Below are 55,547 nucleotides of genomic sequence, written 5' to 3'. Positions count from 1 at the left end.
CTCGTCGCGCCCGCACGCACACACCATCGCCAGCCTTTCCGCAGAGGCGCACGAGCGGCCCGAAGGCGTGCTGCCGTGGTCCGCCGTGGCGCAGGGCGACCTGCCCGACCTCGCGGACCGCGTGGCGGCCGTGACGCGCGACCACATCGCGTGCCTGATGTACACGTCCGGCACCGGCGGCAAGCCGCGCGGCGTGCAGACCACGCACCGCAACATCATGGCGGCCGCCGAAGGTGCGATTGCCAACCTGTCGGACTATGGCCTGGACGAACAGCGCTTCCTGTCGTTCCTGCCGTTCTCGCACACCTACGCGCACACCGGTGACCTGTGGACACCGATTGCCATCGGCGCGCAGGTGTTCGTCTCGCGCGGCACGGACCATCTGCCGGGTGAGTTGCAGTCCGCGCGGCCGACGATGATGAACACCGTGCCCCGTTTCTGGGAAGTCATGTACAAGCGCATCTGCGGCGCGCTGGAACGTGAGCCCAAACTCAAGCGCGCGCTGTTCACCGCTGCCGTGGACTACGGCAGCCGCCGCATCTCGGGCCAGCGCATGAGCCTGCGCGAGCAACTGGTGGACCGCATCACCGACGCCACGGTGCGCGCGAAGATCCGCGCACGCTTCGGTGGCCAGCTGCGTTGCTGCCTGTGCGCGGGTGCGCCGCTCAACCCCGCCGTGTCGCGCTTCTTCAATGCCCTCGGCGTGCGGTTGCATGAAGCCTACGGGCAGACGGAATGTTCGCCCGGCATCACCATGCACAAGGCGGGGCAGATCTTCCCCGGCACCACGGGCGTGCCCATGCTCGGCGTGGAAGTGAAGCTGGCGGACGACGGCGAGATCCTCGTGCGCGGCGACAACGTCTCGCCCGGCTACTGGAACGACCCGGCCGCCACCGCCGCCGTCATGCAGGACGGCTGGCTGCACACCGGCGACATCGGCAAGTTCGACGCGCGTGGGCAACTGATGATCACCGACCGCAAGCGCGATTTCGTCAAGACCGCCGGCGGCGAGATGATCGCGCCGCAGCCGGTGGAGCAATCGCTGTTGCTCGAAGCCGCCATCGGCCAGACCGTGGTGTGCGGCGACGCCAAGCCCTACCTCACCGCGCTCGTCGTACCCTCGGACGAACTGCGCGCCGAGCAGGCTGCCGGACGCATCGATCGCGACGCGGTGGAGAAACTCATCAGCCGCGCCGTGTCCGCCGCCAACAAGCGGCTGCCCGCATCGCACCGCGTGCGCCGCCACATGGTGGTCGACCAGCCGTTCGAGATCGACGCCGGCCTGCTCACGCCCACGCTGAAGGTACGTCGCCGCGCGGTGCACGCTGCTTACGCGGAAGAGATCGAGACCCTGTACGAACTCGTCGATTGATCCGGCAGTGGAGGATGTCACCCGTTATGCCCTGTTCCGCGGCGTGGACGCCGACGAGGCACGCGCCTTCATCGACACGCACGCGGCCATCGCCCACCCGGAAGGCGCGTGGATCGTGCGCGAAGGTGATGCCAACGACGCGATCCACCTGATCGAGGAAGGCCGCATCGGCATCTGGCGCAACGCAGACAACGAGCAACAGCGCGTGAAGCTCGCCACGCTGGAAGCGGGCGATTCGTTCGGCGAGATGTCCGCGCTGGAGAACGAAACCACCACCGCCACGCTGATCGCCGAGACGCCGGTGCGCCTGCGGCGCTTCACGCTGGCGGATCTGCCGAAACATGGCGCGCTGCGCGAACAGGTGCCGCTGAACATCGCACGCAGCGTGGTCGGCCGTCTGGCCCGCACCAACGACACGGTGCTCAGGGGCCATCTGGCGCAACTGCATTCGGTGCAGGTGCAGCTGTCGATCTCGATCTTCCTCACCAAGACACTGGTGGCGCTGGCGCTCTACATCTTCCTGATGCCGGTGACGCAGCTGGTCAAGCCCTACCTGCCGAGCGACAGCATCATCTCGATCTTCTTCATCGTCACCTACCTCGTCGTCTCGATGCTCATCGTGCGGCAGAGCGCGCTCGCGCCGCACGAGTACGGCGTCACCTTCAAGAACTGGCCGCGCGCCGTGCTGCGCGGCGTCATGCTCACCCTGCCGGTATTGGCACTGCTGCTCTCGGCCAAATATGCGCTCGCGCTGATGCACCCGGACGAATACACGTTGTTCGAGCCCTGGCGTGCCACGGGCACCGCCACAACCGCGCAGGGTTTCGACCTGGCGCTGTGGCTCGGCTTCACCATCGCCTACATCGTGCTGTCGTTCGCGCAGGAGTTCATCCGCTGCGCGATCCAGGGGTCACTGGGCATCTTCTACCGCCTGACCGGCGCGCAGGACCGGTGGAAATCCGTGCTCGTCGCCAACGTCGTCTTCGCCGCGCTGCACACGCACCTCTCGCCCATCTTCGCGCTCATCGTCTTCGTGCCCGGCCTCTTCTGGGGCTGGATGTACCACCGCGAGCGTTCGTTCATCGGCGTGGCCGTGTCGCACGCGGTGCTGGGCACGTGGGCGGTGTTCGTGCTGGGCGTGCCGTATTGACGTGGCTTTCGGGTGCGGGGCGGGCGCGGGTCAGAAGTCCGAGATCACGAACTTCGTGTGCTTCGCCAGATAGCGAGCCATCTCGTCGAGCGAACGGAATTCGGTGGAAGTCACGGTCTCCCACCCTTCGCCGGTCGTCTGCTCAATCACCAAGGCGTACCAATCGTCTTGCAGACCCAGCCATGCTTCCTGCCTGCAGGTCTTGTCGCCGGCTTCGAAGTCGAGGGAAGACGTGATCGGACCCGACCTCAGCCGGCGGTCGAGATCAGACAACGACCTCTGGCGAAACCAGTCGATGATCTGCGCAAAGAATTTCAAGACTGCCCGATCCCTTGATTGAAAGGATGGGCAGGATGCTGCGGCTACGCCTCCGGCTCAAGCGACTTGAAGATTTTTTGCAATCAGCGCAGCGCCGGCAGCCGCCAGCTCACGACGAACCACAGCAGGCACAGCACCGCGCTCACGCCGAACACCGCCGGCGCGCCGCCCCACTGCGCGAGCGCGCCGCCGAGTGCGCCGCCCGCGAACAGGCCCACGGACTGCAGCGTGTTGTAGAGCCCCAGCGCAGCGCCGCGCAGCTCGACGGGTGCGAGGCGCGACACCAGGCTCGGCTGGCTGGCTTCGAGCACGTTGAAGCCGCAGAAAAAGATGAACAGCACCGCGCCGATCGCGGTCACGCCGGCATGTGCCCCTGCAGCGAACAGCAGGCCGAGCTGTGCAACGGCCACGGCCACGATGCCTGCGAGCAACACGCCGCGCAGGTAACCCTTGCGCTCCAGCGGGAACAGCGTGGAGCCCATCACACCGAACGACGCAAGCACCGCCGGCAGGTACACCCACCAGTGGTGGCCTTTTTCCAGCCCCGCGTCCACCAGCAGCGCGGGCACTGCCACCCACATGGCCATCTGCACGGTGTGCAGCACGAACACACCGAAGTTCAGGCGCAGCAGCAGGCTGTGGTGCAGCACGTCACGCAGGGCACCGCGCTGGACACACTGCCTCGAAGCCTCGGCGGGCACCACCCACGCCGTGACAGCCATGCCTGCCAGTGCCAGCGTGCCCGTCAGCGCAAACAAACCCTGCAGCCCGGCCCATGCCGACAACACCGGCGCGGCCACCAGCGACAGCGCGAACATCAACCCGATGCTCGCACCCACCAGTGCCATGGCCTTGGTGCGCACGGCGTCGCGCGTCTGGTCGGCCAGCAGCGCCGTCACGGCGGCGGACACCGCACCCGCACCTTGCAACGCGCGCCCCAGCAACAGGCCGGTGAGGCTGTCCGCGAACGCGGCGACGAAGCTGCCCACCGCGAACACCGCAAGCCCGGCCAGGATGACGCGCTTGCGGCCGAAGCGGTCCGACGCGATGCCCAGCGGCATCTGCAGGCAGGCCTGCGTGAGGCCGTAGATGCCCATGGCCAGGCCCACCAGCGCCGGATCGTCGCCGCCGGGGTAGCGACGCGCCTCGAGCGCGAACACCGGCAGCACGAGGAACAGCCCCAGCATGCGCAGGGCGAATATCGACGCCAGCGCGCCGCTGGCGCGCCGTTCCTGCGGCGTCATGGATGCGCCGGGGGCAAGTTCCAGTGTGGCTCCAACTTCGGATGGAGAGGACAACAGACGGCTCATGGGGTGCGCGAGGGCACGTATTCAGGTGGGGTAACGATTGTCTCGCATTCCAGATACCAGGCTTTTGAGTTAGCGCTCAAAACACGGGCAGAATTCGAGCGATATCTTTTCATTACACAAACAACCCATGTCGGTCCTGCGTAATACCCTAGACGAGACGAAATTCAGCCGTACGGCTGCGTTGCCCTATGAGCTTCGGATCGAAGATTTCAAGCTCGCCATGCAAGATGTTTACGATTTTTTCCACGACGTGAATGTCGGTCTCGTTTCAAAGGGTCTAGACCGTCTGGATGACACTTTGCGACCCGCGATCATGTCAGGGGTGCTGTCCGACATGCTGACGGCGAGCTTGGCCAAGCACTCCCGGACACTGATCGTGAATGCATATTTCAATGGTCATCCTGATCTGGTAGTCAGAGGGCGCTACCCAGACAATGCGGTGAAGGCTGGGGAGCACGGTGTTGAGATCAAAACCACGCGAAAGGCCGGAGGAGCCGTCGACACGCATGGCGCGCGGAATCAATGGATGTGCGTTTTTGTTTATACGGTAGACAACGAATCCGAACCTGCCAATTCACGCAGGCCCTTGACATTCAGTGAGGTGTACTTGGGCGAGGTCCGGGTCGAGGACTTTCGCAAAAATGCCAGAGGAGAACTCGGCACACGAACAGCAACCTTGCATGCAGAAGGAATTGCCAAGCTTCGGAAAAACTGGATCTACAAGTCACAGTGAGCTGAACTAGTCGACTTTCAGTTTCGCAAGCTTGGGCATTGCCTCTTTTGCCAGCTCAAAATAGCCGGCATCGCGCTCGACGCCCGCACTGCGATATCCAACAGCTTCTGCAGCAGCCAATGTGGACCCAGAGCCCGCAAAACAGTCGAGGACCACTCCTTCTCCCAGGGGCAGTACGCCTCTGACCAGTTTCCTCATGAACGCCTGGGGCTTCAAGCTGGGATGAGGAGCGACTTTTCGCTCAGTGCTGCGCGTCGGCGCAGACTCGATGACATCGCCAAACGGCTTGTCCTCTGATATTCGTCTGAATCCGCCGGTCCCCCATTTGCGCAGGTTGTCCTGTACGCGCCCGACAATCGGCTTTCGGAACATTAGCCACGGCTCCCACATGGATCGCGGCATGACGCTGACGCCCGAAAACTCGATATGTGCTGCTTTCGGGCGATCCCCTCCACGCATCGTCATGACCAGCCGGGCGATCTCGCCTCGCCGCTCAAGCCCCCCCCGGGTCAATGCACCCGACACCAGGTATGAAAGAAGCGGGTTGCTGGCAACCACAACATTTGCTCCAGGGACCAGCACGCGCACCAGACTGCGAGCCCACGCGGCGAAGAATCTTTCAAGTTCCGCGAGATCCGCGGGCGTGAGTACTGTGAATCTCGGTAGCGGCGACCTTTTCGAACCGTCAAAGGCAGGGGGAACGCGCCAGACGCCCCCTTTTCCGGCACGCAATTTATCCTGCTCGGACTCGGAATATTCAAGCAGTCCGTAGGGCGGGTCCGTGACAACGGCATGGAGTGAGTTGGCTGCCTGCCGGTCGAGCCATGCGATGCAGTCCTCCTGGTAAAGACGCGCTTTGCCGTACTGGAAAACCTTTTCTGTATCAACGGTTTGCGTTGGCGACGCGATTGCCGAGACATCGAAACCGTTAAGCGAATACTGCGCCCTGTCCATGCGCACAAACATGGCAGGCGTGTTCAGCCTCAAGTACGAGCGAACGGATGAGGAAGGAACATCCCCGATCAGCTCCAGCACTCCATTGGATATTTCTTGAACCGAAGCACTGCCCCTCTCCTCCAAAACTCGGACAATTGCATCTCGCACTTCGCCAGGGCGTCTACGCACAATGATTCTCTCTCAATAAAGCCAACATGATAGACGTCCAGACGTCTTTTGGCTAGGATTTTCTCCATGCTGACAAGCGCATGTCACGAACAACGGCGAAATACGCGGGAGTCCCTATCATGGTGGGTTTTCCCGGACCCGCCCATCTTGAACACCCCGACCGACGGAACCTACCTCGCCGCAGCGCTGCAGCAGCAGCGCATCAGCATCCGCGGGGCGCGCACGCACAACCTCAAGAATGTCGATCTGGACATCCCGCGCAACCAGCTGGTGGTGATCACCGGGCTGTCGGGCTCGGGCAAGTCGAGCCTGGCGTTCGACACGCTGTATGCCGAAGGCCAGCGCCGTTACGTGGAAAGCCTGTCGGCCTATGCGCGGCAGTTCCTGCAACTGATGGACAAGCCCGATGTGGACGTGATCGAAGGCCTGTCGCCCGCGATCAGCATCGAACAGAAGGCCACCAGCCACAACCCGCGCTCCACCGTGGGCACGGTGACCGAGATCCACGACTACCTGCGCCTGCTGTTCGCGCGCGCCGGCACGCCCTATTGCCCGGACCATGGCCTGGCGCTGCAATCGCAGACGGTGAGCCAGATGGTGGACGCCGTGCTCGCGCTGCCCGAAGACACGAAGCTGATGATCCTCGCGCCCGTGGCGCGCGACCGCAAGGGCGAGTTCACCGAGGTCTTCGCCGACATGCAGTCACAAGGCTACGTGCGCTTCCGCGTGGACGGCGCAGCCTACGAGTTCGACGACCTGCCCAGGCTCAAGAAGACGGAGAAGCACAACATCGACGTCGTCATCGACCGCCTGAAGGTGCGCGGCGATGCCAAGCAACGCCTGGCCGAAAGCTTCGAAGCCGCGCTGCGCCTGGCCGACGGCCGCGCCATCGCGCTGGAGATGGACACGGCGCAGGAGCACCTGTTCAACGCGAAGTTCGCCTGCCCGGTCTGCAGCTATTCCATCGCCGAACTGGAGCCGCGCCTCTTCTCGTTCAACTCGCCGGTGGGCGCGTGCCCTGCCTGCGACGGCATCGGCTCGCAGGAATTCTTCGACCCGACGCGCGTCGTCGCCTTCCCGTCGCTCAGCCTGGGCAGCGGTGCCATCAAGGGCTGGGACCGCCGCAACGGCTACTACTTCGCGCTGCTCGAAAGCCTGTCGAAACACTACAAGTTCAGCCTGGACGAACCCTTCGAAGACCTGCCCCTGCCGGTGCAGAACGCCGTGCTCTATGGCACCGGCGAGGAAGAGATCAAGTTCACGTACGTCATGGACTCGGGCAACTTCGCGGGCAAGAAGCTCACGAAGAAGCATCCGTTCGAAGGCATCGTGCCCAACATGGAGCGACGCTACCGCGAGACCGATTCCGTGATGGTGCGCGAAGACCTCGCGCGCTACCGCAGCATGCAGCCCTGCCGCGAATGCAACGGCACGCGCCTGCGCCGCGAAGCGCGCTTCGTGAAGGTGGGCGAGGGCGATCAGGCCCGCGCGATTTACGAGATCAGCCACGCCACGCTGCGCGAGGCGCACGACTATTTCGTCGCGCTGAAGATGCACGGCGCCAAGGCCGAGATCGCCGACAAGGTGGTGCGCGAGATCGGCTCACGCCTGAAATTCCTCAACGACGTCGGCCTCAACTACCTGAGCCTGGACCGCAGCGCCGAAACGCTGTCGGGCGGCGAAGCACAGCGCATCCGCCTGGCCAGCCAGATCGGCAGCGGCCTGACGGGCGTGATGTACGTGCTCGACGAGCCCAGCATCGGCCTGCACCAGCGTGACAACGACCGGCTGATCGGCACGCTGAAACACCTGCGCGACATCGGCAACAGCGTGCTCGTCGTCGAGCACGACGAGGACATGATCCGCGCAGCCGATCACGTGATCGACATGGGCCCGGGCGCGGGTGTGCACGGCGGCCGTGTCATCGCGCAGGGCACCTGCGACGAAGTGATGCACTCGCCCGATTCGCTGACGGGCCAGTACATGATCGGCACGAAGAAGATCGAGGTGCCGAAGAAGCGCCATTCGCTTGCCGACATGGAAGAACCGCAGGTGCTTCGCATCGCCGGCGCGAGCGGCAACAACCTGAAGAACGTGAGCGTGGACATTCCCGTCGGCCTGCTGACGTGCGTGACCGGTGTCTCCGGCTCGGGCAAGAGCACGCTGGTCAACGACACGCTGTACGCTGCCGTGGCGCGCCACATCTACCGCGCGCACGAAGAACCCGCGCAGCACGAAGCCATCGAAGGCATCGAGCATTTCGACAAGGTCATCAACGTCGACCAGTCGCCCATCGGCCGCACGCCGCGCAGCAACCCCGCCACCTACACCGGCCTGTTCACGCCCATCCGCGAACTCATGGCCGAAGTGCCCATGGCCAAGGAGCGCGGCTACGGCCCCGGTCGCTTCAGCTTCAACGTGGCCGGTGGCCGCTGCGAAGCCTGCCAGGGCGACGGCGTGGTCAAGGTCGAGATGCACTTCCTGCCCGACGTGTATGTGCCCTGCGACGTGTGCCACGGCCAGCGCTACAACCGCGAGACGCTCGAGGTGCAGTGGAAAGGCAAGAACATCGCGCAGATCCTCGACATGACCGTCGAGGCCGCGCATGAATTCCTGAAACCCGTGCCCACCATCGCGCGCAAGCTGCAGACGCTGCTGGACGTGGGCCTGAGCTACATCAAGCTCGGCCAGTCCGCCACCACCCTCTCGGGCGGCGAGGCGCAGCGCGTGAAGCTCGCGCTCGAACTCTCCAAGCGCGACACCGGCCGAACGCTCTACATCCTGGACGAACCGACCACCGGCCTGCACTTCGCCGACATCGAACTGCTGCTCAAGGTGCTTCACCAGCTGCGCGACGCAGGCAACACCATCGTCGTGATCGAACACAACCTCGACGTCATCAAGACGGCCGACTGGCTGATCGACATGGGGCCGGAGGGCGGCGCAGGGGGTGGCACGGTGGTGGGCGAAGGAACGCCCGAGGACATCGCGGCGAATGCGGCGAGCCACACCGGGCGGTATCTCAAGCCGCTGCTGGCGCGCTGAGGTCTGAAGCGGCGATCTCCAGGCGGCGCGGGGCGTCAGCCGAACGCGATGCGCGGCGCTCCGTCGCGCAATTCGCCGATGGCTGCTGCCGCCTCGAAACCCGCAGCATGAAACGCTTCAAGCACCCGGTCTTCTGATCCGGGCGCGCAGCTCACCAGCAGGCCGCCACTGGTCTGCGGGTCGGTCATCAGGGCACGCTGCCAGTCGGGTGCGCCGGCCGGCAGGTCCACATCCTGCCCGTAGCCATTCCAGTTGCGCGCCGACGCGCCGGTGACGATGCCCTGCTGCGCAAAGTGCCTGGCACTGTCGATCAGTGGCACGTCGGTCAAACGCACACTCGCGGCGAGCTTCGACCCCCGGCAGATTTCGAGCAGGTGCCCCGCCAGGCCGAAGCCCGTGACGTCGGTGATCGCGTGCACGCCGTCGATGCCCGCGAGGTCCGCGCCCACGCGGTTGAGCTTCGTCGTGTGGCGCAACATGTCGGCGTATCCGGCCTCGCCGAGTGCGCCCTTCTTCAGCGCGGCAGAGAGGATTCCCACGCCCAGCGGCTTGCCGAGGATGAGCACGTCGCCCGCCTTCGCATCCGAATTGCGCCTGACCTTGTCGGGGTGGACGAGGCCGAGGGCGACGAGACCGTAGATCGGCTCCAGCACATCGATGCTGTGGCCACCCGCGATGGGAATGCCCGCGTCGCGGCAGACACTCGCGCCGCCTTCGAGCACGCGACCGATGACTTCAGGCGGCAGCTTGGCGATCGGCATCCCGACGATGGCCAGCGCCATGATCGGCGTGCCGCCCATGGCATAGATGTCGGACAGCGCGTTGGTTGCAGCAATGCGGCCGAAATCGAACGCATCGTCGACGATGGGCGTGAAGAAATCGGTGGTGGCCACCAGCGCCTGTGTGTCGTTGAGGCGATAGACCGCCGCGTCGTCGCTGGTCTCGATGCCCACCATCAGCTCGGGCGGAATGATGCCCTGCGGCGCGCGTGCCAGAATGTCCGTGAGCAGGCCGGGTGCGATCTTGCAACCGCAGCCGCCACCGTGCGAGAACTGTGTAAGGGCTATCGGAGTCATGTCGGATCATTGTGCCAGCCGCCTTCTGCGCGCGCAGCGGGGGACCCCTGCGTGAACCATCGTGGTCCCGTGCGCGTGGCAGACCGCCACGCCTTCGACACCCTCATCGACACGCGCTCACCCGCCGAGTTCGCGCTCGACCACATACCCGGCGCCATCAACCTGCCCGTCCTGAGCAACGAGGAGCGCGTCATCGTCGGCACCCTCTACAAACAGCAGGGTGCGTTCGAGGCGCGGCGTGTCGGCGGCGGCATGGTGGCCGCCAACCTCGCGCGTCATCTGGCCGGGCCGCTCGCCGACAGGCCGGCCGGCTGGAAGCCGATGGTCTATTGCTGGCGCGGCGGCCTGCGCAGCGGATCGATGGTGCAGTGGCTCCGACTCGTCGGCTGGGACGCGCAGCAGCTCGCGGGTGGCTACAAGAGCTTCCGGCATCACGTCATCGAACAGATCGAGTCCATCGTGCCGAAGCTCGACCTGCGCATCCTCTGCGGCGCCACCGGCAGCGCCAAGACCCGCGTGCTGCAGGCGCTCGGCGAGCGCGGCGCGCAGACCATCGACCTCGAAAGCCTCGCCTGCCACAAGGGCTCGATGCTCGGCGCGTTGCCCGGCGTTCCGCAGCCGTCGCAGAAAGGCTTCGAGACACAGCTCGCCACACGGCTTGAAGCACTCGACCTCACGCGCCCCGTGTTCGTGGAAGGCGAGAGCCCGAAGATCGGCCGCCTGTCGCTGCCGCAGGTGCTCGTCAACCAGATGCGCAACGCGCCTTGCATCGAAATCGTGGCGCCGGTCGAGGCGCGTTTGCGCTACCTGCTGACCGACTACGCGTATCTGGGCGACGACCCTGAAGCACTCGCAAAGAAAATGGCCACGCTCAAGGAAGCGCACGGCAAGGAGACCGCCGGGCGCTGGCAGGCCTGGGCCATGACAGGGGACCTCGCGCCACTGTTCGAGGAATTGATGACGGTGCACTACGACCCGCACTACCAGCGGTCGCAGGGTCGGCACTTCCTGCAGTGGGGCAGGCGACTGGCGGTTGCCGCCCCCACGCTCGTCGATGAAGACATCCGGCAGGCTGCCGCAGATACGCATCAATTGACACAGAATCGGTAGACGGAGACCACCATGAAATTCCACCGCCCCATCCCCGTCCTCCGCTCCTTCGACGAAGCCAAGGAATAACCCGCACTTCGCATGCATCCGTCGGTCATCTGCGGAACTTCCCGCGCCGGATCGGAACAACCGGGTTGTCTTCAACCCTCCATCCCCGAAAGGATTTTCCAGATGACCCGTGTTTTCCCGCGTCTCTTTCGCCTGATTCCCGCCTTGTTGCTGGCCGCCGCGTTCGGCGCCCATGCGCAGCAGATGGTGAGCGTGAGCCGCGACACGGTGAACATGCGGTCTGGCGCGGGCACGCAGCACGATGTGCTCTACGAACTGTCCAAAGGCTATCCGCTTCAGGTGACGAGCCGGCAGGGCAACTGGCTCAAGGTGCGCGACTTCGAAGGTGACGTGGGCTGGGTCTACAGGCCGATGACGGACCGCACACCGCACCATATCGTCAAGGCCAGCGTCGTCAACATCCGCAGCGCGCCGAGCACGCGCGCCGCCATTGTCGGCAAGGCCGAACGCGGCGAGGTGCTGCGCACCGTCGAGAAGCGCAGCGACTGGGTGAAGGTGAAGGATGAAGACGGCGCGCAGGGCTGGGTGGCCAAGCGGTTGCTTTGGGGCTGGTGAGCGGCAACTGGTATGGTCGGAGGGTGACCTCCACTGCCGCCTTCGCTTCTTTCTCCACCGGCTTCACCCTCAGCCTTTCCCTCATCCTCGCCATCGGCGCGCAGAACGCGTTCGTGCTGCGCCAGGGCTTGCGGCGCGAACACGTGGCAGCTGTCGTGGCGGTATGTGCCGTGCTCGACGTGTCGCTCATGGCGATCGGTGTTGCAGGATTGGGCGCCGCCATCGGCAGCCGGCCGGCGCTGCTGGAAGTCATCCGCCACGTCGGTGCGGCCGTGCTCATCTTCTATGCGGTGCAGGCGTTGCGCCGCGCGATGTCATCGCAGGCCTTGCAGACCAGTGCGGGCGGGGAGCGCATGCCGCTCAGGCAGGTGGTGGCGCAGATCGCGGCCATCAGCCTTCTGAACCCGCACGTCTACCTGGACACGGTGGTGCTGGTCGGCGCGGTGGGCGCGCAGCAGCCGGACGACTTGCGCTGGGTCTTCCTCTGCGGCGCGGGCCTGGCGAGCACGGTGTGGTTCGTGGCGCTGGGATTCGGCGCCCGGCTGCTCACGCCGCTGTTCGCAAAGCCGGTGGCGTGGCGCGCGCTCGACCTGCTGGTGGCTGCGCTCATGGCGTGGATTGCGTGGGGCCTGCTCGTGCCGGCCACCGCCTGACCTAGCCGCCAATTGCGTCGAACGCAATACCGCCCTTGCGGCGGCGGGACATTGGCGGATCGTCCTGTCCGCATGTTAGAAACTTTGCTTTCTCAGCTGTGCGGAAGGAGAGAGGGAATGGCAGGGCTTGCAGTCATGGGCTGGCGCGCGTTTGTCGCGTCGCTCGTCATCGCGCTTGGCGCCTCTGGCGCACACGCGCAAAACCGCCAGCAGGAGGCGAAGCTCGCCTACCTGCGCGACATGCCGACACCCGAGCAAGTGGTGGCTGCGTTCAGCGGCGGGCCGACGCCCGCGCAGACAATGGGCCGGCAGTGTGCCGCGCTCTCGATGCTCTTGCGGGGTCGCATCTTCCCCGACATGTCGTTCACCGGGCCTGGCGTCGAACTGGCTGAACGCTACCGTGCAGCGGCGGCGGCCATCGAGCGGCAGTACAGCGCCACCATCAAGCCACTCGACGATGTGGAGAACCGCCGCGAGTGGACGCGCATGTGCGAGAACCGGCGTTCCGGCCGTAACCCGCTCAGCGGGCAGGAAGAAAGCGGCTGGCCCGCGCTCGAGACACCCGTGACGATGGAAGAGCTCATGCCGCTCTTCAAACCCTCGGTGCGTGAAGCACTGGACCGCGTGGCCGTTGAGAACAGACAGCTCGCCGCCGCGCAGAAGACGCGCAACGAGAACATGGTGAAGCAGGCCGAGGCCGCGCGCGCGCAAGGCCTGCGCGACCAGATGTTCGGCGTGATCATGATGGTGGGCTCGCTCGTCGCCGTCGCGGTGATCGTGCTGATGCTCGTCTGGATCGCCCGCGCCACGGCGCGCATCGGCGCCAAGCCCGGCAAGCAGACGGGCGAGGTGCTCATCAACGGCAAGCCGTACCAGATCCGGCATTTCGGCGGCCGACTGCTGGAAGGCCGCAAGGAGCGCGAAACCATCTGGCACGAAGAACGCAGCAACGACCCGGGGCAGCCGGCCCGGCGCTGGTCCACCACCGTCATCCACGACCGCCTGCGCGTCGAGGACACGCAGGGCAAGACGCACACCCTGCACCTCAAGGACTGGGACCTGGGCTACAAGGACGGCGACACGCTGCAGTTCTACCGACTCGTGAAGGACGGCAAGACCGACGAGGAATTCGCGGTCATCGCCAACCGTTCGAGCGGCGGAACCTGGTCGGACCACAACGTGCTCGCCCGCAAGGCCGCGCCGATCAACGGCTTGCTGGCCATCGTGCTGGTGGTCTTCGCGGGCTTGTGCACACTGGGCATCGGCTGGCTCGTCGGCGGCCTCTGGATCTGGTACAGCTCGCGCCGCATGGCAAAGGTGGAGGGCGAGGTCGAGAAATGGGTCGCGGCCTGCGAACCCCTGCCTGCCGTGCCGCAGTTCGTCAGCCCCGCAGCCTGAGGCGCGATGGCGAAGGCTTCAATCCAGCCCACGCACCGCGCGCGACAGCGCCTCGATGCCCGGCCCGATCTGGTCCAGCGTGATCGATGACAGCCGAAGGCGGAAATAAGGGCAGGGTGACGGCGGCTCGTTGAAGAACACGTCGCCCGGCTCGATGAGCACGCCATGCCCGCGCGCAGCGACGGCCAATGCCGCTCCATCCATGCCGGCCGGCATCTGCACCCACACCGAAGCGCCGCCTTGCGGCAGCGTGAATCGCATTTGCGGCAGATAGGTGTGCAGCGCTGCGGCCACGGCCGAGAGGCGCTGCTGCATTTCCTGGTTCACACGTCGCGCGTGCGAGTCGTGATGCCCGAGCGAGATGAACAGTGCATAGGCGTGCTGCAGGAACGCGCTGGGGTGCCGCACCATGGCGTGGCGCAGAAGACGAAGCTCGGCTATGAGTTCCTTCGGCGCAACGATGTATCCCAGGCGCAGTGCGGGCGAAAGGCTCTTGGACAATGAACCGATATAGATCACACGCCCGAGCCGGTCCATGCTTTTGAGTGCTGGCATCGGAGCGCCCTCGTACAGATTCTCCGCCTCGTAGTCATCTTCGATGAGAACAAAATCTTTCTGCTTCGCCTGCAATAGCAGCTCTTCCCGACGGTCGAGGCTCAGTGTGCCGGTGGTTGGGCTCTGGTGTGACGGCGTGACGAACAAATAGTCCAGGTCAGGAAGCCCATCTACAACCACACCTTCATCATCCACGGGAATTGAATGAACTTGTCGCGTTCGCATGAGGAATGCGTTGCGTGCATGGGGATGACCGGGCTCTTCCATGCCAAGGCGCGACGAGCCGTCCAGTAAAGCGTCTGCGAGCAGGTAGTAGGCGTGTTGCGCGCCGACAGTGACCAGGATTTCTTCGGGGGATGCAAAAACACCCCGCTTTGGAAGCAGCCGCTGGCGTATCTGCTCCAGAAGTTCCGTCACGTCCGCCGTTTCGAGATCAGGCGTCCACTGCGAAAGCTGGACGCGTGCCAGGCTGCGCGTGCAACATTCCCTGAAATCTGCCGTCGGAAACAATTGCGCGTCGTGCGTGCCATAGACGAACGGATACTCGAATTCGCGCCAGCGATCGGGTTTGGAGAGCGTTGGCTTGCCCTTGAGCGAGCGGTGCACGCGTTGGGCCCAGTCGAGCGTCCTCGTCCCACCGCCGTGTGTTTTCAGCCCTTCAGCATTGTTGTTGAAACCGGATACCGCTTTTGATTGCACCTGTGCGGGCTTGGCTCCGCTGGTCACGAAGACACCCATCCGCGGACGGGTTTCGAGGTAAGCCTCTTCAATGAGTTGGTCGTAGGCAGCGCTGACCGTATTGCGTGAAATTTCCAGCGCGCGCGCGAGCTCGCGCGATGACGGCAAGGCCGAACCGGGAGCGAGATGGCCTTCGAGGATCGCATGCACAACCGCTTGCCGGAGCCTCGCCTGCAGGGACAGGCCGGTCTGCTCCGACAACGCAAAGAGTGGCGCCCATTGCGGAGAGAGCGGAGACTGCGGCAGGAAGGCCTTTTTCATGCTCGCAGTGTTTGGGCCGCCAGACCCGGCAGCTGCCGCATGAAAACGCATGGATCGCCGTCAGCAACGCACCCACCGGCCACCATCCTGTATCGCGGTGCAGCCGACCGCTTGGGCGTCCGTGGCCGTGCCGGTGGATCGCGCCGTGCATCGGAAAGCGTGACGCTGGATGCGGGCGTTGCGAGCAAGTGGACCTCTCCTTCAAACACCGTCCCGGCAACGCGCACCTCGCGTAGCCGTTCGCCACCGAGATCGTACGGATCGTCCTCAAGTACGGTGAAATCCGCCTTCTTGCCGCAAGAAATCGACCCGATCTCATGATCGAGCCCCAACCCGAAGGCTGCATCGATCGTGATGCCGGCGAGGGCCTCGTCCAGCGACACCCGCTCTTCCGGCGCGATCCGGGCGCCACTTCGTGTCGTTCGCGTCGCAGCGCACCATGCAAGCGTCAACGGTTCCAGGGGCGCCATCATGAAATCCGAGTGGAACGACACTTTGAGCCCCGCCCGCTTCATGGACCCGGCCCGGACGATCTGCGATGCACGCTCAGGCCCCAGGCCCAGGCGTGCGTAGCCGTCGGCAAGCGCATGGATGTAGTAACTATTGACGGAGGCGTGGGCGCCGAGTGCAGCCATGCGGGTGGATTGGGCGTTCGTATGAAAGCCTACATGATGCATCATGAAGCGATGGTCAAAACGAGGCCTGCGAGATTGGGCCCCGGCCAGCGCATTCAGCACTGCATCCATGCCACCGTCACCGTTGACGTGGACATGAATCTGATAGTCCGCGTTCCAGAAGGCTTCGACGCCGCTTGCAAGAACCTCGGGACTCATGAGCCATTCGCCCTGATGACCATCGATGTATCCCGGCGGGTTCATCTGCATCAGCTGCGAGAACATGGCGCCATCGGCAAACAGTTTCACCGCACGCAGGAATTTCACCCTCGGGCTGGCTTTGGCCTGCAGAGCCTCGATGACCGGCAACGCACCGGAGAAGTCGATGGGTTGATCCGGCCCGCCCATGACTGCGCGGCCAGCGGCGCGATTCGCGAAGCTCCGTGCGTCAGCGACATTCACCACGCGCAGGGGGCGCCCCGGCTCTTCGATGCACGCTCTGAGTGCAGCGATCTCATAGTCAGGATCAAGCGCCCCGAACAGCATATCGGCAGCGGTCGTAATCCCTCCGCGCTGCATGAGGTCCGCGGTGATGTTCAACCCGCGGTAGTACCAGTCCGGCCGCAGGAACCGTGGCATGAGCTTCGCGACAACGACCTTGTTCCCCGTCTCGTAGAAGTGGCCCCGCGCAAGGTCGATCTGTGGGTGCCTGGCAAGTTCCAGCTCGTCCAGTTCCAGTTTCGCGATTGCCGAACTGTTCATGTAGGTTTCATGGAACGAGCGTTGCCAGAGAATCACCGGCCGATCAGGGCAGAGCGCATCCAGTTCGGCCCGGCCCCAAACCCCGTGCTCCGAAGGCTGGTATCCGAAGCTGATGAACCAGTCGGAATGATCGGTCCTTGCGGCCAAACGCGCTTCGAGCAGCGCGCGATACTGCTCCGGGGTCGTCGCGGCGGGCGCAACACGACCACCTTCCAGCCGCCAGGCCTCTGGGGCGATGACCTCCATGGGCGTGAGCAGTGCGCCCAGGAACGGATGCAGATGGTTGTCGATGAAGCCCGGCATCAGCACCTTGTCCGCAAGACGCTCGTCCACGATCACTCGCCGACCCTCGCGCCATGGCGCCATCGACGCCATGTCGCCGACGGCGACGATCCGTCCATCGATCACGCCTGCGGCAGTCGCCTCGGGCAAGGACGGGTCCATGGTGATGATGCGGCGCGCTTTGAATATGGTCAGGGGTGCCGCGTGATGGGTGGATTGCTCATTCATGATGTGCTTTCTGTGCGGAGATGATTCAGGTACGGATGCGTTCGTTCTTCGGGTCGTACCACGGCCCGAGCTGCGCCTGGGCCGGCACGCGACGGTCACCGATGCCGATTTCAAAGCGCAGCGAAGCCAGCCGGTCCGCCGTTACCGGCTCGTCCAGTCGCACATACCCCATCCCGAGCGACGCGCCGATGCGATGACCATACATGCCGGATGTGATGACGCCCACTGGACGATCATCGGCAAATATGGGCTCCTCGTGATAGAGCAGTTCCGCGTCGTCGGCTAGCCGGAACTGCACAAGGCGCCGATGGGGGACGCCCGCTGCCTTCTGCGCCTTCAATGCCTCCAGTCCGATGAATCCACCGGGCTTGTCCCAGGCGCAGGTGAAGCCGAGGCCCGCATGCAAAGGTGAATCCTCGATGCCGATGTCATCGCCCCAATGGCGATAGCCTTTTTCCATTCGACAGGCGTTCAAGGCATGGAAGCCAGCCAGCTTCAACCCATGCCTGACACCAATCTCCATCAAGCGGTCAAAAACATGCAACGCGAACTCCGCGGGGATGTAAATCTCCCAACCCAGTTCTCCGACATACGTGATGCGATTGGCCCGCACGATGGCATAGCCGATTTCGATTTCCTGCGAGGTTCCGAACGGAAATGCGTCGTTGGAGAAATCCGCATTGCTGGCTTCCGCGAGCAATGCGCGTGCATTCGGCCCCATAAGACCCAGCATCGGCATGCCAGAGGTCACATCCGTCACCGTGCAGAACGCGCCTTCGGGGATGTGCTCACGTAGCCAGGCGAGGTCACGTATCTGCGTTGACACCGAACTCACGACCATGAAGCTGTCGATTGTGAGACGGGTGATCGTGAGGTCGGCTTCGATCCCGCCTCTTTCGTTGAGCCATTGCGTATACACAATGCGTCCCGGCGGGACGTCGATGCGATTGGTGGAAAGTCGCTCGAGCACCGCACAGGCGTCACGCCCCTGAACGATGAATTTGGGCATCGACGATTGATCGAACAGTGCCACGGAATCGCGTGCCGCGCGGCACTCTGCGCCAGCGGCGTCAAACCAGTTCTGCCGACCGTAGCTGTACTCGTACGATGGCCTGCTGCCCGGAGCGCCGAACCAGTTCGAGCGCTCCCAGCCCGCAAGCTCGCCCATGCATGCGCCTTGCGCGATCAGGCGATCGTGAAACGCCGTACGGCGTGCGCCTCTCGCTGTTTCGACCTGGCGAAACGGCCAGTGCATGGCGAACAGAAGCCCGAGGGTCTCTTTGGTTCTATCCTTGAGATATGCGCGAGTGCCTTGGCTCGGGTGCATGCGGCGAACGTCCATGCCCGGCAGGTCCACGGGCGAGCGCCTGTCCCGGATCCATTCGGCCAGAACTTTGCCCGCCCCTCCTGAGCTCTGGATTCCGATCGAGTTGAATCCACAGGCGACAAACAGGTCCCGAACCTCGGCCGTTTCACCAAGGAGGTAACGGTCGTCCGGTGTAAAGCTTTCGGGACCGTTGAACCAGGTGGCAATGCCCGTGCGCTGGAGCACGGGAACGCGGTCCATCGCGCGCGTCAGCACCGGCTCGAAGTGATCGAAGTCGTCCGGCAGTTCGTCGAAGAAGAAATCCTTGGGGATTCCATCGAGGGCCCATGGCTTCGCCACGGGTTCGAAGGCCCCCAGCAGCAACTTGCCCGCATCTTCCTTGTAGTAAGCCCACTCGTCCGGCACCCGCAGCACAGGCAAGTTGGAAGGCAGATCGGCAATGGGCTCAGTCACGATGTAGAAATGCTCTGCAGCCTGCAGTGGCAACCGCAGGCCCACCTGTCTGCCCACCCAGTGACTCCACATGCCGGCGGCCAGTACCACCGTGCCCGCACGGACCTCGCCTTCGGCACCATCATGACGGACCTTCACACCGACAGCACGTCCGTTTTCGATGACGATGTCCATCACCTCCGCGTTCTCCACGATGCGCGCGCCCCCCATACGGGCACCCTTCGCAAACGCTTGCGTGGTATCGACAGGATTGGTCTGCCCGTCGTTGGGCGTCCAGATACCGCCAACAACGTCCTTGTCCGCGAGAAGCGGATACCTTGACTGGATGTCGGAAGGCGTGAGGAACTCGACCTCAACCCCGAACGCCCGGCCCATGGCTCCGGTTCTTTTGAATTCTTCGAACCGCGCTTCGGTCAGCGCAACCCCGATCGAGCCGTTCTGCTTGAAGCCGGTCGCCTGGCCGGTCTCCGCCTCGAGCGTGACAAGCAGTTCGGATGTGTATTTGGCCAGTTCGGTGAGCGTCCTCGTCGCACGCAGCTGGGGCACCAGTCCTGCAGCGTGCCACGTTGTTCCACAGGTGAGCTGACGCCTCTCGAGCAGCAACACATCGCGGATTCCAAGCTTCGTCAAATGGTAGGCAATGGAGCAACCGACGATGCCCCCGCCAATGATGATCACGTCGCAGCGCGCCGGTAGATCCTGCATATCCAGACTCCTGATAGACAACACAAGCAATCCATTCAAGACATCCCGAATCAGCGCAAGGAGAATTGCTTGTCAATTTATGAAACCGGTTTCATAATATATACAAACAGCCTTCGCAACAAGGCTTTTCAACATTTATCCATGTCTTCATCCCGATCCAATCTGCGTGAAGTCGCGCACAAGGCAGGCGTGTCCCCCGCCACCGTTTCACGCGTGCTGAATCGACCAGATCTCGTCGCAGAATCCACCCGTGCACGCGTACTGGCAGCGGCCGCCGAGCTCGACTTCGAGCCGAGCCCATCCGCACGGGCGCTGTCGCGCGGCCGCTCGTATGTGATGGGTGCGCTGATCCCGCACATCGGGTACTCGGTGTTTGCGGACTACATCGACGCCGTGCAAATTGCTTGCCACGCGGCTGGCTACAGCCTTGTCATGGGCGCCTATCACTTCGACATGGACGAAGAGCTCAGGCAGGCCCGGCGGCTTGTGCATTCAGGTGTGGACGCGTTGATCCTCGTCGGCTTCAAGCATCGGCCGGAGTTGTTCGAATTGCTCGACGCGAACGACGTGAAATACGTTTGCACCGACGTGTTCGATCCGAAATCGCCGCACCCCTGTATCGGTTACGACAACCGCGGAGCAGGTCGGCGCATCGCTGCGCACTTCATCGCCGCAGGCCACAAGCGCTTCGCCATGGTCACGGGCGACACGCGCCGCAATGATCGGATGGCGTTGCGGCTCGAGGGCTTCCGTGCCGAGTTGAGAAAGCACGGCTTCCCTCTGCCTGCCGATGCGGTTTTCCAGGGCGACTACACCATCGCCGAGGGAAGTCGAGGCTTTTCTGCCGTCTACGCAGCCTCACAGCCCACAGCCGTGATGTGCGGCAACGATGTGCTCGCTGTTGGCGCGCTGCTGGAGGCGCGCAAACATGGACTCTCGATTCCGGACGATGTCGAAATCACCGGCTTCGACAACCTCGAATGGGCCGCCGCCTTCACACCGCCGCTGACCACCATGCACGTCCCATGCACGGAAATGGGCCGTGGTGCTGCGGAGTTGCTTCTCGCCCGGATGGAAGGCCGGGACGCTCCGCACGCTGTCGCGCTCCCGCTCGCACTGGTCGAGAGGGAAACCACTCGTCCCGCAGTCACATGAAGCCATCGCTTCTTTCACCTACCTTGACATGACGCACACCTACGTTCTCACTCTCTCATGCAACGACCGGGTCGGCATCGTTGCCGCAGTATCGGGATTCCTCGCCAGCCGCGGGGCCAACATCTCGGAAGCGGCCCAGTACAACGATGCCAGCACCGGTCTTTTTTTCATGCGTGTCCAGTTCTCCACCAAGGGCGAGGACAGTCTGGACGCGCTGCGGGCCAGCTTCAACGCAGTAGCCGAGCCCATGGAGATGGAGTGGGAACTGAGCGAACATGGGCGGCGCATGCCGACCGTACTGATGGTTTCCAGGCTTGGGCACTGCCTCAACGACCTGTTGTTCCGTCATCGCACAGGGCAGTTGCCACTGGAAATTCGAGCCATTGTTTCCAACCATCGGGATTTCTACCAGCTCGCAGCGGCCCACGACATTCCCTTTCACCACGTACCCGTGACTGCTGCGACACGGTCAGCTGCAGAGGGGCGACTGCTGGAGATTGTGGAGTCGACGCAAGCCGAGCTGGTCGTGCTTGCGCGCTACATGCAGATCCTTTCAGACGATCTTTGCCGCTCTCTCGCGGGGCGCGCGATCAACATCCACCATTCCTTCTTGCCGAGCTTCAAGGGCGCGCGCCCCTATCAACAGGCTTTTGACAGAGGCGTCAAGTTGATTGGCGCGACGGCCCACTACGTCACCGCAGAACTGGATGAAGGACCCATCATCGAGCAGGACGTCGCTCGTGCAGACCACTCGATGCAGCCAGAGGCGCTCACGGCGATGGGACGTGACATCGAGAGCGCCGTCCTGGCAAGGGCCGTCACCTGGCATGCGCAAAGACGTGTATTGCCGAACGGACACAAGACAGTCGTGTTCCGTTGAGGGCCACGACCCATTCATGGTCAATAAGGAAACCGAAATGAAAGTGCTGGTACCCGTGAAACGCGTGGTGGACTACAACGTCAAAGTCCGAGTGAAGTCCGATGGCAGCGGGGTGGACATTGCCAATGTGAAGATGAGCATGAACCCCTTTGACGAGATTGCGGTCGAAGAGGCGGTGCGCCTGAAAGAGAAGGGTGTTGTGACGGAAGTCATTGCTGTCTCCTGCGGCGTGACGCAATGCCAGGAGACGCTGCGCACGGCGATGGCCATCGGCGCTGACCGCGCGATCCTGGTGGAGACGGCCGAAGAGCTGCAGCCGCTGGCCGTGGCCAAGCTGCTCAAGGCCCTTGTGGACAAGGAGCAGCCCTCGCTCGTGATCCTGGGCAAGCAGGCGATCGACGACGACGCCAACCAGACGGGCCAGATGCTCGCTGCCCTGGCCGACCTGCCGCAAGCGACGTTTGCCAGCAAGGTCGAAGTCGACGGCGACAAGGTCAAGGTCACCCGTGAAGTGGACGGCGGTCTGGAGACGCTGGCGCTCACGCTGCCGGCGGTCATTACCACCGACCTGCGTTTGAACGAGCCGCGCTACGTCACGCTGCCCAACATCATGAAGGCCAAGAAGAAGCAGCTGGATACCGTCAAGCCCGAAGACCTGGGCGTGGACGTGAAGCCGCGCCTGAAGACGCTGAAGGTGACGGAGCCTGCGGGCCGCAAGGCCGGCATCAAGGTGCCGGACGTGGCCACGCTGGTGGACAAGCTCAAGAACGAAGCCAAGGTTATCTGAGGAAGCAGGAGAAATACATGTCCACTCTCGCAAATGCTCTCGTTGTGGCAGAACACGACAACGCTTCCATCAAGCCCGCCACGCTCAACACCGTGACGGCCGCCGCCGCTTGCGGTGGTGATGTCCATGTGCTGGTCGCTGGTCACAACGCGGCAGAAGCCGCGAAGGCCGCCAGCCAGATCGCCGGTGTCGCCAAGGTCATCCACGCCGACGGCGAAGGCTTCGCCCACGGCCTGGCCGAGAACGTCGCGGCGCAAGTCCTCGCGATTGCCGGCAACTACAGCCACATCCTGTTCCCGGCCACGGCCAGCGGCAAGAACGTGGCACCTCGCGTCGCCGCCCGGCTGGACGTCGCGCAGATCAGCGACATCACCAAGGTCGATGCTGCCGATACTTTCGAGCGCCCGATCTACGCCGGTAACGCCATCGCCACGGTGCAAAGCGCTGATGCCACCAAGGTGATCACGGTGCGCACCACGGCCTTCGACCCGGCAGCAGCCACGGGTGGCAGCGCGGCCATTGAAACCCCGGCAGCAGCATCGGGCAACGGCAAGAGCAGCTTCGTGGGCTCGGAGATCGCCAAGAGCGAACGCCCCGAACTCACCGCCGCCAAGATCATCGTCTCCGGTGGCCGGGCGCTGGGCAGCTCGGAGAAGTTCAATGAAGTGATGACGCCGCTGGCCGACAAGCTGGGCGCTGCCATCGGCGCCAGCCGCGCTGCGGTGGACGCGGGCTACGCGCCCAACGACCTGCAGGTAGGCCAGACGGGCAAGATCGTGGCGCCGCAGTTGTACATCGCAGCGGGCATCTCGGGGGCCATCCAGCATCTGGCCGGCATGAAGGACTCCAAGGTGATCGTGGCGATCAACAAGGACCCCGAAGCCCCGATCTTCAGCGTGGCCGACTACGGGCTGGAGGCCGACCTGTTCACTGCAGTGCCTGAACTGGCGCGATTGGCATAGGTCCTCCATGGCAAAGATCATCGATGGCCGAGCGTTGGCCCGGCGACTCAGGGAAGACTATCGCGTTCGCGTCGCCCAACTGGTGGATTCAGGAACGAAGCCTGGTCTGGCCGTTGTTCTCGTCGGCGAGAGTGCCGCGTCAATCGTGTACGTCAACAACAAGATCAAGGCGTGCCGGGAAGTCGGCATCGAGTCCCATCTCGTCCGGCTGCCGTCCTCGGTTTCGCAGAAAGAATTGATCGAACAGATCGATGCACTCAACAACGACGATGCCGTCCATGGAATCCTGGTGCAGTTGCCACTGCCACCGCACATCGATATCGGCCCGGTCCTGCAGAAGATCTCGCGTGACAAGGACGTCGATGGCTTTCATCTGTACAACGTTGGCGCACTGGCTGCGGGGCATCCCGCGTTCGCACCATGCACGCCCCAGGCAGTCATGGCCATGCTCGAGTCGGAGGGCATACCCATCGCAGGGCAGAACGTTGTCATCGTGGGCGCCAGCAACATTGTCGGCAAGCCGATGGCATTGATGATGCTCCAGGCTGGGGCCACCATCTCTGTTTGCCACGCATTGACGAAGGACCTCGGACAGTACACGCTGCTGGCAGACATCCTGGTCGTCGCAGCAGGTCACCCGAATCTCATCGTTCCGCAAATGGTCAAGCGCGGTGCTGTGGTCATCGACGTAGGCATCAATCGACTCGCCGACGGCTCCATCACTGGAGACGTGGATTTTGCCGGCGTACGGGAGAAGGCGAGCCACATCTCGCCTGTTCCCGGAGGCGTAGGCCCAATGACCGTAACGATGTTGATTTCCAACACGCTCATGTCCGCCACGAACGCAGCGTCGCTCGTCGTTTCCTGATCGGCCAGCCCGAAGCCTGAACGGCTGGCCCATTCGATCGGTCCAAGCTGGCCCTATGCCGGGGGAATCAGCCTCGATAGTCTTGAACATCCGAAATACCGTTGTTGTCCGTCGTCAGGAGTTCCCTTGAGCCAATCTTCTTTCACCCCAGTTACCGAGGCCACGCTTGCAGCGTTCAGCGACGCCTGGAATCGCCACGACGTGGACGCGCTGATGTCGTTCATGAGTGACGACTGCGTCTTCGAAACCGCAGCGGGCCCGGATGCTTGCGGCACCCGGCATGTCGGGCCTGAAGCAGTGCGCCAGGCATTTGCCGGTGCCTGGTCTCAATTGCCGGATGCGCACTGGGCCAATGGCCGGCACTTTGTCCAGGGAGACTTCGGGGTATCGCAGTGGCTGTTCAGCGGCACTGCGGCCGACGGAAGTCGCGTCGAGGTGGAGGGCGTGGATCTTTTCCGCTTCAGGAATGGCAAGATCGCACTCAAGAACGCCTACCGGAAGGTGCGGCCCAACGTCCCTGCGGTGACCGCACGGAGCCCGGCATGACTGCAGCCGCCTTTGCCGGGTTGACAGGAGACACAGGCTACGACCCGAAACATGACCCACTGGTCACGTCCGTACCCGGCACCGGGCGTGACTATGCCCCGACCTACTGGGTTGCAACGGCCGGAACACCGCCAGAGGACGATGGCGCCGTCACCTCCGATTTCGACGCCGATGTCGTCATCATCGGTTCAGGGGCAACAGGTATTGCCACCGCACTCTTCCTGGCGCGTGAGCAGGGCGTGCAAGCCGTGGTCCTGGAGGCCAACAAGGCCTCATGGGGCTGCTCGAGCCGAAGCGGCGGTCAAGGCCAGAACGCCAGCGGCCGCATGAAGCGGTCTGGCTGGATCAAGCGCTGGGGGTTGGAAACCGCAAAGAAACTCGACGCTGAAGTACGCGATGGCTTCGAAACCTTTCGGATGTTGACGAAGGAGTTCGACTGCGATGCACATGACGGCGGACATCTGTATGTAGCCCATCGCAAATCCATGCTTGCATATCTCTCGAACGAGACGCAAGTCATGCGCGAGCATTTCGGCTACGACGCACGCATGCTCACGCCAGAGGAAATCCGGGAAAACTACTGCGATGAGCGCGAGGCGGCGGGCGCATTGCTCGAGCCGGACGGTATCGGCATCCATCCACTCAAGTACACATTTGGTGCAATCAGGGCAGCGCGCGCCTTGGGCGTGAAGCTCCATACAGCAAGCCCCGTCCAGGGATGGGAAACCATTGGCGGCGTGCACCATCTGCGTACGCCCGGGGGCACGGTCCGTGCCAGGCGCGTGGTGGTATGCACGGGCGGCTACACCGGACAAGAGCTGCATCCGTCGCTGAAGAACAAGGTCATGCCGATCCTGTCGAATTCGATCGTCACGCGCCCGTTGACAGCGGCCGAACTCGAGGCCACGAAGTTCAAGTCACTGACATTCCTGACGGACACCCGAACGCTCCGCTTCTACTACCGTCTCCTGAAAGGGAACCGGCTGCAGATCGGTAGCCGCAGCTCCGTCTCGGGAGCAGATGCCGAGCACCCCGAGCACCTGAAACTCCTCACGGACGCGATCGCACGCAAATTCCCTCCCCTTACCGGAATTGATATCGATTACTCGTGGTGGGGATGGGTCGACGTGAGTCACGACGCGATGCCGCGATTCGTCCAGCCAGACCCCTCCCAGACGATCTGGTACGGCGTTGGCTACGGTGGCAATGGCGTCTCGTATTCGGCACATGCAGGCAAGCGGCTCGCTGAGCGCGTCGTCGGCAAGGATCGTGGCCGTGAAGTTTTCGAGCTGCCGATCTACAAGGGCGAGTTGCCCGGTCACTGGGCCGCGCCTTTCAGGCGACTTGGACAAGCCATGGCGTACAAGTGGTACTGGCTGCGCGATGAGCTCTGACTGCGCCATCGGGCACCTGCGCTGGCCCCATCATCAAGTACGGCCTGGCCCCATCGAGAGGCATGGAATTTGCACCCCGGAAAGCAGCCATCCACCGCCTCGAGCGTTCACCCTTCTCACAGGAGATCTCTGATGAACTTGTTCAGTTCGCTATCGCTGCGCCGCCGTGCGCTGGTGTCACTTGCATCCCTTGCAGTCGTTGCTGCCGCGCCCATGACGGCCCTGGCCCAGAAGGCTGGTGGAACACTCGTGATCGGATCTACTCAAGTGCCTCGCCATCTGAACGGCGCTGTGCAATCGGGTGCAGCCACGGCCATGCCATCGGCGCAGTTGTTTGCCAGCCCGCTGCGATACAACGACAAGTGGGAGCCCCAGCCGTACCTTGCCGAGAAATGGTCGCTGTCGCCTGACGGCATGACGCTCACCCTCAACCTGAGAAAGAATGCCGTCTTCCATGACGGCAAGCCTGTCACCTCGGAAGATGTGGCGTTTTCGATCATGGCAATCAAGGCCAACCACCCGTTCACGACCATGCTCGGACCGGTGTCCAGGGTCGACACGCCCGATCCGCATACCGCCATCGTGCGCATGAGCGTGCCCCATCCCGCCATCCTGCTTGCGATGTCGCCTGGCCTCTGCCCGATCATGCCCAAGCACATCTATGGCGACGGCACTGACCTGAAGTCGCACCCGCGCAATTCCGCAGATGTCGTCGGCTCCGGGCCGTTCCGCCTCACCGAGTTCAAGGCAGGTCAACGCATTGTCATGGAGAAGTTCGACAAGTTCTTCCTGCCCGGCAAGCCCTATCTGGACAGAATCATCACGGACATCAACCCCGACATGTCCAGTCTGCTGCTGGGTCTGGAGCGCGGCACGATTCACATGCTGCCTTTCGTGACCAACCCCCCGGATCTCCAGAGACTGGGCAAGGACGCCAACGTCACACTCACTGCGCAGGGCTACGAAGGCATCGGCCCGATCAACTGGCTTGCTTTCAATCTCGAACGCAAACCGATGTCGGATGTCAAGGTGCGAAAGGCGATTGCCACCGCCATCGACAAGAACTTCATCGTGAAGGCACTGATGGGCGGGTTTGCCAAGGTGGCAGACGGTCCCATCTCCGACTCCAGCCCCTTTGCAGTCCCCGACGTCATCAAGTATCCGTTTGATCTCAAGAAGGCGGCCGCGATGCTCGACGAAGCCGGGTACCCTGCCGGTGCCAACGGCGAGCGGTTCAAGGTCACCGTTGACTTCTATCCGGGTGCGGATAGCCAGCAGAAAAATGTCGCGGAGTACCTGCGCAGCCAGCTGAAAAAGGTTGGCATCACCGTGGAGGTCCGCACTTCGGCCGACTTCCCTGCGTGGGCCAAGCGCATGGCCTCCCACGACTTCGACATGTCCATGGATGCCGTGTTCAACTGGGGCGATCCGGTCATCGGCGTGCATCGCACCTATCTTTCGACGAATATCCGCCCCATCGTATGGACCAACACGCAGTCCTACCGGAACCCGAAAGTCGATGAGCTGCTGAACTCCGCAGGAAGCATCATCGACCCCACGAAGCGCAAGGCCTATTACGCAGCCTTCCAGAAAATCATCACGGACGATTTGCCGGTGTACTCGATCAATGTGATGCCCTACTACACGGCCGCCAGCAAGAAGCTGGGCAATGTCCCGATGACCATCTGGGGACCCATGTCGCCATTCGATGAAGTGTTCCTGAAGTAAGTCGCCTGCAAAAGCCAGCGCCCGGCCGCATTGCCGCCGGGCGATCTTCTTTGAAGTTACGGGAGATCCGCTCATGAACATGCTTCGCCAGATTGGCTCACGGCTGATGCAAGCGCTGCTTTTGGTGCTGGCAGTCGTGGTGCTCAACTTCGCGCTCGTACACGCTGCCCCGGGCGATCCGGTGGAAACCATCGCAGGCGTCAGCGGAGGCATGTCCGAAGAGCTCAAGACCGAGTTACGCGCGGCCTACGGTCTGGACCAGCCGTTGCCCACACAACTGGGCGTCTATCTGCTGAAGGTGGCCCAGCTCGATCTCGGCTATTCATATTTCTTCAACCTGCCAGTCACCCAGCTGATTGTCGAACGCATCCCGGCGACGTTGCTGCTTGTCGTCACGTCTGTTCTGGGCGCATTCTTCATTGGCACAACGCTTGGTGTACTGGCATCGCGGCGCCCCAATGGATGGCTTTCACAACTCATCAATCTAATTTCGCTGGTCGGCTTTGCCGCACCCGTGTTCTGGACGGGCATGATGCTTGTGCTACTGCTCGCATCGGCGTTGCCCCTGTTCCCGATATCGAACATGCGTTCCATCGATTCCAGCGGGGGCGGCGGCCTGGCCGACATCATGGATGTAGCGCATCATCTGGTCCTGCCCTCCCTGACGCTGGGCCTGGTCTACCTCGCACAGTACAGCCGCCTCGCGCGCGCCAGCATGCTCGAAGTGCTGGGCGCCGATTTCATCCGCACCGCGCGCGCCAAGGGCCTGGCCGAGCGTGTGGTGCTCTACAAGCATGCGCTGCGCAATGCGGTGCTGCCGGTGGTCACCATCCTGGGCCTGCAGTTCGGCAACGTGATGGCCGGCGCCATCCTGGTCGAGACGGTGTTCAACTGGCCCGGCCTCGGCCGGCTCGCTTACGAGTCGGTGCTGCGCCGTGACTACCCGACCATCCTGGGCGTGTTGCTGTTCGCCTCCATCGTGGTGCTGGTGATGAACCAGATCACCGACCTGTGTTATCGCCAGATCGATCCGCGAATCAAATCGCGCTGATCGCTCGAGCCACCTGTTCCCATGACTTCCGCTACCGCTCCAACCGTTGCACAGCCTCCGGCACCCCAGGCACCGCCGTCGCCGATCGTGGAAGGCTTGCGCATGTTCGTGCGCAACCCGTCGGCCGTGTTCGGCCTGGCGTTGCTCACCATCATCGTGCTGTTCGCGTTCGCCGGCCCGTGGCTTTTCCCGGCCGATCCGTTCGAGATCCGGGCCGCACCGCTCACGCCGCCCGGCACCGCTGAAGCCTGGCTGGGTACCGACTACCTCGGCCGCGACATCACGATCTCGTTGCTCTATGGCGGGCGCCCCACACTGCTGGTGGGCGCCGTCGCCGCATTGCTGTCGGTGTGCATCGGCATCACCGTCGGCGCGATGTCCGGCTTCTATGGTGGCGCGGTGGACGCCGCGCTCATGCGCGTGACCGAGTTCTTCCAGGTGCTGCCCGCGCTGCTGTTCGCGATGGTCGTGGTCACGCTGTTCTCGCCGAGCCTCGTCACGGTCACGCTCTCCATCGGTCTCGTGAGCTGGCCGGGCACGGCACGTCTTGCGCGCGCCGAGTTCATGAAGGTGCGCGACCTCGAGTTCGTGCGCGCCGAACGCTCCATCGGCGCGGGCAATGCGCGGCTGATCTGGCGAGTGATCCTGCCCAACGCATTCGCACCGCTCGTGGTGTCGGGCACGCTCGCGGTGGGCTCGGCCATCCTGTTCGAGGCCGGCCTGTCGTTCCTCGGCCTGGGCGATCCGAACCAGATGAGCTGGGGCATGATGATCGGATCCAGCCGGCAGTACGTGCTGTCGTCGTGGTGGTCGGTGGCGATTCCGGGGGCGGCAATCTTCCTGACCGTGCTGGCCGTGAGCCTGATCGGCGACGGCCTGAACGACGCGCTCAACCCGAAGCTGAGGGAACGCTGATGACCGACGCACTCCTCACCGTCGACGACGTGCGCGTCGAATTCAACACACGCCGTGGCAAGGCGACGGTGCTCAACGGCGTGAGCTTCGAAGTGAACGCCGGCGAGACGCTGTGCATCGTCGGCGAGTCCGGCTGCGGCAAGAGCATGACCGCACTGGCCGTGCTCGGGCTCGTGCCGACACCGCCGGGCCGCGTCGCCGGCGGCCGCATGCTGTACCGCGGCGAAGACCTGTTCGCCGCCACGCCCGCACGCATGCGCGAAGTGCGCGGCAACCGCATCTCGATGATCTTCCAGGAGCCGATGACCTCGCTCAACCCGGTCTACACCGTGGGAGACCAGATCGGCGAATCGCTGCGCCTGCACCAGAAGCTGTCGCCGCAGGCCGCGCGCGAGAAGGCCATCGCCATGCTCAAACAGGTGGGCATTCCCGCCGCCGGGCAGCGCGTGGACGAATACCCGCACCAGATGTCCGGCGGCATGCGCCAGCGCGTGATGATCGCGATGGCGCTGGCCTGCGAACCCGACATCCTGATCGCCGACGAGCCGACCACCGCGCTCGACGTGACGGTACAGGCACAGATCTTCGACCTGTTGCGCGCGCTGCAGAAGGACAAGGGCACGGCCATCATGCTCATCACCCACGACATGGGCGCCGTCGCCGAAATGGCTGACCGCGTGATGGTGATGTACGCCGGACGGGTGATCGAACAGGGCACCACCGCCGAAGTGCTGGGCTCGCCGCTGCACCCGTACACGCAGGGCCTGATCGAGTGCCTGCCCGAGCTGGGCAGCAGCCAGCTCGACGAGGGCAGCGACACCACACTCGCCGAGATTCCCGGCGTCGTGCCGTCGCTGTGGGAGCTCGGCTCGGGCTGCGCGTTCCGCGAACGCTGCCCGCACGCGATGGCACGCTGCGCGAGCGAGGTGCCGGGCATGGTGCGCCCGCCTGGCGGGGCCTCCGCCCACGCCGCCGCATGCTGGCTGCTGGACAAAGACACGAACATGGCGCGCACGGACGCGATGGCCGCATGACGACCCACGACCTCTCCACGCCCCAGCTGCCGCCCCCGGTACTCCTGTCGGTCACCGACCTCAAGGTGCACTTCGCGCGCAAGCGCGGCGGCATGTTCGGCAAGGCCGATGTGGTGCATGCGGTCGACGGCGTGAGCTTCGAAGTGCGCCGGGGCACCACGCTCGCCGTGGTCGGCGAGTCGGGCTCGGGCAAGACCACCACCGCACTGGCCGTGATGCGCCTGGCACCCATCACGGAAGGCAGCGTGCGCCTGGGCGCGACCGATCTCAGCCTGGTGCAGGGCGAAACGCTGCGCGAAGCGCGCCGCCGTTTCCAGATCATCTTCCAGGACCCGTACTCCTCACTCAACCCGCGCCAGCGCGTGGGCGAGGCGGTGCGCGCACCGCTGGACCTGATGGCCATCGGCACGCCTGCGCAACGCGCCGCGCGCGTGGACGAACTCTTCGCCGCCGTCGGCCTGCGGCCCGAGCAGCAGAACCTGTTTCCGCACCAGTTCTCGGGCGGACAGCGCCAGCGCATCAACATCGCACGCGCGCTGGCCACCAACCCCGAGCTGGTGGTGTGCGACGAGCCGGTGTCCGCGCTGGACGTCGCCATCCGCGCGCAGATCCTCAACCTCCTGAAGCGGCTGCAGAAGGACCTGGGGCTGACCTACCTTTTCATCTCGCACGACATGGCCGTGGTCGAACACATCTGCGACGAAATCGCGGTGATGTACCTCGGCCAGATCGTCGAGCGTGCGCCGCGCCGCGCGTTCTTCTCGAAGCCGCTGCACCCGTACAGCGTCGCGCTGATGTCGGCCGTGCCGACGGTAAGCGGCGGCCGCGCGCGCGCCGCGCAACGCATCAAGCTGAGCGGCGATCCACCAAGCCCGATCAACCCGCCGGCGGGCTGCCGCTTCGCCGGCCGCTGCCCTGCCGCGGTGGCCGACTGCGCCAGGCCACAAACATTGCGTGAAGTGCAGCCGGGTCACTGGGTGGCGTGTCACCGCGTCAGCGTGGTCAACGGGCAGGTCAGTGCGCCCTTGATGCTGCCGCCGACCGAAGCGCCGCTCGCGGCCGCGGCCTGAGCTGCGACGCGTTGCCCGAATCCATCTGACAAGAATCCGACAGACACATCCATGAGCATGAGCGCCATCACCGTTTTCCAGGCCCGCAAGATCATCACCATGAACCCGCGCCAACCCGAGGCCACACACGTGGCCGTGCGCGAGGGCCGCATTCTCGCCGTGGGCGACCTCGAGCGCATGAAGCTCTGGGGAGAGTTCACGCTGGACACGCGCTTTGCCGACCAGGTGATCATGCCCGGCCTGGTGGAAGGCCATTCGCACCTGATGGCCGGTGGCCTCTGGAAATTCACGTACACGGGCTTCCACGCACGCACCTCGCCCGACGGCAAGGTGTGGGAAGGCTGCAAGAGCTTCGACGAAGTGGTGGCACGCCTGATCGACATCGAAAGGCGCATGACCGACCCCGCCACGCCGCTGCTGGCCTGGGGCTTCGATCCGATCTTCTTCGGCACCACGCGCATGACGGTGGAACACCTGGACAAGGTGAGCACCACGCGGCCGGTGATCATCCTGCACGCGAGCCAGCACCTGATGAACGTGAACCGCGCGGCGCTGGCCGCAGCCGGCATCACGCGCGACACGGAGATCGAAGGCATCGCGCGCTTCGACGACGGCGAGCCCAGCGGCGAGTTGCAGGAGTTCGCGGCGATGTTCCCGATCACGCGCCTCACCGGCAACATCTTCCGCGTGACAGGCAGCGATCCCGACGCGCTGCGCATGTTCGGCAAGATGGCACGCCTGGCTGGCGTGACCACGGCCACCGACCTGGTGAACGACCTGTCCGACCACAACCACGCGGGCCTCACCGAAGTGACGACGGAGCCCGCGTTCCCCGTGCGCTTCGTGCCGGCCTACGTGAGCATGGACGGCAGCACGAACCTGCAGCAGGGCGCGGCGCGCATCCGCGCGCGTCAGGCGCAGGGCAACGACAAGCTGGTCTACGGCCTCGTGAAGATCGTGGCCGACGGTTCCATCCAGGGTTTCAGCGCGCGGCTGCGCTGGCCGGGTTACTACAACGGCGCACCCAACGGCATCTGGATCCATCCGCCGGCGCAGCTCAAGGCCATCATTGCGCACTTCCACGCGGAAGGTTTCCCGCTGCACATCCACACGAATGGCGACGAGGCGACCGAAGTCGCGCTCGACGGCATCCAGGAGGCGCTGGAAAAGCATCCGCGCCAGGACCACCGCCACACGCTGCAGCACTGCCAGATGGCCGACGACTACCAGTTCCGCCGCATGGCCGCGATGGGCGTGTGCGCCAACCTGTTCGCCAACCACATCTATTACTGGGGCGATGCACACCGCGAACAGACCATGGGCCCCGACCGTGCCGAACGCATGGATGCCTGCGCGAGCGCGCTGGCCCACGGCGTGCCGATGGCCATCCACTCCGACGCGCCGATCACGCCACTCGGCCCGCTGTTCACGGCGTGGTGCGCGGTGAACCGCCTGACATCCAGCGGCAAGGTCCTGGGGGCCGCGCAGCGCATCGGCGTGCAGGAAGCGCTGCATGCGATCACCATGGGCGCGGCCTACACGCTGCACATGGACGACCGCGTCGGCTCCATCGAGATCGGCAAATTCGCCGACTTCTGCGTGCTGGCCGACGATCCGCTCGCGCTGGCGCCCGCGCAGCTCAAGGACGCGCGCATCGTGACCACCGTGATCGGCGGCGAAGTCACGCAGGCCTGAACGCGCAGGCAGTCCGACATGGCAACGCCCGCCTCCATCGCCCGGCCCCGCATCCCGCTCACGGTGATCGGCGGCTTCCTGGGCGCGGGCAAGACGACGCTGCTCAACCACCTGCTCACGCATGCGGGCGGTCGACGTGTCGCGGTGCTGGTGAATGACTTCGGTGCCATCAACATCGACGCGGCGCTGGTCGCTTCGCGCGAGACGGACGCCATCGAACTCACCAACGGCTGCGTGTGCTGCTCGATCGGAGACGACCTCACGGCTGCGCTGATCGGCCTCATCGAATCGCCCCGGCCGCCCGAGGCCATCGTCATCGAAGCCAGCGGCGTGTCGGATCCGTGGCGCATCGCGCAGGTGGGCCTGGCCGATCCGGCGCTCGCGCTCGATGCGGTGCTGGTGCTGGTGGACGCGACGAGCTTCGAACGACATGCGGCCGATCCGTTGCTGGCCGACACGCTCTTGCGCCAGTTGAAGGCCGCCGACCTGCTGGTCGTCAACCATTGCGACCGGGCCGATGCGGTCACGCTGGCCCATCTGCATGCGCGGCTGGACGCCGAAGTCCCACGCACGCCGCGCCACGAAACCTCGCATGCCGCCGTCCCCGCGCTGCTGCTGGGCGACGCACTGGCCGGACACGCGCCAGCCGCGGATCCTGCAGTGCAGCCCGATGGACATGCGCATGGCCCGCACTGCGGCTGCGCGCACGGCCACACCACGCACGACCACTTCATGCACGGCGCCATCGATCACGACAGCCTGTTCGAGACCTGGTCGTCCATGGGTGACACGGTGTATCGCGCCGCTGCGCTGCGCAAACTGCTGCGCGGCATGCCCACCGGGGTGATGCGGCTCAAGGGCATGGTCCGCACCGACGAGCACGGGCTCGCCGTGTTGCAGTACGGCGGCACGCATGGCTCCCTGCGCGCCGCGCCGCCTGTGCCGGGAGGGCCCGCGCTGGACATGCCGACACTGGTGGCGATCGGTCTGCGTGGGCGCCTGCCCGGCCGCGAACTGGCTGAAGCGCTGGCCGCTGCGCGGCTGGATGCAGGGCCCGTAACAATGGTTACGCAGGGCTGAGGCAGGTGGGAAATAATCCGCCCACCACCACAACCCCCGGGCTTGCCATGTCCAGCATCACCCTGCGCTTCCTCGCCGAACCCAACACCGTCAATTTCGGTGGCAAAGTCCATGGCGGCACCGTCATGAAGTGGATCGACGAAGCCGGCTACGCCTGCGCCACGGCCTGGGCCAAGCGCTATTGCGTGACCGTGTTCGTCGGCAGCATCCGCTTCCACCGGCCCATCATGATCGGTGACATGGTGGAGGTGGAAGCGCGCCTGGCCTACACCGGCAACACCAGCATGAACATCGTGGTGGAAGTGCGCAGCGGCGACCTCAAGGGCGGCGAGATGAGCAAGACGACCGAATGCCTGATCGTGTTCGTGTCCGTCGATTCGCACGGGCGCCCCATGCCCGTGGACACATGGACGCCGGGAACACCCGGTGAAATCGCCCTGGCCGACCACGCCCGGGCCTATCTCGAAGCAGCCAAGACGGCACGGCCCCAGTGAGCAACAACAGCATCGCAACGACAGCATCGGCAAACTTTTCCGGCAGGGACCTCACGGCGGCGTTGGCCGTCGTGGTGATCTGGGGCCTCAACTTCGTGGCGATGAAACTGGCCTTGCGCCACTTCACGCCGTTCCAGCTCGGCGCGTGGCGCTATGTGTTCGCGGTGCTGCCGCTGGTGCTGCTGGTGAAGCCGCCGCGCGTGCACTGGAAATGGGTGATCCTGTACGGTTTGTGCCAGGGCGTGGGGCAGTTCGGCTTCCTGTTCGTGGCGCTGAAGGTCGGCATGACCGCGGCGCTGGCGTCGGTATTGATGCAAGGCCAGGTGTTTTTCACGGCGCTGTTCGGCTATTTGCTGCTCGGAGAGCGCCTGTCGGGCGCGCTGAAGATCGGCCTCACGCTCGCCGCCATCGGACTGGCCTGCTTCGCCATGAACTATGTGCGACCGGCCGGCGGCGCGGCCATGGCTACCACGGCGCTGGGCTTCGCGCTCAACATCATGGCGGCAGCGATGTGGGCGGCGTCGAACATCGTTGCCCGCAAGACCCAGCAATCGGCGCGCGGTGAATTCGATGCACTCGGCTTCGTGGTGTGGAGCAGCCTCGTGCCCATCGTTCCCTTCACCCTGTTCACCCTGGCCGCCGACGACCCGGGGCTGCGCTGGCAATGGACGCAGGCGACCTGGGGCAGCTGGGTGGCCGTTGCCTACCTCGGCTGGATCGCGACCATCACGGCCTATGCGTTGTGGACCTGGTTGATCAAGCGCCACGCGGCCAGCCGCGTGGCACCGTTCGGCCTCGGCGTGCCGGTGGTCGGCATCGCCGCCGGCATGGTGACGCTGGGCGAAGTGGTCACCGGCTGGCAATGGGCGGGCATCGTTTTCGTGGTGGCGGCGCTGGTGACCGTGATGCTCGGTCCACGCATCATGGCCGCGGTGTTCAAATCGGGGCATGTCACTCCCCACACCTGAACTCAGACACTTCGCCAACCTCTCCGTGGAGGTCGGCAAACCCATCGAAGTCGGCCAGACCGGCAAGGGCCTGCGCAGATTCATCGGCATCACCGGCGGCACCGCCTCCGGCCATGGCTGGACTGCGCGCGTGCTGCCGGGCGGCGCGGACTACCAGCTCGTCACGAGCGAGACCACGGCCGAGCTGGATGCGCACTACGTGCTGGAAACCGACGCCGGCGATCTGCTCTACGTGCGCAACCGGGCGCTGCGCGTGGCTTCCGCTGCCGTCACGGCGCAACTGGTGCGCGGGGAAACAGTCGATCCGTCGCTCGTGTACTTCCGCTGCGTGCCCACCCTCGAAACCGCATCGCCGTCGTTTGCGTGGGTGCGGGAAAAAATCTTCGTCGGCACGGGCGCGCGCCATCCCTCGCGTGTGGAGATGCAGTTCTTCGAGCTCGGCTGACGCGCGCTACGCCTTGCCGGACACCTGAGTGATGGGAATCGTCCGCGCCGCCCGCTTCACTGCCTCGCGGATGCGGCCATAGGTGCCGCAGCGGCAGAGGTTGCCCGCCATGCCCTCGTCGATCTGCGCGTCGCTGGGCCGGGCGTTGGCCGACAGCAGCGCCGTGGCCGACATGATCTGCCCCGGCTGGCAGTAGCCGCACTGCACGACGTCGAGTTCGATCCACGCCTTCTGCACGGCAGCACCCACCGGGCCTTGACCCACGCCCTCGATGGTCGTGATGGCCTTGCCGACCACGCTGCCCACGGGCGTGAGGCACGAGCGCGTGGCCACGCCGTCCACATGCACCGTGCACGCGCCGCACAGGCCTGCACCGCAACCGAACTTGGTGCCGGTGAGGCCGAGCACGTCACGCAGTGCCCAGAGCAGCGGCGTGTCCGCCTGCGTATCGGCGACGCGGGTGAATCCGTTGATCTGGAGTTCGTGGTTCATCGAGGGTTCATGCCTGGGCGTTCGTGCCGAAGTATCCCCTGAGCAGCTCGATGGCGAAAGTCACTTTCGCGGGCTGCTCGTCGCGGCGCGGCGTGACGGCGTAGACGGGCGCGTCGGCCACCGACCATCCGGGCAGCACCGGCACGAGGCGCCCGTCGGCGAATGCGGCGGACACGTCCTGCGTCACCACCACGGCCAGGCCCCAGCCGGCGATGCACATCGCATCGAGCACATTGACTTGCGTGGCCGCCACGCGCGCCTGCGGTCGCAGCTCGACGGCCTGGCCCTGCGCGTCGGTCATGCGAAGGATGTCGGGGCCGTTGTGGCGCGGCGTCATGCGCAGCCAGTCGTGCTCCAGCAGGTCCTGCGGCGTGCGGGGCCAGCCGCGCCGCGCCAGGTACGCGGGTGATGCGGCAAGGCGCTGGCGCAGCGCGCCGATCTTGCGCAGCACGAGGTTGGAGTCGGCGAACTGGCCGACGCGCACGGCCAGGTCCACGCGCTGGGCGATGAGGTCGATGGGGGTGTCGTCCATCAGCAATTCGAGGCGCAGCCGTGGATGCTGCGTCACCGGCGCCAGCGCCGTGGCCAGCAGTGCGCCGAAGCCGATGGGGCTGGCCAGCCGCAGCGTGCCCTCGGGCGCGTCACGCAGGCGTTCGAGCGCAAGGTCGGCCGAGCGTGCGGCCGCGACCATGGCCGCGCAGCCCGTGTGGTAGCGCTCGCCCGCCTCGGTGAGCGTGATGCGGCGGGTGGAGCGGTGCAGCAGCACGAGGCCGACCTCCTTCTCCAGTTGCCGCAGTTGCTGGCTGACCGCCGACGCGCTCATGCCCAATTGCCGGCCCGCCGCCGACAGCGAGCCCGACGCCACGACTTCCGCAAACAGCGCCATGCGCCGGTATCGCTCCATTTCCGCCCGATTCTGAAGCCACGCTTCAAGGTGATAGCGGATTTGACCATCTACCGCGCTGAATGTGAAGAAGGGAAACTTGATGCCATCGAATCTGAACACCGAAAGGACACATCATGAAAATCGCACTCATCGGCGGCACGGGCTTCGTGGGCAGCGCGCTGCTCGCCGAACTGCTGGCCCGCGGCCATCAGGTCACCGCACTGGCCCGTAATCCGGGCAAGTACACGCCGCAAGCCGGCCTGACCGTCGTGACGGCAGACGTGCAGGACGCCACGCAAGTGGCCAAGGCAGTAGCCGGCCACGACGCCGTGGCCAATGCCTACAACCCCGGCTGGACCGTGCCGGACATCCACGACCAGTTCCTCAGGGGCACGCGCGCCATCATCGACGGCGTGAAGCAGGCGGGCGGCAAGGCGCTGCTGCTCACCGTGGGTGGCGCGGGCAGCCTGTTCATCGCACCGGGCGTGCAACTGGTGGATACGCCTGAATTTCCGGCCGAATGGAAAGCGGGCGCCACTGCTGCGCGCGAAGCACTGGATATCTTCCGGAAGGAAACCGCTCTGACCTGGACCTTCGTGTCGCCGCCCGTGATGCTGGCACCGGGCGAGCGCACCGGCCGCTATCGCGTGGGTGCAGACGAAGTGCTGATGAATGGCGACGCACCGGCCGGCATCAGCGTGACCGACCTCGCGGTGGCAATCGTCGACGAACTGGAAAAGCCACAGCACACGGGCAAGCGCTTCACCGTCGCGAGCGCCTGACACTGAAGCTGCACCAGCCGCTCCGGGCTCAGCCGCGGGCGGCCTGCAGCGTATCGCGCGTCTGCGTGGCGGCGCGGCGCGCGGCAGCCGCAAAGTCCTCGCCTGAAGAAGCGTAGATGATCGCGCGCGAGGAGTTCACGATGATCGGGCCGTCCTCACGCCAGCCGGCCTTCACCGTGGCCGCCGCGTCGCCGCCCTGCGCACCGACGCCGGGAATCAGCAGCGGCACGGTAGGCGCGAGCGCACGCACGCGTTCGATTTCCGCCGGATAGGTCGCGCCGACCACGAGGCCGAGCTGGCCGTTGAGGTTCCACGGCCCCTGCGCCAGTTTCGCCACATGTTCGTACAGCAGCGGCTCGCCTGCCACGGTGGACAGCCGCTGGTTCTGCAGATCGTCACCGCCGGGGTTGGACGTGCGGCACAGCAGGAACGCGCCCTTGCCCTCGTGCTTGAGGTAGGGCTGCACCGAATCGAAACCCATGAAGGGCGAGAGTGTCACCGCGTCGGCACCGTAGCGCTCGAAGGCCTCGCGCGCGTACTGCTCGGCCGTGCTGCCGATGTCGCCGCGCTTGGCGTCCAGGATGACGGGCACGTGCGGCGCGTTGCGGCGCATGTGTTCCATGAGCTTTTCGAGCTGGGCTTCGGCGCGGTGCGCGGCGAAGTAGGCGATCTGCGGCTTGAAGGAGTTGACCAGGTCGGCCGTCGCATCGACGATGGCGGCGCAGAAGTCGTAAATCTTCGTCGCGTCGCCCTTCATCTGTGCGGGAAAACGGGCGGGCTCGGGGTCCAGGCCCACGCACAGCATGGAGGCATTGGCGCGCCCGGCGGCGCCCAGCTTGTCGAGGAAGGTCATGATGCGGCAATTCTAAGGTTCACCTACGGTTCACGGGGAGTTGTCCGACAATCCCCACCCATGCAGTCCATCTCGCGCAAGCAGCTCGTCATCCTCGTCGCACTCACCATTGTCTGGGGCATCAACTGGCCGATCATGAAGGTGGGGGTGATGGACTTCCCGCCGTTCAGCTTCCGGGCCATCTCGATGTGGATGGGCGTGCCGATCCTGGCCGTCACGCTGCTGGTGATGAAGGTGCCCTTCCGCGTGCCGCGCGAACACTGGCGCGAACTCGGCGTGCTCACCGTCTTCAACATGCTCGCCTGGCAGGCGCTGGCGATGATCGCGATTCCCGCGCTCTCCAGCGGCCGCGCCGCCATCCTCGGCTACACCATGCCGATCTTCGCGGCCATCTTCGGCGCCGCCTTCTTCGGCAGCCGGCTCGCGCCCCGCGCATGGATGGGCGTGGCCGCCGCCGCCGTGGGCGCGATGCTGCTGCTCTGGCACGAATTCACCAACCTTGCGGGCAGTCCGGCGGCCGTGCTGCTCATGCTCTCGGGCGCGGCGGCATGGTCCATCGGCACGCACCTCATGCGCCGCACCAGGGTGCCGATGCACACGCTCACCGTCACGTTCTGGATGCTGTTGCTCACCTCGGTGGCGCTGACGCTCCTGGCCGTGGTCTTCGAACGCAGCCGCTGGCACATGCCCTCGCTGCCCGCCTGGGGCTCCATCGTCTACAACGGCGTCATGATCTTCGGTTTCGCGCAGGGCGCGTGGTTCTACCTTGCGCGCAGCCTGCCGCCTGTGGCATCGTCGCTCAGCGTGATGTTCATTCCGGTGCTCGGCGTGTTCAGCGGCGCCTGGTGGCTGGACGAAGTGCTGCACTGGCAGGACTGGACGGCCGTGGTGCTGATGGCGGTGGCCATCGCGTCGGTGTTGCTGCCGTCGCGGGCGGCAGCGCGCAACCCGCAGGTCGTTCCCGCCGGAGCACAGGTCAAGGATTGACACCGACATGACAGCGTTCCCGTCCATGCAGTTCCGCCTGCCGCGCCAGGTGCCTCCGCAGGCACCCCGGCCGGCCAGCCTGCTGGACTGGCCGCAGCAGGTGCCCGCGCCGGTGGCTCAATGCCTGGCCGACGCGCACATGGTCCTGACGATGGAGCAAGGCCCCGCCGAATGGTGGCAGGGCTGGCAGAAGGAGCGCCTGCACGAGCTCATGACGTGGCTGTGCCAGGACGACGCGTGGCGGCAGTGGTTCGGCGCGGCGGCCTTCCCGGAGGCGGCCCTGTCGCGGCTGCCCATCATGCGGCGGGCCGACTACCGGCGTGTCGCGGCAAGGCCCGCCCGCGTGCCCGCGTCGCACGGCCGCGTCATGCCCCATTCGACGTCGGGCTCCAGCGGTGCGCCCGTCCGGTTCCAGTACTCGCAGCTGGCGGGCCGCCTCAACAACCACATGTACTGGGCGGACCACCAGCGGCAGGGCCGCGACCTGCGCAAGCAGGTCATGAGTCTCAGCGGCACGCCGGACGAGCACGCCGGCGCGCAGGTCGAGATTCCCGGCAACCCGTGGCTCCATCCGGCGCCGCAGGTCGCGCGGCATTCTCCGTCATTCACCGTGGACGAGAACGCGCGGTGGCTGTGCACGCAATCGCCTGCGTATCTCGCGACACATCCGACCTTGCTGTCGGGCATGCTGTCCGTCATCGAACGCGACGGCCTCACTGCGCCGCGCATCGAGCAGATCATGACCTTCTCGGAGTCGGTGGATGCGCAGTTGCGCGAGCGTTGCCGCCGCATCTTCGGCGCCACCGTGAAGGACCGCTATTCCTGCGAGGAGCTCGGGCCGCTGGCCTTCCAGTGCCCGCACAGCGACGACCACTACCACGTGGCCGTGAGCAACGTGATCCTCGAAGTGGTGGACGACAACGGCCTGCCCAGGCCGCCCGGCGAGCCCGGAACGGTGCTGGCCACCGCGCTGCATCAGTGGGCGCACGCAGCCGTGCGTTACGACGTCGGCGACATTGCCGCGATGCTGCCGCATTGCCCGGTGTGCGGCGTGCAGGTGCCCACGCTCACGAGGCTGCTGGGCCGCAAGCGCACGCTGGTGCAATCGCCCGACGGCACCCTCAGCTACGTGCGTGTGCTGGGCAAGGACTGGCTGGCCTGCGCACCGGTTCGCGAGCACCGCCTGGTGCAGACTTCGCTCCGGAGCTTCCGCGTCGAGCTGGTGCTCGAGCGGCCCATGACGCCGCAGGAGCAAGAGGCCACCCAGGCCATGTTGCGAAAGATCGTCGGTGACGCTTTCAGCTTCGAACTGCAGCAACTCGACGCCATTCCCTGGCCGCCGGGCCGCAAGCGCCAGGAAGTCGTGGGCCTGGCCGCGCAGGAGCACGCCGGATGACCACCTGGCCCGACAACATGCCCGCGCCGGTGCTGAACCGGCTGATCGACGCACATCTCACCATCCAGCTCGAGCAAGGCGGCCTCGCGCAGCTGAAGGCCTGGCAGGACATCCAGTGGCGGGCCCTGCAAGGCTGGCTGCGGACGCATACGCCCTGGTGGGCCGACCGGCTGCAGGCCGGGGATGGCTGGGAGAATCCCGAGCGGCTGCCTGTGCTCAACCGCCATGACCTCACGCAGATGGTCGCCCGCCACGGCGCGGCGCCCGTGCCGCCGCACCATGGCAACGTGCGCAAGGGCAACACGTCCGGCTCCACCGGCATTGCCGTGAACTTCTTCGTCTCCCAATTCACGCAGCGCATGATCGACCACGCCTACGCGGCGGACAACATTCGTCAGGGCCGCAGCAACCTCGGCCTGCGCGCCGTGGTCGACGCGCGCGTGAAAGGCAACGAGACGCCGCACCTCGCGGTCGAATCCGATTTCATGGAAGGCGCGGGCCGGATCCTGCGGCGAAGCTTCAGCGACTTCACCACGGCGCAGCACGCACAATGGTTGCTCGAACATCGGCCACGCTACCTCATCTCGTATCCGGGCTGGCTGGAGAGGCTGCTCGACGATGCGCAGGCCAACGGCTGGGAGCTGCCGCCCCTCGAACAGGCCATGCCTTATGGCGCGGCCGTGAGCCCCTCATTGAGGCGCAAAGCCCGGGAGATCCTCGGCGCCGCCGTGCGTGACCGCTACTCCTGCGAGGAATGCGGGCCGCTCGCCTTCCAGTGTCCGCACAGCGACGACCACTACCACGTGGCCATGACGAACGTCCGGCTCGAAACGGTCGACGACGAGGGCCGCGCTTGCCCGCCCGGCCAGCCGGGCAAGGTGCTGGTGACCTCGCTGCACCAGTATGCGACGCCGTTGATCCGTTACGACCTCGGCGACATCGCCGCCCTGCATCCGACATGCCCGGGCTGCGGCACCGGCGTGCAGGCCCTGTCGCAGCTGTTGGGCCGACGGCTGTTCCTGCTGCGCTTGCCGGACGGCACGCGCAAGGCACTCCGGCTGGTGGTGCGCGACTGGCTCGCCTGCGCACCGGTGAAGGAATACCGCGTGGTCCAGAAGACCGCGACGTCTTTCGAGGCCGAGGTCGTGATGGACCGGCCGATCACCATCGAGGAAGAAGATGCCATCGTCGACATGCTGCAGGACGCCATCAGCCCGCAACTGACCTACGCCGTGCGTCAGGTGGAATCGCTGCCGCAGACCACCTCGCACAAGCGCGCGGAAGTGTTCAACCTGCTGGAGAGTTGAGCGCGACCGTGTCCATCGCCAGGCACAGGTCGTCCCAGGCCTTGGCCTTGTCCGGCAGGTTTCGCAGCAGGTAGGCCGGGTGATAGCTCACCACCACGGGCACGCCGTGGTACTGGTGCACGCGACCGCGTAGGCGGCCGATGGCATCCTGCGTCTGCAGCAGCGACTGCACGGCGAAGCGCCCCATGGCAAGGATGATCTTCGGCTGCAGCAGCTCCACCTGACGGCGCAGGAAGGGTTCGCACTGCGCCACCTCTTCGGGCTCTGGGTTGCGGTTGCCGGGCGGGCGGCACTTGAGCACGTTGACGATGAACACGTTCTCGTGGCGCGAAAGACCGATTGCCGTGAGCATGTTGTCCAGCAGCTTGCCGGCCTGGCCGACGAAAGGCTCGCCCTGGAGGTCTTCGTTCTCGCCGGGCGCCTCGCCGACGATGAGCCAGTCGGCCTGCGGCGCCGCGCCTTCGACGGCCGGCGGTTGGCCCACGCCGAACACCGTGTTGCGGCGGCTGTGGCAAAGCTTGCAGGCCTGACAGCCCGCTACGGCGTCTTGCAATTCGACCCACGACATGCGGGCGATGCCGGCCGGTCGGTCGCCCGTGATGCGTGCGGTGACGGGTGCCGGCACGGATGCCGGGGCGGCTGCGGGTGGGCCGTCCTGTCGCGGAGCGCGCGTAGATACCGCCGGGGCAGCGACCTGCGTCAGCACTTCGGCGGGTGCCACGGCAGGCGGCATCCACACGTGGACATTCATCTCCGCCAGCATGGCGCGTTGACGCTCGTCGAGTTCCAGGCTCATCGCGATCCGTCCCTCACAGACGCAGGCTCATGACCACCGCGTCCTCACGCTGGCCGTCCGCGGCGGGATAGTAGGCCTTGCGCTCGCCCACGCGCCGGTAGCCGTGTGCGTCGTAGATGGCGAGCGCGCGCGTGTTGCTCACGCGCACTTCGAGCCAGAGCCACTCGGCGCCCTGGCCGCGCGACCACAGCGTCAGCGCGTCCAGCAGAACCATGCCCCAGCCTTGCCGCTGGTACTCGGGGGCCACGGTGATGTTGAGCAGGTGCACTTCATCCACCCCCTTCATCGCCACGTAGTAACCCAACAGGGTGTTGCCGCCCAGCAGCATCTGCGCTTCATAGCCCGCATTGAGCGAATCGATGAAGTTGCCGCGCGACCACGGATGCGCATAGGCGCGGCCTTCGATCGCCAGCACGGCATCGAGCCACGGGCCCGAAAGGGGCTCGAAGCGGGCTTCCTGCTGGAGTACGGCGCTCATCTGGGTCTTTTCGGTGCGGTTCCGGCTTCGCGTTCCGCCGTCGTCTGCGCCACTTTATCGCGAATGTAGAGCGGCATGGCCATCTCCGGCGACACGGCGAGGCCCGCGGACAACAGGTGCGGTGCGAGCCGCAGCATGGCGGCTGCGGTGGGCAGCGCCTCGATGCGGAGCGGGGCGTCCGGAAGCCGTGCGCCATAGGCCTTGAAAGCGTTGCCGGCGAGCGCCGAGCCTGCCGGAACCTGCACGGCTTCCGGTTTGAGCAGGGCGGGATCTGCCACCAACCGGGCTGCCCCCTGAGCCGTCGCCTGATCGACCCCGGCCGGCAGCCGGGAAAAATCGCAGGCAGCCGCATACACCTCGTCCATGCGCGCATCGAGCACGGCCACCACCTGCTGCACGCCGTGGCGATGCCGCGCGTCTTCAGCCACGGCCAGCAGCGTGTTCACGGGCAGCAGCTTCACACCCGCGCCGAAGCCCAGGCCCTGCGCCACGGCGCACGACGTGCGCAGGCCGGTGAACGATCCGGGGCCCTGGCCGAATGCAATCGCATCGAGTTGCGCGAGTTGCAGGCCGGCCTCCGCCAGCAGGGCCATGATGGCTGGCACCAGCGCGGATGAAGCCTGCGCGCCACCAGGGCCGGTGTACTCGAAGACGCGGCCGTCGTTCATGACGGCGATGGACAGCACTTCGGTGCTGGTGTCCATGGCCAGCAGGCGACAGGTTGCGGATGGGCCCGGCATGTCAGGGCCTCGCGCCGTCTGCAGTCGGGATGGCTTCGGCACTGCCGTTGCCGCGCGATGCACGCACGCCGAACAAAATGCCCACCGTCGCGAGCGCGAGGCCTGCCAGCAGGTTCCAGTACAGCGGCTCGCCCAGGAAGATCACCGCGCCCAGCGCCGACATGCCGGGAACGAACGCGGTGATCATGGTCGAGCGCACCGGGCCGAAGTACTGCACCATGGTCGTGAACGTGATGCCCGAGATCACCACCGAACCGAGCCCCTGGAAAATCAGCTGGAACACGATTTCGCCCGTGGGCGCACGCAGCAGCTGGCTGGGCACGGCGTCCAGCAGCACGAGCGCGGTGTAGGCGGGCACGTAGACGACGAATGCGAAGGTGATGATGGCGATGGTCGCCTGCACCGCATCGAGCGCGTACTTGCGCGCCAGCACGGTGTAGGTGGCCCAGCAGAAGGACGCGCACATGAAAAGCAGGTCGCCGCGCCACATGCCGCTGCCGCCGGAGAAAGCCTGCAGCAGGCTGCCGCCGCCCACCAGCAGGCCGCCCGCCACGATGAAGCCGACCCCGATGCCGCGCGTGGAGGAGATGCGCTCGCCCAGCAGCAACATGGCCAGCAAGGTGGTCCACAGCGGCAGGCTGCCGGGCATCAGCACCGAGCCGTGCGCCGCCGGCGCGAAGAAGAAACCAGCGTAAGCCAGCAGCGCGTACAGGAACCCGCCGAAGAAGCCGAGGAGCGCCGTGAGCCGCAGCGGCAGCGGCGACACGCCCAGCCAGCCCTGCAACCCGCGCCGGCGGACCATCCAGGCGCCCCAGGGCAGCAGCACGATGGCCGCGCCCAGGATGCGCAGGTAGGCCAGATCGAACGGATTGAGCGTCCGCTGGGCCGAGGCACGGGCAATGACGATGAAGGAGGTCCAGACAAGGACGGTGACCACGGCGGCGGTGATGCCGACGGGCCTGGAGGGCGGGCGCATCCTCCGATTATCCCGCCCCATGGGGTCGCCCGATAATCCGGCCATGAATTTCCGCCACCTTGCCCGCCTGTGGCTCGCGCTGACCATCGCGTTCGCCGCTGCAGCCCACGCGCAAACCGCTTCCCCCGTCATGCCGGCGCAGCTTCCCGCGGAAGTCAGCGCGGCGCTCGCCCGCGCGAAACTCCCCATCGAAGCCGTGACCGTGCTGGTGACCGATGCCGATGGCAGGACGCCGCCGCGCCTGTCGCACCGGGCGCAGGTGCCGGTGAATCCGGCCTCCGTGATGAAGCTCGTCACCACTTACGCCGCGCTCGACCAGCTCGGCCCGGCCTTCAGCTGGCAGACGCCGGTGTACATCGACGGCCCGGTGCAGAACGGCACGCTCAACGGCAACCTGTACATCCGCGGCCAGGGCGACCCGAAGCTGGTGGTCGAGCGCGTCTGGCTGCTGCTGCGCCGGGTGCAGGGCCTGGGCATCCGCAGCATCGCGGGCGACATCGTGCTGGATCGCAGCGCCTTCGACGTGCCCGAGCAGGACCCGGGCGCGTTCGACGGCGAACCGCTGCGGCCCTACAACGCCTCGCCCGACGCGCTGCTGCTGAACTACAAGTCGGTCGTGATGACCTTCGTGCCGGACCGCAATGCCAACGTGGCGCAGGTGCAGTACGAACCCCCGCTGGCCGGCGTCCAGATGCCCGCCACCGTGCCGCTCACGCTCGAAGCCTGCGGCGACTGGCGCGGCGCGCTGCGTGCCGACTTCGCGGACCCGTCGCGCATCCGCTTCCTCGGCGGGTACCCGGCGACCTGCGGCGAACGCGTGTGGCCCGTGGCCTATGTGGAGCCGCGCAGCTACGCCACGCGCGCGGTGGAAGGCATGTGGCGGGACCTCGGCGGCGCATTGCGTGGCGTGGTGCGCGAAGGACCGGTACCCGCCGGGCTCAAGCCCGCGTTCGAAGTCGGCTCGCCGCTGCTCGGCGAAGTCATCCGCGACATCAACAAGTACAGCAACAACGTGATGGCGCAGCAGCTCTTTCTGACGCTGAGCCTGCAGGCGCGCGGGCGCGGCACGCTGGAAAATTCGCGCGACGTGATCCGCCAGTGGTGGAGCGAGCGCTTCGGCGCGGCTGATATGCCCGTGATGGACAACGGCTCGGGCCTCTCGCGCAGTGAACGCATCAGTGCGCAAGGTCTCGCGCGCCTGCTGCTGGCCGCATGGGCTTCCCCCGTCATGCCGGAGCTGATGTCGTCGCTGCCCATCACCGGCGTGGACGGCACCATGCGCCGCAGCCGTGCGAAGTCCATCGGCGCAGCGCATCTGAAAACGGGCACGCTGCGTGACTCGTCCGGGGTCGCCGGCTACGTGCATGCAGCCAGTGGACGACGCTACGTGGTCGTGATGATCGCCAACCATCCGAACGCGCCGGCGGTGCGGCCCGCGATCGACGCGCTGGTGGACTGGGTCGCGCGCGACCAGCCCTGAGAGCCGGCCGGAAGGGCTTCAGGAAGCGGCCGCGCGCTGCAGGCGGTCGCGCACGCCGTCCCACTCCGCATCGAGCGGCGGCGTCTCTACCCAGATCAGCTTCACGCCCTGCGTGTCGAATTCGCGCAGCACACCGAAGAGTTGCTGCGCCGCCGCCACCGCGTCGTCGGGCATGCGGCGACGGATGATGCGGCTGGAGCTGCTGCGCAGGATCACGCGCGACCAGACCGCGATGTGCGCCGCGTCGCTGCCCAGCACGTTCAGCGCGGCCTGCAGCGCCTTGGCGTCCATCAAGCGCACGCGCGCATTGGGCGCGTAGTGCGACTCCAGCGTGCCGGAAGCGCGCGGCGCGTCTTCCGCCAGGAATTCTTCCGGCCCGACCAGTGGCTGGCCCAGCGCATGTTCGATCCGTGCGCGCGTGAGCACGCCCGGTCTCAGCAGCACCGGCACGCCGCGCGTGCAGTCGACGATGGCCGATTCGATGCCCACGTCGCACGGCCCGCCATCGAGCACCGCGACGGCGTCCCCGAACTCGGACTGCACATGCGCCGCCGTGGTCGGGCTCACGCGGCCGAAGCGGTTGGCGCTCGGTCCCGCGACGCCATGCACGCCAAGTGCCGCACTGGCCTCGAGCAGCGCCAGCGCGACCGGATGCGAGGGGCAGCGCAGGCCGATGGAGGCCTGCCCGCCGGCAGCCGCAGCCGCCACACCGTCGCGACGCGGCAGGATGAGCGTGAGCGGCCCGGGCCAGAGGGCGTCAATGAGCTTCTGCGCGAAATCAGGAACGCTGGCCGCGAACTCGGGCACCGCCGCAGGCGAAGCGACGTGCACGATCAGCGGATGGTCTTTGGGCCGGCCTTTGGCATCGAAGATCGCAGCCACGGCAGTGTCGCTCGACGCGTCCGCGCCGAGGCCGTAGACCGTCTCGGTGGGAAACGCGAGCAGGCGGCCATCACGCAGGATCTGCGCGGCAGTTTCGATGTCGGCGGGCTTGCGGCCGTCCAGCAGCATGGGTGGTCCGTGCGCCGCGCGTCAGAAGGGCGCGATGCCCAGCAATTGCGCCGCCTTCAGCGCATTCGCGCGCACGTCGGCCGGCGTGTTGCCGGTGATGTTGAGGTGGCCCATCTTCCGGCCGCGACGCGCCTCGACCTTGCCGTACAGGTGCAGGTGCATGCCGGGCAGCGCGAGCACCGCATCCCACGGCGGTGTGCGCGTCTCATCGCCTGCCCCCGGGAACCACAGGTCGCCCAGCAGGTTGAGCATGATGGCGGGGCTGTGCTGGCGCGGCTGCACCAGCGGCAGGCCGGCGAGCGTACGCACCTGGAGGTCGAACTGCGACACGTCACAGGCGTCCATGGTGTAGTGGCCGCTGTTGTGCGGGCGCGGGGCCATCTCGTTCACGACGAGACTGCCGTCGCCGAGCACGAAGAACTCGATGCACAGCACGCCGACATAGTCCAGCCCCTCGGCCACCGCGCGCGCCGCGGCAACGGCACGCTGCGCGATCAGCGGATCGATGTTGCCGTCGAACACCTGCGTGACGGCCAGGATGCCGTCGCGGTGCTCGTTGAGCTGCGGCGGGAAATTCACCATCTGCCCGTCTGCGCCACGCGCGACGATGACCGAGCATTCGGCGGCCAGCGGCAGCATCTGCTCCAGCACGCAGGGCACCTGCTTGAGCTGGTTCCACGCGGCCACGAGTTCCTGCCGCGTCTTCACACGGATCTGCCCCTTGCCGTCGTAACCCATGCGCGCGGTCTTGAGGATGCCGGGCAGCAGAACGTCGTCGGCTGCGTCGAGCTGCTGCTGCGTCTCGATGACGAGATAGGGCGCGCACGGCACGCCGCACTTCACGAAGTGCGCCTTCTCCTTCGCACGGTCCTGCGCGATGGCAACGGCGGCGGCACCAGGCGCCACCGGCACGCTGGCCGCCAGCTTTTCCAGCGCGGGCGCCGGCACGTTCTCGAATTCGGTGGTCACGGCCACGCTGACTTCCGCGAGCTTCGCGAGGCCGGCTTCGTCCGTGTAGGGCGTGCGGATGTGGTGATGGCTCACGCGGCCGGCGGGTGACACCTCGTCCGGATCGAGCACCGCCGTGAAATAGCCCATCTGCTGCGCGGCATGCACGAACATGCGGCCCAGCTGGCCGCCACCCATGACGCCCAGCGTCGTTTCCCGGTTCACGCCCGGCAGGATCGGCTGCGTCATGCGGCGGGCGGCAGCGTCATCGCGCGGGCGGCTTCGGTCTGGCGGGCGCGGAAGGTGTCGAGTTGCGTGCGCAGCGGCGCGTCGCCTGTCGCGAGCATCGCCACCGCGAACAGCGCCGCGTTGGCCGCACCCGCATTGCCGATGGCGAACGTGGCCACCGGCACGCCCTTGGGCATCTGCACGATGCTGTGCAGCGAATCCACCCCCTGCAGGTGCCGGCTGGCCACCGGCACGCCCAGCACCGGCACCGTGGTCTTGGACGCCAGCATGCCCGGCAGATGCGCCGCGCCGCCTGCGCCGGCGATGATCGCGCGCAAACCGCGCCCGGCGGCGGCCTCGGCGTAGGCGAACATGTCGTCCGGCATGCGGTGCGCGGAAACGACCTTCGCCTCATGGGCGATGCCGAACTCCTGCAAAATCTGGACTGCGTGCTGCATGGTGTCCCAGTCGGAACTGGAACCCATGACGACACCGACGAGGATCTGGGTCATAGTGCGGGGGGACATGTCCGCCCTTGCGCGGCGGCCATTTATCCGAGTTGAAGTCCAAGTTGAAGTTTGAATTTTACTTTTTAGCCCCGACCTGAAGCCCCATGCTCGACGTCACCATTGAAAATTTCGAAGCCGAGGTCATTGCCGCCTCGATGACCACGCCGGTGCTGGTGGATTTCTGGGCCCCGTGGTGCGGCCCGTGCAAGACCATCGGCCCCATCCTGGAGAAGCTCGAAAACGACTACGCCGGTCGCTTCAAGCTGGTCAAGATCAACTCCGACGACGAGCAGCAGATCGCTGCTGCCTTCGGCATCCGCAGCATCCCGACCTGCATCCTGCTCAAGAACGGCCAGCCGGTCGATGGTTTCATGGGCGCGATGCCCGAAGGGCAGGTGAAGCAGTTCCTGGACAAGCATCTGCCCAGCGAAGACGAACTTGCGGCCGAAGCAGGCAGCGACGAAGCCGAGGCGCTGCTCGAATCGGGCGACACGGCGGCGGCGCTCGCCAAGCTGCAGGAAGCGCTGGCCATCAACCCGGCCAATGACGACGTTCGCTTCGAATATGTGCAGTTGCTGATCGCGACCGGCCAGTTCGAGGAAGCCTCTGCCGCGCTGGCACCGGCCATGGCGCAGATTCCCAAGCAGCTGCGCTTCGACGCGCTGGCCCAGTGGCTCGATGCCATGGTGTTCGTGGAGCAGGACAAGCGCGGCCGCTGGTCGCCCGCGCAGTTCGACGAACTGATCGCCGCCAACAAGCGCGATTTCGACGCCCGCTATGCCAAGAGCCGCGTGCTCATGGCGCACGGCGAATGGACCGCCGCGATGGACGAGCTGCTTGAAATCATCATGCGCGACAAGAAGTGGGCCGACGAAGCCCCGCGCAAGACCTTCATCGCCATTCTGGAGTTGCTGTCTCCGGCCAAGCCGAAGGCCGGGGCCGAAACACCGGGTAAGACGGCCGGCGGCATCGAACTCACGGGCAAGGCCGCGATGGCCGAAGACCCGCAGGCGGCGCTGGTGTCCAGCTACCGCCGCAAGCTCAGCATGATGCTGAACTGAGCGACCGGCGCTCAGGCCGTGAGCCGCGTCAGCGCTTCTCGGTACTTGTCCGCCGTCTTCTTCACCACTTCATCGGGCAGGCGCGGCGCGGGCGGCGTCTTGTCCCAGGGCTTGCCGTTGATGCGCACGGCCTCGAGCCAGTCGCGCAGGTACTGCTTGTCGTAGCTCGGCGGGTTGATGCCTTCCGCCACACTCTTCGCATACGTTTCGGCCGGCCAGTAGCGCGACGAATCCGGCGTGAGCACCTCGTCCATCAGCACCAGCGCGCCCTTCTCGTCCAGGCCGAACTCGAACTTGGTGTCGGCAATGATGATGCCCTTGGTGGCTGCGAACTCCGCCGCCGTCCTGTAGATGGCGATGCTGATGTCGCGGATCTGCGCGGCCATGTCGGCACCGACCACATCCACCACCTGCTGGTAGCTGATGTTCTCGTCGTGCTCGCCTGCCGCAGCCTTGGCAGCGGGCGTGAAGATCGGCTCGGGCAATTTGTCCGCGTTCCTCAGCCCCGCAGGCAGCGGCACGCCACAGACCGACTGGCCCTGCTGGTATTCCTTCCAGCCACTGCCGGCCAGATAGCCGCGCACCACGGCTTCCACCGGGATGGGCTTGAGGCGCTTGACCAGCATCGAGCGGCCTTGCACCTGCGGTATTTCGGCGGCCGACACCACGCTCTCGGGCGCGTCGCCGGTCAGGTGGTTGGGGCAGATGTGGCCGAGCTTGTCGAACCAGAACAGGGCCATCTGCGTGAGCAGTTCGCCCTTGCCGGGAATCGGCTCGCCCATGATGACGTCAAATGCGCTGATGCGGTCGCTCGCCACCATCAGGATGCGGTCGTCGCCCACGGCGTAGTTGTCGCGCACCTTGCCACGCGCCAGCAGTGGCAGTGAGGTGAGGGAGGAGGTGTGCAGGGAAGAACTCATGCCGCGCGCTCAGGCGACGACCTGGGCGAGCTCGCCCCGGGCGTACTTCGCGGCCACGACCTGCAGGCTTTCGCCCTTGATCTTCGCGCCCTGGCCTTCGCAGCCGAACTCGATGTAGCGCGCCTTGCAGACCTGCTTGGCGGCTTCACGCGCGGGCTTGAGCCATTCGCGCGCGTCGAACTTGTCGGGGTTCTCGGCCAGGAACTTGCGTACCGCGCCGGTCATGGCCAGGCGGATGTCGGTGTCGATGTTGATCTTGCGCACGCCGTGCTTGATGGCTTCCTGGATTTCCTCGACGGGGACGCCGAAGGTTTCCTTCATCTTGCCGCCGTACTGGTTGATGATGGCCAGCAGCTCCTGCGGCACAGAAGACGAGCCATGCATCACCAGATGGGTGTTGGGAATGCGCTTGTGGATTTCCTTCACGCGCGAGATCGCCAGGATGTCGCCCGTGGGCTTGCGGCTGAACTTGTAGGCGCCGTGGCTGGTGCCGATGGCGATGGCCAACGCGTCCAGCTGCGTGGCCTGGACGAAGGTGGCGGCTTCTTCGGGGTCGGTGAGCATCTGGCTGTGGTCCAGCTTGCCCTCGGCGCCGACACCGTCTTCCTCGCCCGCCTCGCCGGTTTCGAGGTTGCCCAGGCAGCCCAGCTCGCCTTCCACGGTGACGCCCACCTTGTGCGCCATCTCGACGACGCGGCGGGTCACGTCGACGTTGTAGTCGAAGCTGGCCGGCGTCTTGGCATCTTCCATCAGCGAGCCGTCCATCATGACGGAGCCGAACCCGAGGTTGATCGCGCCCTGGCACACCTGCGGTGAGCTGCCGTGGTCCTGGTGCATCACCAGCGGAATGTTCGGGTACATCTCGACGGCGGCCTGGATCAGGTGCTTGATGAAGGGTTCGCCCGCGTACTTGCGCGCACCGGCGCTGGCCTGCAGGATCACCGGCGCGCCGGTTTCCCTGGCCGCTTCCATGACCGCCTGCACCTGCTCGAGATTGTTCACGTTGAAGGCGGGAATGCCGTAGCCGTTCTCGGCTGCGTGGTCGAGCAGCTCTCGCATCGAAACTAGTGCCATGGTCGTAGGTCCGGAAAGTTGGGGAATCGGGTGGCGGGCAGATCGCGGATCACGCCGTATCGCCGCCAAACCCAAGATTTTAAGGCGCTTGCCCCGGTTGGCTGTCAGCCATTGCCGCAAAACCGTCATCCGGCGTTCACTTTGGATTCATCTGCCGTCACTAGATTGGCGGCATGAATTCGCCGGAAATCGCCCTTTTTCTCTGGATCAATGCCGGACCGCAGACGCCCTCCGACCTGATTCTGCTGGCGAAGTACGCCTCGCTGTACCTCCCGGGCCTGAGCATTGCCGCGTTGCTGGCGACGGCGGTGTGGCGTCCCGCGCTGCGCGATGCAGCCTTGCAGACGGTGCTCGCCCTGCTGCTCGCATGGATCGCGGCGCGGCTGCTCCGGCATGGCCTGGCGATGCCCCGGCCGGCGGTGCTGGGGCTCGGCATCCAGTGGATTGACCACTCCGGGGGCCCCGGGTTGCCGAGTCTCCATGCATCAGGCGCCTTCGCATTTGCGTGTTCGCTCCTTCTTTCGCGCGTGCCGCGCATGGCGATGATCGCGGGCTTCGGTGTGGCCGCGCTGATCGCCTGGAGCCGCCTGTGCCTGGGCGTGCACTTCCCGGCGGACATCCTCTGCGGCGCGGTCGTCGGCTTGCTGTCGGCACAGCTTGCACGTGGTCTGACGAAGTTCGCACGAGGTTTTCGACGCGAAACATCTACTCACCATTCGGCTGGAACTCCTGTACCGGGCATTTGAACCCACTGGGTCAAAGCAGTTTTCGAGCAGGAGAAGTCCCATGTACCGCCCCTCATCCCGGAAGGCGCGCGTGCTGCGCTGCGCACTGGCCGCATCCGCATTCGTTGCAGCAGGCACGAGCCACGCGCAGGTCACCCTCAAACCCGATGGTGAATGGCGCTACCTGTTCACCGCTGCGGCCAACGCGACGTCCGGCAACAGCAGCTCCGCCGCACTCAACCTGCAGTTCGACGGCGCGCGCGTGACCTCGGGCGACAAGTGGACCTTCACATCGCAGGTGCAGACCGCGCGCAACAACGGCACGCGCACGACAGAGCGTTACCTCGCCGGCACGCAATACAACCGCGACATCAGCGGCGCGATCTTCGGCTTCGGTTCGGGTGATTTCCTGCGCGACGAACTGGCCAACCTCGACCTGCGCAGCACATTCGCAGGCGGTCTGGGCTATCACGTCTTCCAGAGCGAACGGCACACGTTCGACGTGACCGGCGGTCTGGCCTACACCCAAGACAACTACGCCAACCCCGCCGTCATCGACGGTCAGACGCGCACCAGCTACGGACGGCTCGAACTGGTGATGGGCGAAGAGTCCAACCACAAGCTGACCGACACCGCGACCTTCCAGCAGAAGCTCACGTTCTATCCGAACCTGCGCGATTCAGGCCAGAAGCGCGCGGTGTTCGATGCCAAGGTGTCGGTGGCGATGACCAAGTCGCTCAACCTGACTGCCGGCCTGTCGATGCGCTACAACAGCGACCCGGGCCTGGGCCTCAAGTCGACCGACACCGCGCTCGTGACGGGTGTGTCCTGGCGTTTCGACTGATGGAGAGGGCGGGCCGTCAGCTCGCCCGGACGATCTTGAGCATGTTGGTGCCGCCCGGCGCGCCCATGGGCTCGCCGCAGGTGATGGCATACACATCGCCCGGCTGCACGATGTTGCGCTTCTTGAGGTGGCCTTCGGCTTCG

Annotated in this window: 53 protein-coding genes (2 of these 53 running past the window's edge); 33 read left to right on the top strand and 20 right to left on the bottom strand. The window is 65.5% G+C overall.

What is annotated here, in order from left to right; translation table 11 throughout:
- Positions 1-1,372 carry the 3' portion of an AMP-dependent synthetase/ligase gene (locus ACO2Q9_RS15935; protein WP_423312785.1) on the top strand. Its footprint begins 395 nt before the window's first position, so only the last 1,372 of its 1,767 coding nucleotides appear in the window; the start codon falls outside the window, past its left edge; it ends in the stop codon at positions 1,370-1,372.
- 7 nt (positions 1,373-1,379) lie between these two features.
- Positions 1,380-2,522 (top strand): cyclic nucleotide-binding domain-containing protein, encoded by a 1,143-nt coding sequence (locus ACO2Q9_RS15930; protein ID WP_423312784.1) that lies wholly within the window; start codon positions 1,380-1,382, stop codon positions 2,520-2,522.
- 30 nt (positions 2,523-2,552) lie between these two features.
- Here ACO2Q9_RS15930 and ACO2Q9_RS15925 read toward each other — a convergent pair whose 3' ends face one another.
- Positions 2,553-2,840 carry a hypothetical protein gene (locus ACO2Q9_RS15925; protein ID WP_423312783.1) on the bottom strand — a complete coding sequence of 96 codons (288 nt, stop codon included), beginning with the start codon at positions 2,838-2,840 and terminating at the stop codon, positions 2,553-2,555.
- A gap of 83 nt (positions 2,841-2,923) precedes the next feature.
- The gene (locus ACO2Q9_RS15920; RefSeq protein WP_423312782.1) at positions 2,924-4,084 is read right to left on the bottom strand and encodes an MFS transporter; all 1,161 of its coding nucleotides are present in this window, start codon (positions 4,082-4,084) and stop codon (positions 2,924-2,926) included.
- A 193-nt stretch (positions 4,085-4,277) separates the two neighbouring features.
- Between ACO2Q9_RS15920 and ACO2Q9_RS15915 the strand changes: the two genes are divergently transcribed.
- Positions 4,278-4,883 carry a hypothetical protein gene (locus ACO2Q9_RS15915; RefSeq protein WP_423312781.1) on the top strand — a complete coding sequence of 202 codons (606 nt, stop codon included), beginning with the start codon at positions 4,278-4,280 and terminating at the stop codon, positions 4,881-4,883.
- 6 nt (positions 4,884-4,889) lie between these two features.
- Here ACO2Q9_RS15915 and ACO2Q9_RS15910 read toward each other — a convergent pair whose 3' ends face one another.
- On the bottom strand, positions 4,890-5,918 hold the full coding sequence (locus ACO2Q9_RS15910; protein WP_423312780.1) for a DNA-methyltransferase: 1,029 nt from the start codon (positions 5,916-5,918) through the stop codon (positions 4,890-4,892).
- 237 nt (positions 5,919-6,155) lie between these two features.
- Between ACO2Q9_RS15910 and uvrA the strand changes: the two genes are divergently transcribed.
- Positions 6,156-9,053, top strand: a complete 2,898-nt coding sequence (uvrA, locus tag ACO2Q9_RS15905; RefSeq protein WP_423312779.1) for an excinuclease ABC subunit UvrA — start codon at positions 6,156-6,158, stop codon at positions 9,051-9,053.
- Positions 9,054-9,088: 35 nt separating this feature from the next.
- Here the strand turns inward: uvrA and selD are convergent, their stop codons facing one another.
- Positions 9,089-10,129, bottom strand: coding sequence for a selenide, water dikinase SelD (gene selD, locus ACO2Q9_RS15900; protein WP_423312778.1), 1,041 nt, complete (start codon positions 10,127-10,129; stop codon positions 9,089-9,091).
- Positions 10,130-10,180: 51 nt separating this feature from the next.
- On the opposite strand from selD, the gene mnmH reads away from it, so the two are divergent.
- From mnmH to ACO2Q9_RS15880, 4 genes are all read left to right on the top strand, one after another.
- On the top strand, positions 10,181-11,239 hold the full coding sequence (gene mnmH / locus ACO2Q9_RS15895) for a tRNA 2-selenouridine(34) synthase MnmH (protein WP_423312777.1): 1,059 nt from the start codon (positions 10,181-10,183) through the stop codon (positions 11,237-11,239).
- Positions 11,240-11,410: 171 nt separating this feature from the next.
- Positions 11,411-11,863 (top strand): SH3 domain-containing protein, encoded by a 453-nt coding sequence (locus ACO2Q9_RS15890; RefSeq protein ID WP_423312776.1) that lies wholly within the window; start codon positions 11,411-11,413, stop codon positions 11,861-11,863.
- A 23-nt stretch (positions 11,864-11,886) separates the two neighbouring features.
- Complete coding sequence (locus tag ACO2Q9_RS15885) at positions 11,887-12,516, top strand: LysE/ArgO family amino acid transporter (protein WP_423312775.1); 630 nt, start codon at positions 11,887-11,889, stop codon at positions 12,514-12,516.
- A gap of 117 nt (positions 12,517-12,633) precedes the next feature.
- Positions 12,634-13,914 (top strand): hypothetical protein, encoded by a 1,281-nt coding sequence (locus ACO2Q9_RS15880; RefSeq protein WP_423312774.1) that lies wholly within the window; start codon positions 12,634-12,636, stop codon positions 13,912-13,914.
- A gap of 18 nt (positions 13,915-13,932) precedes the next feature.
- On the opposite strand, the gene ACO2Q9_RS15875 is transcribed toward ACO2Q9_RS15880, so the two are convergent.
- Genes ACO2Q9_RS15875 through ACO2Q9_RS15865 form a run of 3 tightly spaced genes read right to left on the bottom strand, consistent with a single transcriptional unit; the run spans position 13,933 to position 19,839 of the window.
- Positions 13,933-15,468 carry a PLP-dependent aminotransferase family protein gene (locus ACO2Q9_RS15875; protein ID WP_423312773.1) on the bottom strand — a complete coding sequence of 512 codons (1,536 nt, stop codon included), beginning with the start codon at positions 15,466-15,468 and terminating at the stop codon, positions 13,933-13,935.
- Positions 15,465-17,354, bottom strand: a complete 1,890-nt coding sequence (locus tag ACO2Q9_RS15870) for an amidohydrolase (RefSeq protein ID WP_423312772.1) — start codon at positions 17,352-17,354, stop codon at positions 15,465-15,467. Before ACO2Q9_RS15870 ends, ACO2Q9_RS15875 begins: the two co-directional genes overlap by 4 nt.
- 25 nt (positions 17,355-17,379) lie before the next feature.
- On the bottom strand, positions 17,380-19,839 hold the full coding sequence (locus ACO2Q9_RS15865; RefSeq protein WP_423312771.1) for a GcvT family protein: 2,460 nt from the start codon (positions 19,837-19,839) through the stop codon (positions 17,380-17,382).
- A 69-nt stretch (positions 19,840-19,908) separates the two neighbouring features.
- On the opposite strand from ACO2Q9_RS15865, the gene ACO2Q9_RS15860 reads away from it, so the two are divergent.
- The 17 genes from ACO2Q9_RS15860 (at position 19,909) to ACO2Q9_RS15780 (ending at position 36,911) form a co-directional block, all read left to right on the top strand.
- Positions 19,909-20,994 carry a LacI family DNA-binding transcriptional regulator gene (locus ACO2Q9_RS15860; RefSeq protein ID WP_423312770.1) on the top strand — a complete coding sequence of 362 codons (1,086 nt, stop codon included), beginning with the start codon at positions 19,909-19,911 and terminating at the stop codon, positions 20,992-20,994.
- A 28-nt stretch (positions 20,995-21,022) separates the two neighbouring features.
- A complete protein-coding gene (purU, locus tag ACO2Q9_RS15855) occupies positions 21,023-21,874 on the top strand; it encodes a formyltetrahydrofolate deformylase (RefSeq protein WP_423312769.1) in 852 nt (283 codons plus the stop codon).
- A 37-nt stretch (positions 21,875-21,911) separates the two neighbouring features.
- Positions 21,912-22,661, top strand: a complete 750-nt coding sequence (locus ACO2Q9_RS15850; RefSeq protein WP_423307208.1) for an electron transfer flavoprotein subunit beta/FixA family protein — start codon at positions 21,912-21,914, stop codon at positions 22,659-22,661.
- Positions 22,662-22,678: 17 nt separating this feature from the next.
- Positions 22,679-23,623, top strand: coding sequence for an electron transfer flavoprotein subunit alpha/FixB family protein (locus ACO2Q9_RS15845; protein WP_423312768.1), 945 nt, complete (start codon positions 22,679-22,681; stop codon positions 23,621-23,623).
- Positions 23,624-23,630: 7 nt separating this feature from the next.
- Positions 23,631-24,491, top strand: a complete 861-nt coding sequence (folD, locus tag ACO2Q9_RS15840) for a bifunctional methylenetetrahydrofolate dehydrogenase/methenyltetrahydrofolate cyclohydrolase FolD (RefSeq protein WP_423312767.1) — start codon at positions 23,631-23,633, stop codon at positions 24,489-24,491.
- Positions 24,492-24,617: 126 nt separating this feature from the next.
- Positions 24,618-25,037 (top strand): nuclear transport factor 2 family protein, encoded by a 420-nt coding sequence (locus tag ACO2Q9_RS15835; protein WP_423312766.1) that lies wholly within the window; start codon positions 24,618-24,620, stop codon positions 25,035-25,037.
- The gene (locus ACO2Q9_RS15830) at positions 25,034-26,431 is read left to right on the top strand and encodes an NAD(P)/FAD-dependent oxidoreductase (RefSeq protein ID WP_423312765.1); all 1,398 of its coding nucleotides are present in this window, start codon (positions 25,034-25,036) and stop codon (positions 26,429-26,431) included. The genes ACO2Q9_RS15835 and ACO2Q9_RS15830 overlap by 4 nt, the downstream gene beginning before the upstream one ends.
- 132 nt (positions 26,432-26,563) lie before the next feature.
- On the top strand, positions 26,564-28,159 hold the full coding sequence (locus ACO2Q9_RS15825) for an ABC transporter substrate-binding protein (protein ID WP_423312764.1): 1,596 nt from the start codon (positions 26,564-26,566) through the stop codon (positions 28,157-28,159).
- 79 nt (positions 28,160-28,238) lie between these two features.
- Positions 28,239-29,210, top strand: coding sequence for an ABC transporter permease (locus ACO2Q9_RS15820; protein WP_423312887.1), 972 nt, complete (start codon positions 28,239-28,241; stop codon positions 29,208-29,210).
- 21 nt (positions 29,211-29,231) lie between these two features.
- A complete protein-coding gene (locus tag ACO2Q9_RS15815; protein WP_423312763.1) occupies positions 29,232-30,125 on the top strand; it encodes an ABC transporter permease in 894 nt (297 codons plus the stop codon).
- Positions 30,122-31,159, top strand: a complete 1,038-nt coding sequence (locus ACO2Q9_RS15810) for an ABC transporter ATP-binding protein (RefSeq protein WP_423312886.1) — start codon at positions 30,122-30,124, stop codon at positions 31,157-31,159. Before ACO2Q9_RS15815 ends, ACO2Q9_RS15810 begins: the two co-directional genes overlap by 4 nt.
- On the top strand, positions 31,156-32,229 hold the full coding sequence (locus ACO2Q9_RS15805; RefSeq protein WP_423312762.1) for an ABC transporter ATP-binding protein: 1,074 nt from the start codon (positions 31,156-31,158) through the stop codon (positions 32,227-32,229). Before ACO2Q9_RS15810 ends, ACO2Q9_RS15805 begins: the two co-directional genes overlap by 4 nt.
- 57 nt (positions 32,230-32,286) lie before the next feature.
- Entirely contained in the window at positions 32,287-33,924 is a 1,638-nt protein-coding gene (locus ACO2Q9_RS15800) for an amidohydrolase (RefSeq protein ID WP_423312761.1), read from the top strand.
- An 18-nt stretch (positions 33,925-33,942) separates the two neighbouring features.
- Positions 33,943-35,004 carry a CobW family GTP-binding protein gene (locus ACO2Q9_RS15795; RefSeq protein ID WP_423312760.1) on the top strand — a complete coding sequence of 354 codons (1,062 nt, stop codon included), beginning with the start codon at positions 33,943-33,945 and terminating at the stop codon, positions 35,002-35,004.
- 47 nt (positions 35,005-35,051) lie between these two features.
- Positions 35,052-35,498, top strand: coding sequence for an acyl-CoA thioesterase (locus ACO2Q9_RS15790; protein WP_423312759.1), 447 nt, complete (start codon positions 35,052-35,054; stop codon positions 35,496-35,498).
- Entirely contained in the window at positions 35,495-36,466 is a 972-nt protein-coding gene (locus ACO2Q9_RS15785) for an EamA family transporter (RefSeq protein WP_423312758.1), read from the top strand. Before ACO2Q9_RS15790 ends, ACO2Q9_RS15785 begins: the two co-directional genes overlap by 4 nt.
- Positions 36,447-36,911: a DUF3237 domain-containing protein gene (locus ACO2Q9_RS15780; RefSeq protein WP_423312757.1), complete on the top strand. Its 465-nt coding sequence runs from the start codon at positions 36,447-36,449 to the stop codon at positions 36,909-36,911. Before ACO2Q9_RS15785 ends, ACO2Q9_RS15780 begins: the two co-directional genes overlap by 20 nt.
- Before the next feature lie 6 nt (positions 36,912-36,917).
- Here the strand turns inward: ACO2Q9_RS15780 and ACO2Q9_RS15775 are convergent, their stop codons facing one another.
- Positions 36,918-37,403 carry a (2Fe-2S)-binding protein gene (locus tag ACO2Q9_RS15775; protein ID WP_423312756.1) on the bottom strand — a complete coding sequence of 162 codons (486 nt, stop codon included), beginning with the start codon at positions 37,401-37,403 and terminating at the stop codon, positions 36,918-36,920.
- 7 nt (positions 37,404-37,410) lie between these two features.
- Complete coding sequence (locus tag ACO2Q9_RS15770) at positions 37,411-38,307, bottom strand: LysR family transcriptional regulator (RefSeq protein ID WP_423312755.1); 897 nt, start codon at positions 38,305-38,307, stop codon at positions 37,411-37,413.
- Between the two features lie 116 nt (positions 38,308-38,423).
- Between ACO2Q9_RS15770 and ACO2Q9_RS15765 the strand changes: the two genes are divergently transcribed.
- Positions 38,424-39,071: an NAD(P)-dependent oxidoreductase gene (locus ACO2Q9_RS15765; RefSeq protein WP_423312754.1), complete on the top strand. Its 648-nt coding sequence runs from the start codon at positions 38,424-38,426 to the stop codon at positions 39,069-39,071.
- Positions 39,072-39,099: 28 nt separating this feature from the next.
- On the opposite strand, the gene pyrF is transcribed toward ACO2Q9_RS15765, so the two are convergent.
- Entirely contained in the window at positions 39,100-39,924 is an 825-nt protein-coding gene (gene pyrF, locus ACO2Q9_RS15760; RefSeq protein ID WP_423312753.1) for an orotidine-5'-phosphate decarboxylase, read from the bottom strand.
- 60 nt (positions 39,925-39,984) lie between these two features.
- Here pyrF and ACO2Q9_RS15755 point away from each other — a divergent pair, with 60 nt between their 5' ends.
- The 3 genes from ACO2Q9_RS15755 to ACO2Q9_RS15745 are packed head-to-tail and all read left to right on the top strand — an operon-like array spanning position 39,985 to position 43,614.
- Entirely contained in the window at positions 39,985-40,911 is a 927-nt protein-coding gene (locus ACO2Q9_RS15755) for a DMT family transporter (RefSeq protein WP_423312752.1), read from the top strand.
- A gap of 7 nt (positions 40,912-40,918) precedes the next feature.
- Complete coding sequence (locus ACO2Q9_RS15750) at positions 40,919-42,307, top strand: hypothetical protein (protein WP_423312751.1); 1,389 nt, start codon at positions 40,919-40,921, stop codon at positions 42,305-42,307.
- Positions 42,304-43,614: an AMP-binding protein gene (locus ACO2Q9_RS15745; protein ID WP_423312750.1), complete on the top strand. Its 1,311-nt coding sequence runs from the start codon at positions 42,304-42,306 to the stop codon at positions 43,612-43,614. Before ACO2Q9_RS15750 ends, ACO2Q9_RS15745 begins: the two co-directional genes overlap by 4 nt.
- Here ACO2Q9_RS15745 and ACO2Q9_RS15740 read toward each other — a convergent pair.
- Genes ACO2Q9_RS15740 through ACO2Q9_RS15725 form a run of 4 tightly spaced genes read right to left on the bottom strand, consistent with a single transcriptional unit; the run spans position 43,595 to position 46,604 of the window.
- Entirely contained in the window at positions 43,595-44,410 is an 816-nt protein-coding gene (locus tag ACO2Q9_RS15740) for a uracil-DNA glycosylase (protein ID WP_423312749.1), read from the bottom strand. The two genes, ACO2Q9_RS15745 and ACO2Q9_RS15740, sit on opposite strands and share 20 nt — an antisense overlap.
- Positions 44,411-44,423: 13 nt before the next feature.
- Positions 44,424-44,888, bottom strand: coding sequence for a ribosomal protein S18-alanine N-acetyltransferase (gene rimI, locus ACO2Q9_RS15735; RefSeq protein ID WP_423312748.1), 465 nt, complete (start codon positions 44,886-44,888; stop codon positions 44,424-44,426).
- Complete coding sequence (gene tsaB, locus ACO2Q9_RS15730; RefSeq protein WP_423312747.1) at positions 44,885-45,592, bottom strand: tRNA (adenosine(37)-N6)-threonylcarbamoyltransferase complex dimerization subunit type 1 TsaB; 708 nt, start codon at positions 45,590-45,592, stop codon at positions 44,885-44,887. Before tsaB ends, rimI begins: the two co-directional genes overlap by 4 nt.
- Positions 45,593-45,629: 37 nt before the next feature.
- Positions 45,630-46,604 (bottom strand): DMT family transporter, encoded by a 975-nt coding sequence (locus tag ACO2Q9_RS15725; RefSeq protein ID WP_423312746.1) that lies wholly within the window; start codon positions 46,602-46,604, stop codon positions 45,630-45,632.
- Positions 46,605-46,647: 43 nt separating this feature from the next.
- On the opposite strand from ACO2Q9_RS15725, the gene dacB reads away from it, so the two are divergent.
- Positions 46,648-48,084 carry a D-alanyl-D-alanine carboxypeptidase/D-alanyl-D-alanine endopeptidase gene (gene dacB / locus ACO2Q9_RS15720; protein WP_423312745.1) on the top strand — a complete coding sequence of 479 codons (1,437 nt, stop codon included), beginning with the start codon at positions 46,648-46,650 and terminating at the stop codon, positions 48,082-48,084.
- 18 nt (positions 48,085-48,102) lie between these two features.
- Here dacB and ACO2Q9_RS15715 read toward each other — a convergent pair whose 3' ends face one another.
- The 3 genes from ACO2Q9_RS15715 to purE are packed head-to-tail and all read right to left on the bottom strand — an operon-like array spanning position 48,103 to position 50,783.
- Positions 48,103-49,095 (bottom strand): L-threonylcarbamoyladenylate synthase, encoded by a 993-nt coding sequence (locus ACO2Q9_RS15715; protein ID WP_423312744.1) that lies wholly within the window; start codon positions 49,093-49,095, stop codon positions 48,103-48,105.
- A 21-nt stretch (positions 49,096-49,116) separates the two neighbouring features.
- Entirely contained in the window at positions 49,117-50,292 is a 1,176-nt protein-coding gene (locus tag ACO2Q9_RS15710; protein ID WP_423312743.1) for a 5-(carboxyamino)imidazole ribonucleotide synthase, read from the bottom strand.
- Positions 50,289-50,783, bottom strand: coding sequence for a 5-(carboxyamino)imidazole ribonucleotide mutase (purE, locus tag ACO2Q9_RS15705; RefSeq protein ID WP_423312885.1), 495 nt, complete (start codon positions 50,781-50,783; stop codon positions 50,289-50,291). The genes ACO2Q9_RS15710 and purE overlap by 4 nt, the downstream gene beginning before the upstream one ends.
- Before the next feature lie 101 nt (positions 50,784-50,884).
- On the opposite strand from purE, the gene trxA reads away from it, so the two are divergent.
- Positions 50,885-51,841: a thioredoxin gene (gene trxA / locus ACO2Q9_RS15700; RefSeq protein ID WP_423312742.1), complete on the top strand. Its 957-nt coding sequence runs from the start codon at positions 50,885-50,887 to the stop codon at positions 51,839-51,841.
- 11 nt (positions 51,842-51,852) lie between these two features.
- On the opposite strand, the gene ACO2Q9_RS15695 is transcribed toward trxA, so the two are convergent.
- A complete protein-coding gene (locus tag ACO2Q9_RS15695) occupies positions 51,853-52,761 on the bottom strand; it encodes a phosphoribosylaminoimidazolesuccinocarboxamide synthase (protein WP_423312741.1) in 909 nt (302 codons plus the stop codon).
- A gap of 9 nt (positions 52,762-52,770) precedes the next feature.
- Positions 52,771-53,835 carry a class II fructose-bisphosphate aldolase gene (fba, locus tag ACO2Q9_RS15690; RefSeq protein ID WP_423312740.1) on the bottom strand — a complete coding sequence of 355 codons (1,065 nt, stop codon included), beginning with the start codon at positions 53,833-53,835 and terminating at the stop codon, positions 52,771-52,773.
- Between the two features lie 173 nt (positions 53,836-54,008).
- Here fba and ACO2Q9_RS15685 point away from each other — a divergent pair, with 173 nt between their 5' ends.
- Complete coding sequence (locus ACO2Q9_RS15685; protein ID WP_423312739.1) at positions 54,009-54,581, top strand: phosphatase PAP2 family protein; 573 nt, start codon at positions 54,009-54,011, stop codon at positions 54,579-54,581.
- Positions 54,582-54,621: 40 nt separating this feature from the next.
- Positions 54,622-55,404, top strand: a complete 783-nt coding sequence (locus ACO2Q9_RS15680; RefSeq protein WP_423312738.1) for a DUF481 domain-containing protein — start codon at positions 54,622-54,624, stop codon at positions 55,402-55,404.
- 16 nt (positions 55,405-55,420) lie between these two features.
- Here the strand turns inward: ACO2Q9_RS15680 and pyk are convergent, their stop codons facing one another.
- Positions 55,421-55,547 carry the final stretch of a pyruvate kinase gene (gene pyk / locus ACO2Q9_RS15675; protein WP_423312737.1) on the bottom strand. 1,307 nt of this gene lie beyond the right edge of the window, so 127 of the gene's 1,434 nt are visible here — the last part of the coding sequence; the start codon falls outside the window, past its right edge; it ends in the stop codon at positions 55,421-55,423.

Source organism: Variovorax sp. VNK109 (assembly GCF_049445855.1).
Taxonomy (GTDB): Bacteria; Pseudomonadota; Gammaproteobacteria; order Burkholderiales; family Burkholderiaceae_C; genus JAGOCV01.
This window is presented reverse-complemented; position numbering and strand designations above follow the sequence as displayed.

What these genes read in the sequence shown, in the direction of transcription:
- ACO2Q9_RS15920 (WP_423312782.1), bottom strand. Translation starts at nt 4,084, where the DNA reads ATGACGCCGCAGGAACGGCGCGCCAGCGGCGCGCTGGCGTCGATATTC.
- ACO2Q9_RS15915 (WP_423312781.1), top strand. Translation starts at nt 4,278, where the DNA reads ATGTCGGTCCTGCGTAATACCCTAGACGAGACGAAATTCAGCCGTACG.
- selD (WP_423312778.1), bottom strand. Translation starts at nt 10,129, where the DNA reads ATGACTCCGATAGCCCTTACACAGTTCTCGCACGGTGGCGGCTGCGGT.
- ACO2Q9_RS15890 (WP_423312776.1), top strand. Translation starts at nt 11,411, where the DNA reads ATGACCCGTGTTTTCCCGCGTCTCTTTCGCCTGATTCCCGCCTTGTTG.
- ACO2Q9_RS15880 (WP_423312774.1), top strand. Translation starts at nt 12,634, where the DNA reads ATGGCAGGGCTTGCAGTCATGGGCTGGCGCGCGTTTGTCGCGTCGCTC.
- ACO2Q9_RS15875 (WP_423312773.1), bottom strand. Translation starts at nt 15,468, where the DNA reads ATGAAAAAGGCCTTCCTGCCGCAGTCTCCGCTCTCTCCGCAATGGGCG.
- ACO2Q9_RS15870 (WP_423312772.1), bottom strand. Translation starts at nt 17,354, where the DNA reads ATGAATGAGCAATCCACCCATCACGCGGCACCCCTGACCATATTCAAA.
- ACO2Q9_RS15865 (WP_423312771.1), bottom strand. Translation starts at nt 19,839, where the DNA reads ATGCAGGATCTACCGGCGCGCTGCGACGTGATCATCATTGGCGGGGGC.
- purU (WP_423312769.1), top strand. Translation starts at nt 21,023, where the DNA reads ATGACGCACACCTACGTTCTCACTCTCTCATGCAACGACCGGGTCGGC.
- ACO2Q9_RS15850 (WP_423307208.1), top strand. Translation starts at nt 21,912, where the DNA reads ATGAAAGTGCTGGTACCCGTGAAACGCGTGGTGGACTACAACGTCAAA.
- ACO2Q9_RS15845 (WP_423312768.1), top strand. Translation starts at nt 22,679, where the DNA reads ATGTCCACTCTCGCAAATGCTCTCGTTGTGGCAGAACACGACAACGCT.
- folD (WP_423312767.1), top strand. Translation starts at nt 23,631, where the DNA reads ATGGCAAAGATCATCGATGGCCGAGCGTTGGCCCGGCGACTCAGGGAA.
- ACO2Q9_RS15830 (WP_423312765.1), top strand. Translation starts at nt 25,034, where the DNA reads ATGACTGCAGCCGCCTTTGCCGGGTTGACAGGAGACACAGGCTACGAC.
- ACO2Q9_RS15825 (WP_423312764.1), top strand. Translation starts at nt 26,564, where the DNA reads ATGAACTTGTTCAGTTCGCTATCGCTGCGCCGCCGTGCGCTGGTGTCA.
- ACO2Q9_RS15820 (WP_423312887.1), top strand. Translation starts at nt 28,239, where the DNA reads ATGCTTCGCCAGATTGGCTCACGGCTGATGCAAGCGCTGCTTTTGGTG.
- ACO2Q9_RS15815 (WP_423312763.1), top strand. Translation starts at nt 29,232, where the DNA reads ATGACTTCCGCTACCGCTCCAACCGTTGCACAGCCTCCGGCACCCCAG.
- ACO2Q9_RS15805 (WP_423312762.1), top strand. Translation starts at nt 31,156, where the DNA reads ATGACGACCCACGACCTCTCCACGCCCCAGCTGCCGCCCCCGGTACTC.
- ACO2Q9_RS15800 (WP_423312761.1), top strand. Translation starts at nt 32,287, where the DNA reads ATGAGCGCCATCACCGTTTTCCAGGCCCGCAAGATCATCACCATGAAC.
- ACO2Q9_RS15795 (WP_423312760.1), top strand. Translation starts at nt 33,943, where the DNA reads ATGGCAACGCCCGCCTCCATCGCCCGGCCCCGCATCCCGCTCACGGTG.
- ACO2Q9_RS15790 (WP_423312759.1), top strand. Translation starts at nt 35,052, where the DNA reads ATGTCCAGCATCACCCTGCGCTTCCTCGCCGAACCCAACACCGTCAAT.
- ACO2Q9_RS15780 (WP_423312757.1), top strand. Translation starts at nt 36,447, where the DNA reads ATGTCACTCCCCACACCTGAACTCAGACACTTCGCCAACCTCTCCGTG.
- ACO2Q9_RS15775 (WP_423312756.1), bottom strand. Translation starts at nt 37,403, where the DNA reads ATGAACCACGAACTCCAGATCAACGGATTCACCCGCGTCGCCGATACG.
- ACO2Q9_RS15770 (WP_423312755.1), bottom strand. Translation starts at nt 38,307, where the DNA reads ATGGAGCGATACCGGCGCATGGCGCTGTTTGCGGAAGTCGTGGCGTCG.
- ACO2Q9_RS15765 (WP_423312754.1), top strand. Translation starts at nt 38,424, where the DNA reads ATGAAAATCGCACTCATCGGCGGCACGGGCTTCGTGGGCAGCGCGCTG.
- pyrF (WP_423312753.1), bottom strand. Translation starts at nt 39,924, where the DNA reads ATGACCTTCCTCGACAAGCTGGGCGCCGCCGGGCGCGCCAATGCCTCC.
- ACO2Q9_RS15755 (WP_423312752.1), top strand. Translation starts at nt 39,985, where the DNA reads ATGCAGTCCATCTCGCGCAAGCAGCTCGTCATCCTCGTCGCACTCACC.
- ACO2Q9_RS15750 (WP_423312751.1), top strand. Translation starts at nt 40,919, where the DNA reads ATGACAGCGTTCCCGTCCATGCAGTTCCGCCTGCCGCGCCAGGTGCCT.
- ACO2Q9_RS15745 (WP_423312750.1), top strand. Translation starts at nt 42,304, where the DNA reads ATGACCACCTGGCCCGACAACATGCCCGCGCCGGTGCTGAACCGGCTG.
- ACO2Q9_RS15740 (WP_423312749.1), bottom strand. Translation starts at nt 44,410, where the DNA reads ATGAGCCTGGAACTCGACGAGCGTCAACGCGCCATGCTGGCGGAGATG.
- rimI (WP_423312748.1), bottom strand. Translation starts at nt 44,888, where the DNA reads ATGAGCGCCGTACTCCAGCAGGAAGCCCGCTTCGAGCCCCTTTCGGGC.
- tsaB (WP_423312747.1), bottom strand. Translation starts at nt 45,592, where the DNA reads ATGGACACCAGCACCGAAGTGCTGTCCATCGCCGTCATGAACGACGGC.
- ACO2Q9_RS15725 (WP_423312746.1), bottom strand. Translation starts at nt 46,604, where the DNA reads ATGCGCCCGCCCTCCAGGCCCGTCGGCATCACCGCCGCCGTGGTCACC.
- dacB (WP_423312745.1), top strand. Translation starts at nt 46,648, where the DNA reads ATGAATTTCCGCCACCTTGCCCGCCTGTGGCTCGCGCTGACCATCGCG.
- ACO2Q9_RS15715 (WP_423312744.1), bottom strand. Translation starts at nt 49,095, where the DNA reads ATGCTGCTGGACGGCCGCAAGCCCGCCGACATCGAAACTGCCGCGCAG.
- ACO2Q9_RS15710 (WP_423312743.1), bottom strand. Translation starts at nt 50,292, where the DNA reads ATGACGCAGCCGATCCTGCCGGGCGTGAACCGGGAAACGACGCTGGGC.
- purE (WP_423312885.1), bottom strand. Translation starts at nt 50,783, where the DNA reads ATGACCCAGATCCTCGTCGGTGTCGTCATGGGTTCCAGTTCCGACTGG.
- trxA (WP_423312742.1), top strand. Translation starts at nt 50,885, where the DNA reads ATGCTCGACGTCACCATTGAAAATTTCGAAGCCGAGGTCATTGCCGCC.
- ACO2Q9_RS15695 (WP_423312741.1), bottom strand. Translation starts at nt 52,761, where the DNA reads ATGAGTTCTTCCCTGCACACCTCCTCCCTCACCTCACTGCCACTGCTG.
- fba (WP_423312740.1), bottom strand. Translation starts at nt 53,835, where the DNA reads ATGGCACTAGTTTCGATGCGAGAGCTGCTCGACCACGCAGCCGAGAAC.
- ACO2Q9_RS15685 (WP_423312739.1), top strand. Translation starts at nt 54,009, where the DNA reads ATGAATTCGCCGGAAATCGCCCTTTTTCTCTGGATCAATGCCGGACCG.
- ACO2Q9_RS15680 (WP_423312738.1), top strand. Translation starts at nt 54,622, where the DNA reads ATGTACCGCCCCTCATCCCGGAAGGCGCGCGTGCTGCGCTGCGCACTG.